This is a genomic window from Bacillus sp. JJ1566, from assembly GCF_036962685.1.
Classification (GTDB): domain Bacteria; phylum Bacillota; class Bacilli; order Bacillales; family Bacillaceae_L; genus Ferdinandcohnia.
Map to the genome: position 1 here is coordinate 5790 of NZ_JBALOP010000016.1, position 56839 is coordinate 62628.

Annotated in this window: 69 protein-coding genes and 2 other annotated features (1 of these 71 running past the window's edge); of the genes, 5 read left to right on the plus strand and 64 right to left on the minus strand. The window is 39.4% G+C overall.

Annotated features, from left to right (window positions below; all coding sequences use genetic code 11):
* Positions 1-116: 116 nt before the first annotated feature.
* Entirely contained in the window at positions 117-347 is a 231-nt protein-coding gene (locus tag V7112_RS07920; protein ID WP_335417474.1) for a hypothetical protein, read from the minus strand.
* Between the two features lie 232 nt (positions 348-579).
* On the opposite strand from V7112_RS07920, the gene V7112_RS07925 reads away from it, so the two are divergent.
* The 5 genes from V7112_RS07925 to V7112_RS07945 all read left to right on the plus strand — a co-directional run bounded on the left by V7112_RS07925 (position 580) and on the right by V7112_RS07945 (position 4530).
* Positions 580-1299 carry an SDR family NAD(P)-dependent oxidoreductase gene (locus V7112_RS07925; RefSeq protein WP_335417476.1) on the plus strand — a complete coding sequence of 240 codons (720 nt, stop codon included), beginning with the start codon at positions 580-582 and terminating at the stop codon, positions 1297-1299.
* Between the two features lie 3 nt (positions 1300-1302).
* A complete protein-coding gene (locus V7112_RS07930) occupies positions 1303-2331 on the plus strand; it encodes an S-adenosylmethionine:tRNA ribosyltransferase-isomerase (protein ID WP_335417478.1) in 1029 nt (342 codons plus the stop codon).
* 15 nt (positions 2332-2346) lie between these two features.
* Positions 2347-2679: a VOC family protein gene (locus tag V7112_RS07935; protein ID WP_335417480.1), complete on the plus strand. Its 333-nt coding sequence runs from the start codon at positions 2347-2349 to the stop codon at positions 2677-2679.
* Positions 2680-2757: 78 nt separating this feature from the next.
* Positions 2758-3876 (plus strand): GAF domain-containing sensor histidine kinase, encoded by a 1119-nt coding sequence (locus V7112_RS07940; RefSeq protein ID WP_335417482.1) that lies wholly within the window; start codon positions 2758-2760, stop codon positions 3874-3876.
* A 12-nt stretch (positions 3877-3888) separates the two neighbouring features.
* Complete coding sequence (locus V7112_RS07945; protein ID WP_335417484.1) at positions 3889-4530, plus strand: response regulator transcription factor; 642 nt, start codon at positions 3889-3891, stop codon at positions 4528-4530.
* Between the two features lie 215 nt (positions 4531-4745).
* On the opposite strand, the gene fni is transcribed toward V7112_RS07945, so the two are convergent.
* The 63 genes from fni to gltX form a co-directional block, all read right to left on the minus strand.
* The gene (gene fni, locus V7112_RS07950) at positions 4746-5774 is read right to left on the minus strand and encodes a type 2 isopentenyl-diphosphate Delta-isomerase (RefSeq protein WP_335417486.1); all 1029 of its coding nucleotides are present in this window, start codon (positions 5772-5774) and stop codon (positions 4746-4748) included.
* Positions 5775-5847: 73 nt separating this feature from the next.
* On the minus strand, positions 5848-6660 hold the full coding sequence (locus tag V7112_RS07955; protein WP_335417489.1) for a squalene/phytoene synthase family protein: 813 nt from the start codon (positions 6658-6660) through the stop codon (positions 5848-5850).
* A gap of 314 nt (positions 6661-6974) precedes the next feature.
* Positions 6975-8435: a restriction endonuclease subunit S gene (locus tag V7112_RS07960; RefSeq protein WP_335417490.1), complete on the minus strand. Its 1461-nt coding sequence runs from the start codon at positions 8433-8435 to the stop codon at positions 6975-6977.
* Complete coding sequence (locus V7112_RS07965; RefSeq protein WP_335417492.1) at positions 8428-9882, minus strand: N-6 DNA methylase; 1455 nt, start codon at positions 9880-9882, stop codon at positions 8428-8430. The genes V7112_RS07960 and V7112_RS07965 overlap by 8 nt, the downstream gene beginning before the upstream one ends.
* 3 nt (positions 9883-9885) lie before the next feature.
* The gene (hsdR, locus tag V7112_RS07970) at positions 9886-13128 is read right to left on the minus strand and encodes a type I restriction-modification system endonuclease (RefSeq protein WP_335417494.1); all 3243 of its coding nucleotides are present in this window, start codon (positions 13126-13128) and stop codon (positions 9886-9888) included.
* 463 nt (positions 13129-13591) lie between these two features.
* Positions 13592-13984, minus strand: a complete 393-nt coding sequence (rpsI, locus tag V7112_RS07975; protein ID WP_335417496.1) for a 30S ribosomal protein S9 — start codon at positions 13982-13984, stop codon at positions 13592-13594.
* Between the two features lie 20 nt (positions 13985-14004).
* Complete coding sequence (gene rplM, locus V7112_RS07980; RefSeq protein ID WP_335417498.1) at positions 14005-14442, minus strand: 50S ribosomal protein L13; 438 nt, start codon at positions 14440-14442, stop codon at positions 14005-14007.
* A gap of 151 nt (positions 14443-14593) precedes the next feature.
* On the minus strand, positions 14594-15367 hold the full coding sequence (gene truA, locus V7112_RS07985) for a tRNA pseudouridine(38-40) synthase TruA (protein WP_335417500.1): 774 nt from the start codon (positions 15365-15367) through the stop codon (positions 14594-14596).
* Between the two features lie 11 nt (positions 15368-15378).
* Entirely contained in the window at positions 15379-16170 is a 792-nt protein-coding gene (locus tag V7112_RS07990; RefSeq protein ID WP_335417502.1) for an energy-coupling factor transporter transmembrane component T family protein, read from the minus strand.
* Positions 16167-17042 carry an energy-coupling factor ABC transporter ATP-binding protein gene (locus V7112_RS07995; protein WP_335417504.1) on the minus strand — a complete coding sequence of 292 codons (876 nt, stop codon included), beginning with the start codon at positions 17040-17042 and terminating at the stop codon, positions 16167-16169. Before V7112_RS07995 ends, V7112_RS07990 begins: the two co-directional genes overlap by 4 nt.
* Positions 17018-17857 (minus strand): energy-coupling factor ABC transporter ATP-binding protein, encoded by an 840-nt coding sequence (locus V7112_RS08000; protein WP_335417506.1) that lies wholly within the window; start codon positions 17855-17857, stop codon positions 17018-17020. The genes V7112_RS07995 and V7112_RS08000 overlap by 25 nt, the downstream gene beginning before the upstream one ends.
* 314 nt (positions 17858-18171) lie before the next feature.
* Positions 18172-18534 carry a 50S ribosomal protein L17 gene (gene rplQ / locus V7112_RS08005; protein ID WP_335417508.1) on the minus strand — a complete coding sequence of 121 codons (363 nt, stop codon included), beginning with the start codon at positions 18532-18534 and terminating at the stop codon, positions 18172-18174.
* Positions 18535-18587: 53 nt separating this feature from the next.
* Positions 18588-19532 (minus strand): DNA-directed RNA polymerase subunit alpha, encoded by a 945-nt coding sequence (locus V7112_RS08010; protein WP_335417511.1) that lies wholly within the window; start codon positions 19530-19532, stop codon positions 18588-18590.
* A 292-nt stretch (positions 19533-19824) separates the two neighbouring features.
* Positions 19825-20214 carry a 30S ribosomal protein S11 gene (gene rpsK, locus V7112_RS08015; RefSeq protein WP_335417513.1) on the minus strand — a complete coding sequence of 130 codons (390 nt, stop codon included), beginning with the start codon at positions 20212-20214 and terminating at the stop codon, positions 19825-19827.
* Positions 20215-20233: 19 nt separating this feature from the next.
* Positions 20234-20599 carry a 30S ribosomal protein S13 gene (gene rpsM, locus V7112_RS08020; protein ID WP_335368588.1) on the minus strand — a complete coding sequence of 122 codons (366 nt, stop codon included), beginning with the start codon at positions 20597-20599 and terminating at the stop codon, positions 20234-20236.
* Positions 20600-20622: 23 nt separating this feature from the next.
* Positions 20623-20736: a 50S ribosomal protein L36 gene (gene rpmJ, locus V7112_RS08025; RefSeq protein WP_003156543.1), complete on the minus strand. Its 114-nt coding sequence runs from the start codon at positions 20734-20736 to the stop codon at positions 20623-20625.
* A gap of 32 nt (positions 20737-20768) precedes the next feature.
* The gene (gene infA, locus V7112_RS08030) at positions 20769-20987 is read right to left on the minus strand and encodes a translation initiation factor IF-1 (protein ID WP_010285101.1); all 219 of its coding nucleotides are present in this window, start codon (positions 20985-20987) and stop codon (positions 20769-20771) included.
* 171 nt (positions 20988-21158) lie between these two features.
* Complete coding sequence (gene map / locus V7112_RS08035) at positions 21159-21905, minus strand: type I methionyl aminopeptidase (RefSeq protein ID WP_335417515.1); 747 nt, start codon at positions 21903-21905, stop codon at positions 21159-21161.
* Positions 21906-22556: an adenylate kinase gene (locus V7112_RS08040; protein WP_335417518.1), complete on the minus strand. Its 651-nt coding sequence runs from the start codon at positions 22554-22556 to the stop codon at positions 21906-21908. It abuts the gene before it with no gap.
* Between the two features lie 58 nt (positions 22557-22614).
* Complete coding sequence (gene secY / locus V7112_RS08045) at positions 22615-23907, minus strand: preprotein translocase subunit SecY (protein WP_335417520.1); 1293 nt, start codon at positions 23905-23907, stop codon at positions 22615-22617.
* Positions 23907-24347, minus strand: a complete 441-nt coding sequence (gene rplO, locus V7112_RS08050) for a 50S ribosomal protein L15 (protein WP_335417522.1) — start codon at positions 24345-24347, stop codon at positions 23907-23909. The genes secY and rplO overlap by 1 nt, the downstream gene beginning before the upstream one ends.
* Before the next feature lie 33 nt (positions 24348-24380).
* Positions 24381-24563 carry a 50S ribosomal protein L30 gene (rpmD, locus tag V7112_RS08055; RefSeq protein WP_335417524.1) on the minus strand — a complete coding sequence of 61 codons (183 nt, stop codon included), beginning with the start codon at positions 24561-24563 and terminating at the stop codon, positions 24381-24383.
* Positions 24564-24576: 13 nt separating this feature from the next.
* Complete coding sequence (gene rpsE / locus V7112_RS08060; protein ID WP_335417525.1) at positions 24577-25077, minus strand: 30S ribosomal protein S5; 501 nt, start codon at positions 25075-25077, stop codon at positions 24577-24579.
* A gap of 23 nt (positions 25078-25100) precedes the next feature.
* Positions 25101-25463: a 50S ribosomal protein L18 gene (gene rplR, locus V7112_RS08065; RefSeq protein ID WP_335417527.1), complete on the minus strand. Its 363-nt coding sequence runs from the start codon at positions 25461-25463 to the stop codon at positions 25101-25103.
* A gap of 32 nt (positions 25464-25495) precedes the next feature.
* Positions 25496-26032 (minus strand): 50S ribosomal protein L6, encoded by a 537-nt coding sequence (rplF, locus tag V7112_RS08070; protein WP_335417529.1) that lies wholly within the window; start codon positions 26030-26032, stop codon positions 25496-25498.
* A gap of 28 nt (positions 26033-26060) precedes the next feature.
* On the minus strand, positions 26061-26459 hold the full coding sequence (rpsH, locus tag V7112_RS08075; RefSeq protein WP_010285079.1) for a 30S ribosomal protein S8: 399 nt from the start codon (positions 26457-26459) through the stop codon (positions 26061-26063).
* Between the two features lie 30 nt (positions 26460-26489).
* Positions 26490-26675, minus strand: coding sequence for a 30S ribosomal protein S14 (gene rpsN / locus V7112_RS08080; protein ID WP_010285078.1), 186 nt, complete (start codon positions 26673-26675; stop codon positions 26490-26492).
* Between the two features lie 13 nt (positions 26676-26688).
* Complete coding sequence (gene rplE, locus V7112_RS08085; RefSeq protein ID WP_335417532.1) at positions 26689-27228, minus strand: 50S ribosomal protein L5; 540 nt, start codon at positions 27226-27228, stop codon at positions 26689-26691.
* Between the two features lie 24 nt (positions 27229-27252).
* Positions 27253-27564 carry a 50S ribosomal protein L24 gene (gene rplX, locus V7112_RS08090; RefSeq protein ID WP_335417535.1) on the minus strand — a complete coding sequence of 104 codons (312 nt, stop codon included), beginning with the start codon at positions 27562-27564 and terminating at the stop codon, positions 27253-27255.
* A 37-nt stretch (positions 27565-27601) separates the two neighbouring features.
* Positions 27602-27970 carry a 50S ribosomal protein L14 gene (gene rplN / locus V7112_RS08095; protein WP_335417537.1) on the minus strand — a complete coding sequence of 123 codons (369 nt, stop codon included), beginning with the start codon at positions 27968-27970 and terminating at the stop codon, positions 27602-27604.
* A 47-nt stretch (positions 27971-28017) separates the two neighbouring features.
* Entirely contained in the window at positions 28018-28281 is a 264-nt protein-coding gene (rpsQ, locus tag V7112_RS08100; protein WP_335417539.1) for a 30S ribosomal protein S17, read from the minus strand.
* 28 nt (positions 28282-28309) lie between these two features.
* Complete coding sequence (gene rpmC, locus V7112_RS08105; RefSeq protein ID WP_010285065.1) at positions 28310-28507, minus strand: 50S ribosomal protein L29; 198 nt, start codon at positions 28505-28507, stop codon at positions 28310-28312.
* On the minus strand, positions 28497-28931 hold the full coding sequence (gene rplP / locus V7112_RS08110) for a 50S ribosomal protein L16 (RefSeq protein WP_335417541.1): 435 nt from the start codon (positions 28929-28931) through the stop codon (positions 28497-28499). Before rplP ends, rpmC begins: the two co-directional genes overlap by 11 nt.
* 1 nt (position 28932) lies before the next feature.
* Positions 28933-29589: a 30S ribosomal protein S3 gene (gene rpsC / locus V7112_RS08115; RefSeq protein WP_335417543.1), complete on the minus strand. Its 657-nt coding sequence runs from the start codon at positions 29587-29589 to the stop codon at positions 28933-28935.
* 3 nt (positions 29590-29592) lie between these two features.
* Positions 29593-29934 carry a 50S ribosomal protein L22 gene (gene rplV, locus V7112_RS08120; protein ID WP_010285059.1) on the minus strand — a complete coding sequence of 114 codons (342 nt, stop codon included), beginning with the start codon at positions 29932-29934 and terminating at the stop codon, positions 29593-29595.
* Positions 29935-29951: 17 nt separating this feature from the next.
* The gene (rpsS, locus tag V7112_RS08125; protein WP_136379910.1) at positions 29952-30230 is read right to left on the minus strand and encodes a 30S ribosomal protein S19; all 279 of its coding nucleotides are present in this window, start codon (positions 30228-30230) and stop codon (positions 29952-29954) included.
* Between the two features lie 57 nt (positions 30231-30287).
* Positions 30288-31118, minus strand: coding sequence for a 50S ribosomal protein L2 (rplB, locus tag V7112_RS08130; protein WP_335417546.1), 831 nt, complete (start codon positions 31116-31118; stop codon positions 30288-30290).
* A 26-nt stretch (positions 31119-31144) separates the two neighbouring features.
* Positions 31145-31432 (minus strand): 50S ribosomal protein L23, encoded by a 288-nt coding sequence (rplW, locus tag V7112_RS08135; RefSeq protein ID WP_136379912.1) that lies wholly within the window; start codon positions 31430-31432, stop codon positions 31145-31147.
* A complete protein-coding gene (gene rplD, locus V7112_RS08140; RefSeq protein ID WP_335417549.1) occupies positions 31432-32055 on the minus strand; it encodes a 50S ribosomal protein L4 in 624 nt (207 codons plus the stop codon). Before rplD ends, rplW begins: the two co-directional genes overlap by 1 nt.
* A 24-nt stretch (positions 32056-32079) precedes the next feature.
* A complete protein-coding gene (gene rplC / locus V7112_RS08145) occupies positions 32080-32709 on the minus strand; it encodes a 50S ribosomal protein L3 (protein ID WP_335417551.1) in 630 nt (209 codons plus the stop codon).
* Between the two features lie 43 nt (positions 32710-32752).
* Positions 32753-33061 carry a 30S ribosomal protein S10 gene (rpsJ, locus tag V7112_RS08150; RefSeq protein ID WP_003348621.1) on the minus strand — a complete coding sequence of 103 codons (309 nt, stop codon included), beginning with the start codon at positions 33059-33061 and terminating at the stop codon, positions 32753-32755.
* Between the two features lie 364 nt (positions 33062-33425).
* Positions 33426-34616: an elongation factor Tu gene (tuf, locus tag V7112_RS08155; protein ID WP_335417553.1), complete on the minus strand. Its 1191-nt coding sequence runs from the start codon at positions 34614-34616 to the stop codon at positions 33426-33428.
* Between the two features lie 120 nt (positions 34617-34736).
* Entirely contained in the window at positions 34737-36815 is a 2079-nt protein-coding gene (gene fusA, locus V7112_RS08160; RefSeq protein WP_335417555.1) for an elongation factor G, read from the minus strand.
* Between the two features lie 84 nt (positions 36816-36899).
* On the minus strand, positions 36900-37370 hold the full coding sequence (gene rpsG / locus V7112_RS08165; protein WP_335417558.1) for a 30S ribosomal protein S7: 471 nt from the start codon (positions 37368-37370) through the stop codon (positions 36900-36902).
* A 38-nt stretch (positions 37371-37408) separates the two neighbouring features.
* Entirely contained in the window at positions 37409-37831 is a 423-nt protein-coding gene (gene rpsL, locus V7112_RS08170; RefSeq protein ID WP_335417560.1) for a 30S ribosomal protein S12, read from the minus strand.
* A 105-nt stretch (positions 37832-37936) separates the two neighbouring features.
* A complete protein-coding gene (locus V7112_RS08175) occupies positions 37937-38185 on the minus strand; it encodes a 50S ribosomal protein L7ae-like protein (RefSeq protein ID WP_335417562.1) in 249 nt (82 codons plus the stop codon).
* A 140-nt stretch (positions 38186-38325) separates the two neighbouring features.
* Positions 38326-41922: a DNA-directed RNA polymerase subunit beta' gene (rpoC, locus tag V7112_RS08180; RefSeq protein ID WP_335417564.1), complete on the minus strand. Its 3597-nt coding sequence runs from the start codon at positions 41920-41922 to the stop codon at positions 38326-38328.
* A gap of 130 nt (positions 41923-42052) precedes the next feature.
* Positions 42053-45622: a DNA-directed RNA polymerase subunit beta gene (rpoB, locus tag V7112_RS08185; protein ID WP_335417566.1), complete on the minus strand. Its 3570-nt coding sequence runs from the start codon at positions 45620-45622 to the stop codon at positions 42053-42055.
* A gap of 493 nt (positions 45623-46115) precedes the next feature.
* Positions 46116-46739, minus strand: a complete 624-nt coding sequence (locus V7112_RS08190; protein ID WP_335417568.1) for a class I SAM-dependent methyltransferase — start codon at positions 46737-46739, stop codon at positions 46116-46118.
* 115 nt (positions 46740-46854) lie between these two features.
* Positions 46855-47217: a 50S ribosomal protein L7/L12 gene (gene rplL, locus V7112_RS08195; protein ID WP_335417570.1), complete on the minus strand. Its 363-nt coding sequence runs from the start codon at positions 47215-47217 to the stop codon at positions 46855-46857.
* Between the two features lie 61 nt (positions 47218-47278).
* The gene (gene rplJ / locus V7112_RS08200; RefSeq protein ID WP_335417573.1) at positions 47279-47779 is read right to left on the minus strand and encodes a 50S ribosomal protein L10; all 501 of its coding nucleotides are present in this window, start codon (positions 47777-47779) and stop codon (positions 47279-47281) included.
* Positions 47780-47854: 75 nt separating this feature from the next.
* Positions 47855-47985, minus strand: a sequence feature (ribosomal protein L10 leader region).
* Positions 47986-48047: 62 nt separating this feature from the next.
* Positions 48048-48737, minus strand: coding sequence for a 50S ribosomal protein L1 (rplA, locus tag V7112_RS08205; protein ID WP_335417575.1), 690 nt, complete (start codon positions 48735-48737; stop codon positions 48048-48050).
* Between the two features lie 158 nt (positions 48738-48895).
* Entirely contained in the window at positions 48896-49321 is a 426-nt protein-coding gene (gene rplK / locus V7112_RS08210) for a 50S ribosomal protein L11 (protein WP_229141879.1), read from the minus strand.
* 170 nt (positions 49322-49491) lie between these two features.
* Positions 49492-50025 (minus strand): transcription termination/antitermination protein NusG, encoded by a 534-nt coding sequence (nusG, locus tag V7112_RS08215; protein WP_335417578.1) that lies wholly within the window; start codon positions 50023-50025, stop codon positions 49492-49494.
* A 150-nt stretch (positions 50026-50175) separates the two neighbouring features.
* Positions 50176-50358 (minus strand): preprotein translocase subunit SecE, encoded by a 183-nt coding sequence (gene secE / locus V7112_RS08220; RefSeq protein ID WP_335401729.1) that lies wholly within the window; start codon positions 50356-50358, stop codon positions 50176-50178.
* Positions 50359-50394: 36 nt separating this feature from the next.
* Positions 50395-50541 (minus strand): 50S ribosomal protein L33, encoded by a 147-nt coding sequence (gene rpmG / locus V7112_RS08225; protein ID WP_010284985.1) that lies wholly within the window; start codon positions 50539-50541, stop codon positions 50395-50397.
* A gap of 139 nt (positions 50542-50680) precedes the next feature.
* Positions 50681-51334, minus strand: a complete 654-nt coding sequence (sigH, locus tag V7112_RS08230) for an RNA polymerase sporulation sigma factor SigH (protein ID WP_335417580.1) — start codon at positions 51332-51334, stop codon at positions 50681-50683.
* Between the two features lie 141 nt (positions 51335-51475).
* Complete coding sequence (locus tag V7112_RS08235) at positions 51476-51985, minus strand: NYN domain-containing protein (protein WP_335368555.1); 510 nt, start codon at positions 51983-51985, stop codon at positions 51476-51478.
* 5 nt (positions 51986-51990) lie between these two features.
* A complete protein-coding gene (gene rlmB / locus V7112_RS08240) occupies positions 51991-52734 on the minus strand; it encodes a 23S rRNA (guanosine(2251)-2'-O)-methyltransferase RlmB (RefSeq protein WP_335417582.1) in 744 nt (247 codons plus the stop codon).
* A 17-nt stretch (positions 52735-52751) separates the two neighbouring features.
* Positions 52752-53159: a Mini-ribonuclease 3 gene (locus tag V7112_RS08245; RefSeq protein ID WP_335417584.1), complete on the minus strand. Its 408-nt coding sequence runs from the start codon at positions 53157-53159 to the stop codon at positions 52752-52754.
* A 3-nt stretch (positions 53160-53162) separates the two neighbouring features.
* Entirely contained in the window at positions 53163-54560 is a 1398-nt protein-coding gene (gene cysS / locus V7112_RS08250; RefSeq protein WP_335417585.1) for a cysteine--tRNA ligase, read from the minus strand.
* Complete coding sequence (gene cysE, locus V7112_RS08255; protein WP_335417607.1) at positions 54541-55197, minus strand: serine O-acetyltransferase; 657 nt, start codon at positions 55195-55197, stop codon at positions 54541-54543. The genes cysS and cysE overlap by 20 nt, the downstream gene beginning before the upstream one ends.
* A gap of 193 nt (positions 55198-55390) precedes the next feature.
* Positions 55391-55650, minus strand: a binding site (T-box leader).
* 46 nt (positions 55651-55696) lie between these two features.
* A protein-coding gene (gltX, locus tag V7112_RS08260; protein WP_335417587.1) for a glutamate--tRNA ligase crosses the window boundary here: on the minus strand, positions 55697-56839 show its 3' portion. 315 nt of this gene lie beyond the right edge of the window; only the last 1143 of its 1458 coding nucleotides appear in the window; the start codon falls outside the window, past its right edge — the gene reads right to left on this strand; it ends in the stop codon at positions 55697-55699.

The window sequence follows — 56839 nt, forward strand, 5'->3', positions numbered from 1 at the left end:
CCGTTTTACTCTTCATCGGCCATATGAAGGGCATTTCCCCAAGCCTCCAACACAGTTATGCCCTTCATCCAATTTATAAAAAAAGCCCTCAATCTCATGATTGAGAGCCTACATCTCTATATATCCGATGTCTTCAGAGTTTCTGAATTTTTCAGTGAGCGACTTTCTTTTTGTTTCCCAACCAGCCTCGCCACTTGCCAGCCAATCACCATATGAACTACACCCATAATCATAAATAATAAATAGTCCCCGATTGGGTCTGGAAGCAAGAGATCCACGATCAACCACATTCCCGCCGACGAAGCACCAATAAAAGCACCGAGCATTGATTTTTGAATACGGCTCATTTTGAACTCACCCCTTCAAGATTGTTACCATTCTTACATACATCATATGTGGGTGAATCGCTCGAAATAACTTGAATTTTGACAGAAGGTTGTCCGAAATGTCGCAGCGTTTCCATGATTCTACATTATTTTTTCATCCTAAAGTCGTAGATAAAGTTCAAGCTTTTTTACGAAGATGATTTTCCTTGTTGCCAGTAAGCTTAAGTCATAAATAACTTAAGGAGAGATTACAATGATGAAAAATAAAGTTGTCATGATTACTGGAGCATCTAAAGGGCTAGGAAAAGCTTTGTCATTAGCTTTTGCCAAGGAAGGAGCGACGCTTGCAATTTGCGCAAGAACGAAAGAAAGCCTCTTAAAGGTAAAACAAGAAGCCGAAAGCTTTGGGGCAACAGTTCTAGCAGTGACCGCTGATGTTTCTAAGTCTAGAGATGTGGAACGGTTTGTTGCATTAGCTGAGGAGGCATTCGGCAAGATTGATATTCTGATTAATAATGCCTCAATGTTGGGCCCTAGCCCAATTCCACTATTACTCGATTACCCCGAAGAGGATTTTATGGAGGTATTAAGGGTAAATGCATTATCACCATTTTCAGTAACAAGAAGAGTTGTTGTTGGAATGCTTCAGCGCAACCAAGGCTCAATTATCAATGTTACTTCAGAAGCCGGTCACATTGGTTATGCAGGCTGGGGAGCTTACGGAATTTCGAAGTTTGCAGTTGAAGGCCTCACCGAAACATGGGCGGATGAATTAAGCGAGACCGGTGTTCGAATCAATATGGTTGATCCAGGAGAAATGGACACAGAGATGCACCAATTGGCTGTTCCAAATTGTGATTACCCTTTAGCAAAACCTGAAGATGTGGTCGATATCTTTTTATACCTTGCTTCTGATCAGTCCAAAGGCATTAATGGTAAGCGGTTTTCAGCGCAAGCTCAGGAGGAGGTGTAGAAAATGATCGCAAAAGCTTTAGATTTTTACCTTCCAGAACAACTGAATGCTTCCCACCCTCCTGAAAAGCGTGGTATCAGAAGAGATCACGTCCGAATGATGGTGCTTGAGCGGACTTCCGGTAAAGTCCAGCATGACTGCTTCTTTCATTTGCCACAGTATCTTGAAAAAGGAGATCTAGTTATTCTAAATAATAGCCGTACCATCCCCGCTGTTTTACATGCCGAATGGCGTCGAAACAAGGTTCAATTTGCAGCAAAGACCGAAGTTCGACTGGCCAGACGTCGCGAGGAGGATTTATGGGAGGCACTCATTGTTGAAAATCATGTAAAAATTGGTGATACCTTTACTTTTTCACCTGAACTAACGGCAAAGGTAATGGGTGTCAAAATGAATTCACCATTAAAAATTTTGAAGTTTACTAAAAAAGGGTCTGAACTTCTTAATATCATATATAAACTTGGCGAGCCGGTTCGATATGAATATATTGATCAACCATGGGAATTAGACTATTACCAAACGGTTTTTGCCAGCCATCCTGGTTCGGTAGAAATGCCCTCAGCAGGACGGGCCTTCAGCTGGGAGCTACTATTTACTTTAATGCGAAACGGAATACAGGTTGATTTTATTCAACTTCATACTGGTCTAAGCTATTTGCTTGATGACAAGTGGCATCAAACACCTGAAGAAAACGAAGAAGAGTTTCATATTTCTGAGAAAACGATGCAAAGGATAATTGAGACAAAAGCTGCCGGAAAAAGAGTAATTGCGGTTGGAACGACTGTGGTTCGAGCTCTTGAGAGTGCAGGAAAGTTCGGTAACCTTTCGGGAGTAACAAATTTATACATTAATCACCAGTTTCCTTTACAAATAGCCGATGGGATTATTACTGGATTTCATGAACCAAAGGCAAGCCATCTCGATATGCTGTCTGCATTTATTTCTGAACAGCATCTTCTTCAGGCTTACGACCAAGCAATTGATGCTAAATATTTATGGCATGAATTTGGAGACATGAATTTGATCATCTGATTTGGAGGTGCGGCTATGAAGCTTCATCATTATGGTCTTGAAGTAAGTAATCTTGAGGATTCAGCCGACTTTTATAAAAACCATTTAGGCTTTCAGGAAGAACTACGTTTTGTATTCATGGAAGAAGAAATCGTGTTTTTGAACCTCGGCGGTTTTAGACTAGAGTTAATAGCTAGTCGAACATTCAATACCCATATCTGCTTTGAAGTAAGTAATCTTGATAAGATTATGACTAAGCTTACGGGTCTTCGAAAAGTCGAGGGCCCTTATCAACTCGATAATGGGTGGAAAACAGTCTTCTACGAAGGGCCAACCAAAGAAATACTTGAATTTTTGCAGACGATCTGAGTTCTACCAAAAATTTTGAAGTCTGAATATTATAAATGGGCTATAATGAAAGCAGAAAATATGGCTGGAGGGAATGTCATGCCCGGTCGTGATCGATATGAGGAAATCAGCATTTTAAAGGAAATTGCTGAACTATTGAATGAAGGTACAGACACCAATAACGTATTAGCAAGTGTTTTAAAAAAACTTCTCCAGGTTACGGCACTGCAAACTGGTTGGATTTTTTTAATCGATGAGCATGGTAAGCAGCATCTTATTGCTGACGAAGCACTCCCCCCTGCTTTAGCTAGTAATGAAAAGCGAAGAATGTGCAATGGCAATTGCTGGTGTGTAAATAAGTACAACAACCAACAGCTAAATAAAGCAACAAATATTATTGAGTGTAAAAGAATAGAAGAGGCCCTGAATGAGGCAGCTGGTGATACGTGTGGCTTGACCCATCACGCAACCGTCCCGCTCCGTGCTGGGGAGGAACGATTTGGGATTTTAAATGTGGGAGCCCCATATAAAACTCATTTCGAAAAAAATGAACTCGCCTTACTTGAAGCTGTTGCCTATCAAATCGGAACCGCGTTGAAGCGTATCAAACTAACTCAACGCGAACAAGAGACTGCACTTGTTGCTGAACGAAATCGCTTGGCACGTGATCTTCATGATTCGGTTAATCAACTCCTATTTTCCCTTAGTCTTACAGCAAGGGCTGGCGTAGAAATGACAGAAAGCAACGACGTCAAACAAACGTTCACCTATATACAAGACATGGCTCAGGATGCTCTTGGGGAAATGAGAGCCTTAATCTGGCAGCTGCGACCTGCGGGATTAGAAAACGGTCTAGTTAGTGCCTTACGAAGCTTTGCAGAAATGCTTGGTCTAAGAATCAACACCACTGTAACAGGCGCAGCCACTATTCCCGGTAAGGTAGAAGAGGCCCTGTGGCGCATTGGACAGGAAGCACTGGCAAATTGTAAAAAGCATTCCCAGTCCACGGAGGTCGTTTTACAATTTCAAGCTTCTGAAGATGAAGTGAAAATGACCATAAAGGATATGGGCTGCGGCTTTCACTATGAAGAAAACCTTGAAATACCGTCATTAGGATTACGAAACATGAAAAAACGGACTGAAAGCTTGAACGGGACCTTTCTTTTGCAAAGTAAACCGGGAAGTGGAACAGAAATAGAGATTCACATTCCGTTTTAGGGGGATTATGAAGTGAGTATAAAAATATTGGTAGTCGATGACCATCATGTCGTCAGACGAGGTCTTGTCTTTTTTCTCCGAACACAAAAAGACCTTGAAATTGTCGGGGAAGCAGCTAATGGAGTAGAAGCGATCGAATTGGCAAAATCCTTAAATCCGGATCTCATCTTAATGGACTTGATGATGCCAGAAATGGACGGCATCGAAGCAACAAGATTCATCAAAAAAGAACTACCTAAAATTAGAATTTTGATGCTTACTAGCTTTTCTGATCAAGACCATGTCATCCCCGCTCTTGAAGCAGGTGCTTCCGGTTACCAACTAAAGGATATTGAACCCGATGAACTTGTCACATCGATCAAAAAAGTAATGGGCGGGGAAAACCAGCTGCATCCAAAGGCAACTTCACATCTATTGGCCAGTTTATCGAATAATCGATACAAGGAGAAAAATGCAATCGAGGAATTAACGAATCGAGAGTTAGATGTGTTAAGGGAAATTGCCAAGGGTAAAAGTAACAAAGAAATCGCTAGTTCACTATTTATCACTGAAAAAACAGTCAAGACACATGTATCCAATCTACTGGGTAAGCTTGAATTATCTGACCGAACACAAGCAGCTCTTTATGCAGTAAAAAATAAATTAGTAGACTAAAAGCAGATGTGGGTACGATACTACATCCGCTTTTTAAGCCCTGTCCCTTAAGTAATAATCCCTTCCTCCAGATTCCGCCAAAGGTGATGGGCTTCTCTTGCAATATGAATCAGGAGGTGAAGTTGTAATAATCGCACATTTTTTACGATTAATTAAATAATATATTTCCATAAAAAGACCCCAACCAAGTGGTTGAGAGTCTTCAGTCATTATTATCATAATTTCTTCAAACGTGAGGTTTCCTTCAGCTCCTGGATCGTCCGTGCACCGATTCCAAACATTGCCATTCGAAGCTCCATTTCCCGGATCTCCATTGCTTCTAGAACAGCTCCCGCACTCTGGGTCGCTTCTTTTAGGATGGACCGCCCGAATCCAACTAGGTCAGCACCTAGTGCAATCGTCTTGGCACCGTCTAGACCCGTCATAATCCCCCCACTAGCAATCAATGGAGAGTCGCCAACTCCTTCACGAACTAGCCTGATTGATTCTGCCGTTGGAATGCCCCATTCGCTGAAAGCTTCAGCAGCAACCCGCCGGATTGGATCTTCCGCACGGAACTTTTCCACTTGGCTCCAAGAAGTACCTCCCGCCCCAGCGACATCAATAAATGCAACACCCACATCAGTTAGTTTTCGGGCTGTCTGTCCATCGATTCCCCATCCAACTTCCTTGACCCCAACTGGAACCTCCAGTGCGCTGCACAATTGTTCAATCTTCTTTAATAAGCCTTTAAAATTCGTATCTCCATTTTCTTGAATTACTTCCTGAATGCTGTTCAAATGAAGAACGAGCATATCCGCCTCCGTCATCTCGATTATTTTCCTGCATTCCTCAACACCGTACCCGTAATTAAACTGAACAGCACCCAAGTTTGCAATAATCGGAATGCTCGGTGCATACTTCCTCATCAAGAAGGAAGAAGAATGTCCGTCACTGTCGAGCAATGCACGGGTGGAACCAAGCGCGAGCGCCCAGCCCCTTTCTTCGGCAGCAATAGCCAAATTTCGGTTAATTGTCTCAGCAAGGGCTGTCCCACCCGTCATGGAACTGATGAGAAACGGTGTTTTGCATTCAAAGCCTAGGAAGGTGGCTTTAGTAGAAATTTCATCAAAATCAATTTCCGGGAGCGCATTATGGATGAACGCAAACGACTCCAATCCTGTCGAGATTGACTCCCCCGTAACCTTTTCGTTCAACGTAATTTGAATATGTTGAGATTTTCTTTGCTCGATTGAGTTGGACATCCCCAACACCGCCTTTTTATCAAAATTCTTAAAGGACGGCAGATCCTGCATCTTCAAATCCTATATAAAAGAATTAGTTAGTTTGCACTTCTTCCACCGTTTGTTCTACTTCTGCTCGGGTTATCTTTTCCCGTCCCTCTTTCATAGCCTTTAATGTTTTATGGGCAAGGGCAAGCGGCAGACGACAGAATAAGATAATGTTTCTCTTTTTGAGAGACTTCATATACTCATCTGCTTTTGTAAGATTTTCTTCCGCATATTTGAAGAGATCTTCCCGATTCCAGCCATCAGGTACAAAGCTTACACCACGTTCATCCAAGTCTTCCTTCTCGTTGCGCAAAATGTTCACGGCTTGAAGCCCACGCCCATAACCGATCGCAAGTTCCCGCTCTGTTTTTTCATTGCCATAGAGTTCCCATAGGTCCGAAAGCATAACCCCAACAAGTCCAGCAACGTAATATGTATAGTCGTCCAAATCTTCACGCGTTTGGATTTCCCAATTGGCTTTTGACCATTTTGCCATTCCAATTGCCATTTCATTAGCGGCGTTCATGACGATTGGCAAGGCATCCTTTGGACAGGCCTGCAGCCACTCTTCTAAACGAAGTGTAACTTCGGGCAGTTGGTCTTTTATAGAACCCAGTATATATAAATATTTTTCGTTATCAAATGGCTGTTTAAATAAATCGCCTACTTGCATTAAGATTGTGTGTTTTACCTCATTGTCCAACTCTTCATGATCTTCAATTTCATCAATTGCCCGAAATACTAAATAAGCAGATGCAACTGAATATTTTAATTCCTTTTGCAAAAAAGTAATCGGTATATAAAAAGTACGACTCGTCTCTTTTAAAATTCGAATTGCATCTTTAGGAAAACCACTCATTTATACCTTGCCTCCAATTCAAAACTGTCTATACCCATCGTAACCCAATTAGATACATAATTCACACAAAAATAGCGGATTAACAATAATTACATTTTTTTAGTCATCTCTACTATTTTATAATTAGTTTGAATTCTATACAAATTTCATGTTTGAAAAAGTGACTGGTAAATAAAGAGAGTTTATAAGGACACGTATCCTAAAATAAATTGCCCATTTGGTATAATGACCAAATGGGCGTATGGATTTTAACGTTTTAAAAACCTTTTATATGCTTCTTATCAGAAATGGTCACGATACATTGATGACATTACTTAATCTTGCAGAGCATCTTTTAATAACTCAATTGCACTTTCTTCTGTAGGATCATTTGTGCCAAGTTCACCGCGGAAAGCTTTCGAGAGAATTGATTGCGTCATTGATTCAATATCTTCTTCTATATCAAGTAAGTCATTTGAGGCTCTTTCTTTTTCTAACAATGTTTCTATTTTCTTTTGTATTTCAATACCCTCTTCTAAGGGCGGGAGCGGAAAGTAAATAGATTCTACAGCCGTTGAACCTACGTTACCTTGATTAACTCCTCCAGTCTCAAAGCTAAAAAACATATCTCGGAATGTATTTGACTGAAGATAATAGTAAAAATAATCACTTAGTTCATATGGTTTTAATGCAAGTATTCTTTGGTTTAGTAATAATTTTCTATCCTGATTTTGTACTTTAATTGCATAACCGTAATCCCTCTTATACTTTGTCCCGGTTAAGGTTAGAAGGATCTCCCCAGGTTCAACTGAATACCTGCTAACTATTTCTTGATCATATGTCTTTGGTAAGAACACCGGGTTTCTGCCCAAATCAAGTTTATTTTTATATAGATTTCCCATTCTAATTAACTGATAACCTTCATCAACAAAGTCGTTGCTTTTAAATGCATAACCTGATTTGAAAGTTGCTATATCTCTTAACCGAATCCATTTCCATCCATCAGGTAATTTATACGGAATTGCATTTTTTTCATCATTCTTATTACTTCTTATTTGTATACTACCTTCTTTTTTATTAAGCTTTCTAATCAAAAAATTTACGTCAGTACTTTTGTTATCCTCCCGCCACTTCGCAGTCAACTCCCCGCAAAAAGCCTTATTCAAAATGGATGCTCGACGAAGTTCAAACATTTCCTTTGCATTATCAATCAACTGCTTTGCTTCATCTATTTTATTTAAAAGACGTTCGACTTTGTTGGCAATTCTAATTTGTTCCTTATACGGAGGTAATGGCATTTTAAAATAAGATAAATCTTTTTTATTAAATCCAGATTGTGCAGAACGAGATAATCCCATTAGTGGTATTTGAAAGTGTCCCGATTTTAATAACCAGAATAAATACTTTGGATAAATTTTTCCATTTGGAAATACTACCTTTGCTAATGCAACATTATAAGCACCACTTAAACCTGTAAGTATTTTACCTATTGAAGCCCCGTACCTTGCTATAAGGATATCTTCTTCTTCTATTTTTCTAAGTTTAGGCGTATCAGGAATAAACGTCATATACTTATCAGAAGCAAAATCCCTAATTTGAACTAATCTTACATATCCTTCCTGTTCTTCATCAATAAATTCACTTTTTGGTGGCTGAGTGCCCCCTTGTACATCAAGAATTGATGTAAAATTAAAGTAAACCCAATTCCTTGGTACTTCATAAGGATGCTCTTCCTCAGGAACTAATGCTTCTTCTAACAGTTCTTCTACTGGCATTTTCTTTACTTTCTTACTCATTACTACCCACCTCGACTGGATCAGCAGTAACCTTAAAACCTTCAACCTCACGTAACTCTGTAACAACCTCATTCAACAATCCAATTGCATGCTCTAACTTAGCTATCGCTTCTTCTGCTGAATCAATCGGGTCTGGTAGGTTTTCATAAACTGATAAAGACTCGTCAGCTATCAGTCCAACATCCAAGCTATTATCTTTTTTCCGGATCTCTTCACGTGTAAATACGTTAAACCGATCATCTTTTACACTCTCTCTGTCTTCTGCATCATATGCTAATACAAAAGCTTCAAAGTGTTTTTCTGTTAATGGCGTCCGCTTACCAAAACTCGGCATATTTGTACGTAAATCATAAACCCATACATCCTTTGTATTATCTTTGTCCGTAGTACCACGAGTAAAGAACAATACATTTGTTTTCACACCTTGAGCATAGAAGATCCCTGTTGGTAAGCGTAAGATTGTATGCAGATTACACTTGTCCATCAAGTCTTCACGAATTTTCTCACCAATTCCACTTTCAAAAAGAACATTATCTGGCAATACAACTGCTGCTCTTGCTTTTCCATCTGGTTTAAGCGCTCGATAAATATGCTGTAAGAAATTTAATTGTTTATTCGTTGTTGTATATGTTAAATCATCACGAGTTGGTCGTTCCCCGCCCTGCTTTGTTCCAAACGGTGGATTGGTAAGGATGACATCATAATTTTTCAGATCTTTCCCTAAGTCAGATAGCGTATCACCTAAAATTATTTCACCCTGAATATCGTGTAACATGGCATTCATTAATGCAAGGCGATGGGTATCCCTAACTAGTTCCACCCCAGAAAAAGCCTTGTACTTTTGAAACTCCGATTCTTTTTCTCCAAGATCAAAATAGTCATCAGTCTGTTCACGAACATGACGATCAGCAGCAATCATAAAGCCAAACGTTCCAGCGGCAGGGTCATTACATCTTTCACCTGGTTGTGGTTTCACAAGTTTCACGATCACATCAATCAACACACGAGGGGTAAAATATTGCCCAGCTCCCGACTTCGTTTCACTCGCGTTCTTTTCGAGTAAGCCTTCGTATAAATCACCCAAACCCTCTTCTTTGGCACTGTACCAATCTAGCTCGTCAATCGAGCGAACAATTTTCTCGAGGTTTTTAGGCTCATCAATATTGGTTCCAGCATTTGTATAGATTTGTTTTAAAATATCATTTCTTTCATTTCCAAGATCAATTAAGAGTTTTTGATAATGTGTTTTTAATTCAAGCCCGTGAAGCGCCGTTAATGAATCCCAGCGATATTCTTCTGGAATGGCTCCCTCATTTTCCGTTTCCTTCATCATTTTTAAAAATAATAGGTACGTTAACTCGGTAACATACTGATGATACGTAATTCCATCATCACGTAAAACATTACATAAATTCCATAACTTCTGTACAATATCTTGGTTGCCCATGTTTTAAGCTTGCTCCTTTTGATCATTATCATATAATGCATAGTTGATTCTACTCACAATTTCGTCGAGTTGTCCACCAAAGATCTTATTCAACTGTTTATATCCACCACGACTTTTGAAAGGTTCTACATTAAAGGCCTTCTCTGGATCCGGATCTAAAACAGATTCTTTTAATAATTGTTTTTCGATTCGCTCTAACCAGGACTTTTGAGGTTTTTCCCATACTTTCATAGCATAGATTTTTTTCATGGCTTTTTTAATCCTCTCTTCATGGTCGATTAGTGGATCACCAAGAGCCTGCTGGCGAATAAAACTGATAATATCCGCTGCTATATCTTCATTTTTTGCATCACGCCATGCGGTTTGCAGCCCTTTTTCTGTAAATCCCTTTTGGTCAAGAGCAATTCTTAACTCCCTTAATTGATTTCGTGTAAGCTCTCTTGGGCGTGTGCACACAACCTTAAGAGCAGGAATTAAGTTCATATTTTCCTTGATAAACTGATTAAAGCTTTGCAAATAATCTTCAGGTTTCTCTGCACTTCCATATCCACGAGTCACTTCTTTTATTTGGTCCTCATGTGTGGAAATATATTGCAGTACCGGTCTCCCTCTATTTTCATCCAAATATTGAAGGATATTTTGATTCGAGGTAAGCTTTTCAACTACCTCCTTTGAATCGGCATTTTTTATCCAATTAACAAACTCATTGATGTTTTTTCCACCAGATAAGACTTTAAAATCTTCGTGGTCCTTCTCCATCCAGCGCTGTTTCTTTCTTTGTACTTTTGCAATTAGCTCTTCCTTATGTTGTGCTTGTTGGCCTTTATCTTGTATCTGTTTCAATTCCTCAACCAATTGCTGAATGGTTACTTTCGGGCTTTTAACAACAGGCTTCATCGTAGTATAAGGCTTCAGTGATTCATAAATCCCAACTGCATCAAAAATCGAAAAGTGGTCCTTTCCAATTTCATCATATCTTCTTGTAGCCCGTCCCAACATTTGCTCATATAAAATTCGGGACCGTACTCTCCTTAAAAAAACTAAGTTTATGATGGCTGGCACATCTATACCAGTTGTTAGTAAGTCCACAGTCACAACAATATTAGGTAGCCGTTCATTTTTAAAAAGCTTGATGGACTGGGATGGATCTTTAATAGAGCCTGTTATTTTCATAACAGCATTATCATCAATAGGACCGTGTATTTCTTCTAACTCCTCTTTAAATATCCTCACGACCATATCAGCATGGTCATCAGTAGCAGCAAAAATAAGGGTTTTTCCTAAACTTGTTGGGTCAATGTATTTTGCAAGTTCTGCAAGTATTACTCGGTTAAATGGTTCAGTGATCACCGTTTTATTAAAGTTAGCTACATCAATGTCCACTTCATCTTCGAGTATCTCTTTTTCAATTTCACCTGTACGTGTATTGAACACATCAACCGTGTCTCCTGCTGACCAACGAATCCCAGTTTCCTTTAATACCGTTTCAAATTGATAAGGTGGTTCATGGTCAATGAGATAGCCATCCACAACCGCCTCGCGATAAGAATAAGTAAATACAGGATTCCCAAATATTTCAACTGTGTGTAACGCAGGTGTTGCTGTTAACCCAATCTTTGTAGCATCAAAATAATCTAGCACTTGTCGATATTTACTAACATAATCTTGATGATCCCTGAATAGTTCTTCTACCTCAGACATTTCTTTGTCCAGTGTATAGCCTCGGTGGGCTTCATCAACGATGATACAATCATATTGGTCAATCGTCGGCTTATTTTCGTCATTTTCCGAGTAGAATAACCTTTTTAGCATTCCTTGTACGGTAGCGATTTGCACCTTAGTTTCCGGGTTGGGTTTGACATCGTTTAAAGATTGAAGTTCAAAAATTTCCGTAAATGAATGATAGTTCTCTAGTTTCGAGTCTTTAAATGACGCTTCTGCCTGTTCACCAAGCGCAGTTCTATCTACCATAAATAAAACCCGCTTAAAGCGACTATGTTTTATTAAACGGTATATGAGTCCTATTGCCATTCTAGTTTTCCCTGTTCCAGTAGCCATAGCAAGTAAGATTTCACGTTGCTCATTTTCAACGGCATGTTCAACTGCATTAATTGCATCCTGCTGATAAGGCCTTAAGTTTAAATAGTCCAAAGCCTCATCATGTAGTTTTTTATTAGCTTGATCTATGTCTTGTTTTAATAACTCTTTTAAGCCTTGTGGAGAGTACCAACCCTTAAGTGAACGGGGATGATTGGTTGCTTTTCTAGCATCTAAGAACCAGATCCCAGATTTCTCTTCGAACTGTTTAAAGTAGGGACGGCCATTTGTAGCAAATAAAAAAGGAACAAAATAGTCACCATATGGCTCAAGGACAATTTCATCCCCCTTCTTCTCAACTAAACGAGCATAGTTTTTTGCCTGTTCAATATCAGAAGGGATATTCTTACTCTGCCTTTTCGCTTCAATAATCCCTACAAATTTTAAGCCTAAAAATAGGGCATAATCGGCAACCCCCGTCTTTAATGGCCATTCCGCAATCGCTAAGTTCTTCCCCTTTTCAGGTCTAACCCCTTTTCCATATCTTAGTTCTTCCGTATCTACTTCCCAACCTGCATCACGCAATTGTTTATCGATAAGAAGGCGTGTTTCTTGTTCTGTTAGGTTTAGTTGACTTCCAAACGTTCGGGCATCTTTCTTTCGTTTCAACTTCTCTTGATCAGGTACAGATAATTGCTCTTGGCGAAGCTTTAGTAGCTCCTGTTCAAGCTTAGCCATTTTCTCTTCGTATGTGGCCGATAATTTTTGTAACTCTTTTTCATCTATTATGTTAACTGGTGTTGGTTCCTGATACGTTGGTTCTTTAAATTCCCAATCTCCGTAAACTTGCATAAACCAAACTGCCAGTCGAAATCCCATATGTAATAATGCCTGAGCTTCCTTTTGAGTGCCATACCCCTCATGCATGGCTTTGTTACCGATTTTTCTAATTGTATCAAGAATATCTTCTAATTCTTGCGTAATCAAATCCTCTCGCCTCAAAGCATTGATCCGATCTGTTTGTTTTGTATCATACGTTTCCTTTATTTCTTCATAAGCGAGTACATATTTGGTTAACGTCTCAGCAAAAACGCGAAGCTTCATCAAGGTTGTGTTTGGATCTATAAAGACGTTTCTTTCTGCTGTCTCACCTAAATTGGCAAGTATATCCCATTTTTCAAAAAGAAAGCGGAAATTACTATTATACATGTGATAACACCCCCTGTTAAATCCTTTTACCATCATTATACCTAATTACAGAAATTAGAGAAAATATGATTGTTTTTGAGACCTGCTGTTAACCTATTTGAATAAATCTCTTAAACTTCACAGCATAATAATTAGAAAATGCAAATATATCTCAGTCTTTTTTCACGAAACCACAAGTAAGTTTTCATAGCTAAAACAGGTTTGATAAATAAGCAGAAAAATTCCCCTCAACAAGGAAAGATCACTGAAAACAGCTTAAATAGACCGAGAAATTAGTCGAAAAACCTCCCCTTATTTTTCCCCAAACTAGCTCCAATCTGTATTTAAAAGGAAAAACTCCGATAATTTTATTTTTACTGGTTACCCGATAAACATCTGTGGTCAAAATATGTTCAAAAGCAATATTTATGTATAAAAAAGACTCCCAACCAAAATTGGTTGAGAGCCTTTGTAACGCCAAAAATTAACGTTTTGAGAACTGAGGTGCACGACGAGCGCCTTTAAGACCGTATTTTTTACGTTCTTTCATACGAGCGTCACGAGTTAATAGTCCAGCTGATTTTAAAGCTGGGCGGAATTCAGGATCAGCTTGAAGTAACGCACGAGCGATACCGTGGCGGATAGCGCCAGCTTGCCCTGTATAACCACCACCATTTACATTTACAAGAATGTCATAACGTCCTACTGTTTCAGTAGCAACTAGTGGTTGTTTTACAACTTCTCTTAAAGCTTCGAATGGAATATAGTCTGCAATGTCACGACCGTTGATTACAATGCGTCCGTCGCCTGGAACTAAACGTACACGTGCAACAGAGCTTTTACGACGACCAGTGCCATAATATTGTACCTGTGCCAAATTAATACCCTCCTTAATAATTAACCGCGAAGTTCGTAAACTTCAGGTTGTTGTGCTTGATGTGGATGTTCGCTTCCAGCATAAACGTGCAATTTTTTAAACATTTGACGACCAAGTGAACCTTTTGGAAGCATACCTTTAATTGCAAGTTCAAGCATTCTTGTTGGGAAGTTTGTACGCATTTCTAAAGCAGTTCTTGATTTTAATCCGCCTGGGAATTGGCTGTGACGGTAGTAAATTTTATCATGTAATTTATTACCTGTTAATTCGATCTTTTCAGCATTGATAATGATTACATTATCACCAGTGTCAACATGGGGTGTAAAAGTTGGTTTGTGTTTTCCACGAAGTAATGTTGCAACTTCTGTTGATAAACGACCTAAAGTTTTGCCTTCAGCATCTACAACATACCATTTGCGCTCTATATTATTAGCATTAGCCATAAATGTTGTACGCATGAGTTTCCCTCCTAATTTCAATAACGATTCATATTGTATTTAATCACGATTAAAGTTCCGGGGCTTTAACGTGGGGTTTAAATATCATACCTAAAATATAATATAACTTTCAGGGTGTAATGTCAAGAAAATGTTACACCAGGATTAGTTGTTATAGCGATATTTTGGTTTCTAATTCCTTCCATTCCTCATAAAATACCTGCCATAGGTATAAACCCTGGCCAGGAGCAGTCTTTCCAGCGAGCGATCGGTCTTTCGCAGACAAAATAGACGGTATCCTTCTTGCTTCTTTTTGACCACTTCCAACCTCAAGTAAAGTCCCTACTATTATTCTTACCATATTATACAAAAAACCATTGCCAATAAACGAAAAAACGAGTTCATCCTCATATTTCTCTATTTTAATCTGGAAGATGGTACGAACCTTATCCTGCACTTCTGTCTTAGATGTACAAAAGCTCGTAAAGTCATGTGTACCCACCAAAAGACCTGCAGCTTCTTCCATCGCATGAAGATCAAGTGGATATGGATAATGATAAGTAAAATGACGCTTAAAAACGCAAGGATCTTCATTAACCAACAATCGATACCGGTATTCCTTCGCTTTTACATCAAATCGCGCATGAAAGCCTAGCTCAACCATTTCCACTGAACGAACTCGAATGTCGCCAGGAAGCATTGAATTCAAGGCTCTCTTCCATCCTTCGACAGGAATCGATAAAGGTGAATCAAAGTGAATAACCTGTCCAAGAGCATGAACAGTTGCATCAGTTCGACCCGATGCGAAAATTTTAATTTCATCACCTTTATGCATTTTCTGTAAAGCATGTTCGAATTCCGATTGAACTGTTCGTTTATTCGGTTGTACCTGGTACCCAGAAAACTGGGTCCCATCATACGAAATGATGCATTTGTACCGACTCATCTTTTCCCTCATTATCCACGTAATAAAAATAGTACTGCTGCTGTTGCAAATAGTAGCACAAGCATTAGTGTATCAAGGCCACGCCACTGTAATAAACGCAGCTTGGTTCGTCCTTCTCCACCGCGATAGCCCCTTGCCTCCATCGCAATTGCGAGTTCCTCTGCTCGCTTAAACGAACTAATAAACAAAGGAATTAATAAAGGAACAACCGCCTTCATGCGATCCTTGATCGGTCCGCTTGTAAATTCAACACCTCGTGCAGCCTGTGCCTTCATAATTTTTTCTGTTTCTTGCATTAGTGTCGGAATAAATCGAAGTGAAATCGACATCATGAGTGCAAGTTCATGTGTGGGTAGACCGACTTTTTTAAACGGTGCTAATAAACTTTCCATACCATCAGTAATCTCAATAGGTGTACTTGTTAATGTTAATATTGTAGTCATAATAATTAAATATAATAGCCGTAAGGAGATAAAAATCCCTTGTTTCACGCCACCCTCATAAATTTGTAGCCAGCCAAAATCGACTAAGAGATCTCCTTCTTTTGTTAAAAAGATATGAAGAATGAATGTAAAAAGGACGACCCATAAAATCGGTTTTAATCCAGAAAGAATGTAGCGCAAGGGAACCTTTGTTAACAAAATAATCGTTAATGTGTAAATTCCTAATAATGCATAGGTAAGAACTGAATTTGCGATAAAGACAATAAAGACATAAAAGAAAATTAATAATAGCTTTGCTCTTGGGTCCATTCTATGAAGTGGAGAGTTACCAGGTATATAGCGACCTATAATGATGTTCATTGACGGGCCTCCTCACCTTTAAAGGCTTTCCCAACATAACGGACAATTTCATCTACTGATAAGCTTGCCGTACGCGGAATCTCGATCCCTAATTTATCTTCAAGCAGACCTTTGAGTCTTACAGCTTCTGGAACGTCCAAGCCTAAATGTAGAACCTTTTCAGGGTTTGAGAAAATCTCAACTGGGCTACCTTGAAATTTTATGGTTCCTTTTTCCATCACAAGGATTTGGTCTGCATAACGGGAAGCATCCTCCATGCTATGAGTGACAAGGACTGTTGTAAGGCCACGTTCTTTATGAAGTTTATTAAACATCTCCATTATTTCAAAACGCCCCCGAGGATCTAGTCCAGCAGTCGGCTCATCCAGGACTAATACTTGTGGGTTCATCGCCAGAATCCCGGCAATCGCAACCCGTCTCATTTGACCACCGCTTAGATCAAAAGGAGATTTCATTAAATATTCCTGAGTCAAGCCCACCATTTTGATTGTCTGTTTTGCTCTTTCCTTTGCCTCCTCCAATGGCACACCAAAATTTAAGGGACCAAAACAAATATCCTTCTCAACGGTTTCTTCAAACAATTGATGTTCAGGGAATTGAAAGACTACCCCGACATGCTTTCGAAGCGGCTTAAGATTCTTTTCCTTTTGCTTTGAAGTGATTTTACGGTCACCAATCGTGATTGAGCCTGAAGTAGGCTGGAGAAGGCCATTTAAATGTTGCAAAATAGTCGACTTGCCGGAACCAGTATGGCCAATGATAGCGGTGTATGAACCAGATTTTATATCCGCATTTACATCATATAAAGCGAGTCTTTCAAAAGGTGAACGAATCTGGTAACGATGCTCTAGTTTTTCGATTGTAATGTCCATAACTCATTCACCAAGCTTTCTTCTGTTATATGATTCTTAGAGAGAGGAACGCCGATTTCTCGTAGTTTTTTAGATACCTTTACTGAAAAAGGTAAATCCAATCCAATATCTACAAGCTTATCATCTAAAGCAAAGATTTCCTCAGGCTTCCCTTCCGCAAATAATTGTCCCTGGTTCATGACAATGATTCGGTCTGCCCTTGCTGCTTCCTCTAAATCATGGGTAATTGACATAACTGTGATGTGACTTTCATTTTTGATTTCTCTAATTGTATCTAAAACCTCTGTACGCCCAATAGGATCTAGCATCGAGGTTGCTTCATCTAAGATGATTAAATCTGGCTGGACGGCAAGAACGCCAGCAATGGCCACCCTTTGCTTTTGGCCACCTGAGAGTTGATGTGGTTCATGTTCAAGAAACTCTCGCATATTGACCATATCAATTACTCTTTCAATACGAGACACCATTGTTTCGCGAGGAATTCCGTTGTTTTCCATTCCAAAGGCAATATCATCCTTTACAGTGGTTCCAACAAATTGGTTATCTGGGTTCTGAAACACCATGCCAATTTTCCTTCGAATATCCCAAATAGATTCTTCATTTAGCTGTACACCTTCAACGGTTACAGTTCCTGTTTGTGGTAACAATAAACCGTTAAGAATTCGAGCCAATGTAGATTTCCCAGAGCCATTATGACCGACAATCGCAAGCCATTCTCCCTTTTGAACAGAGAATGATAGATTCTCCAATGCGAATCTTGTGTTTTCTGGATATTTATAGCTTATCTGATCAACGACCAAAAGGTTTTCACTCATTCTTATCCCCCACTAAAATCAAATGCGCCTTGGCTCATTTGTGCCAGTGCTCAAAAAATTATTTCCATAGAAATAAAACTTTTCTCGTCTCAACTTACTACCTTCCAAATTATTCGTTTCTTCCTAATCTGTCAAGGGAATAAGAACGCGTTATTCCAATATTTCAGGAGAAGTATGATTATATTGTGTGCATTCTATAAGGAGAGTAAATTACTATTCGTAGATAATTGTATCTTTTTTGAAAAATAATGAATATAAAATAAAAAGGGCTTAGACCAGTTTATTAAACTGTCCCGCCCCTATAATGTAAAGAATTAAACTAGTTCAATGATAACCATTGGTGCACCGTCACCACGACGAGGTCCAAGTTTCATGATACGAGTGTATCCACCTTGACGCTCTTCATAACGAGTTGCGATGTCACTGAATAATTTTTGTAGTGCATCTTCACCAGTCTCTTCGTTTGCTACTTCGTTACGGATGTAAGCTGCAGCTTGACGACGAGCGTGAAGATCACCACGCTTACCTAATGTAATCATTTTTTCTACAACTGATTTTAATTCCTTCGCACGAGCTTCAGTTGTTTCGATGCGCTCGTTGATGATTAAGTCAGTAGTAAGGTCACGTAATAACGCCTTACGTTGCGCGCTTGTACGTCCTAATTTTTGGTATGACATGAGGTATTCCCTCCTTTGTTGAATTAGTATGAATTTGCATCACTCAAAATGAGTCAGTCATCTTTACGTAAGCCTAAACCAAGCTCTTCTAGTTTAGCCTTAACTTCTTCTAAAGATTTACGACCAAGGTTTCGTACCTTCATCATATCTTCTTCAGTTTTATGAGCAAGCTCTTGAACCGTATTGATTCCTGCTCTCTTTAAGCAGTTATATGAACGAACAGAGAGATCCAATTCTTCAATTGTCATCTCGAGGACTTTCTCTTTTTGATCCTCTTCTTTTTCCACCATAATTTCTGCGTTTTGAGCTTCATCCGTTAATCCTACGAAAATATTTAAATGTTCTGTTAGGATTTTCGCACCTAGTGCAATTGCTTCTTTCGGACCAGTACTGCCGTCAGTCCAAACATCAAAAGTCAGTTTGTCAAAGTTCGCGACCTGTCCAACACGTGTATTTTCCACTTGGTAATTAACACGTGAAACCGGAGTATAGATTGAATCAATCGGGATTACACCGATTGGTCGATCTTCACGCTTGTTTGCATCAGCTGGAGTATATCCTCGTCCACGCTTCGCAGTAAATCTCACACGAAAATGTGCATCCTTAGCAAGAGTTGCAATGTGCAGATCTGGGTTTAAGATTTCAACATCACTGTCATGTGTGATGTCAGAAGCTTTTACCGGACCTTCACCTTGAACATCAATCTCAAGAGTCTTCTCTTCATCAGAGTAGATTTTAAGAGCTAATTTCTTCACATTTAAGATAATAGATGTTACATCTTCGACGACGCCTTCGATTGTTGAGAACTCATGAAGCACCCCATCTATTTGGATAGACGTTACAGCGGCACCAGGAAGAGAAGAAAGTAGGATACGACGTAAGGAGTTACCCAAAGTTGTTCCATATCCACGCTCAAGTGGCTCGACGACGAATTTACCGTATTTGGCATCTTCGCTGATTTCAACCGTTTCGATTTTTGGTTTTTCAATTTCGATCATTTATAAACCCTCCTTCAAAACGTCGAAACCTCGGCTAGACTATGATCAGAAACGTCTAACCGAAATTCCCAATAGTTAAGTTCCCTATCTGTGCACAACAACAACTCGATTCATTCTGTAAAGAACTTATAAACAAAACATGGCGATTCGTGAATCTACCTCACTCACGCCTTTGTTACACTTATAAGAATAAAAAAGTTTATCAAAACCCATTAATCCATTATAGCCATGGATAAAAAATCTTATACAGAAAAAGATCAAATACGTCTTATCGTATTATTTGATGCTAATGTTACACACGACGACGTTTTGGCGGGCGACATCCGTTATGTGGTACTGGAGTAACATCTTTAATAGCTGTAACTTCAAGACCAGCAGCTTGAAGAGCACGAATTGCAGCTTCACGTCCTGCGCCAGGGCCTTTTACAGTTACTTCAAGAGTTCTCATACCATGCTCCATTGAAACTTTAGCAGCAGTTTCAGCAGCCATTTGTGCAGCGAATGGAGTAGATTTACGTGAACCTTTGAAACCAAGAGCACCGGCACTTGACCAAGAGATTGCATTTCCGTGTGCATCTGTAATTGTTACGATCGTATTGTTGAATGTTGAACGGATGTGTGCAACACCAGTTTCAATATTCTTTTTTACACGACGTTTACGAGTATTCGTTTTACGTGCCATTTATCCATTACCTCCCTTACTATTTCTTCTTGTTTGCTACAGTACGACGAGGTCCTTTACGTGTACGAGCGTTATTTTTAGTATTTTGACCTCTTACAGGTAATCCACGACGATGACGTAGACCACGGTAAGAACCGATTTCGATTAAACGTTTGATATTAAGTGAAACTTCACGACGAAGGTCACCTTCTACTTTGTAACGGTCAACGATATCACGAATCTTGTTTAATTCGTCTTCTGTAAGATCACGAACTCGTGTATCTTCAGAAACACCAGCTTCTGCTAGGATTTTCTGTGCAGTTGGACGTCCGATTCCAAAAATATATGTTAAAGATATAACCACACGCTTTTCGCGTGGAACATCAACACCAGCAATACGTGCCATTTAGACGTACACCTCCTTATAATTTAGCCTTGTTTTTGTTTATGTTTTGGGTTTTCACAAATTACCATTACTTTACCTTTTCTACGAATAACTTTGCACTTTTCGCAGATAGGTTTTACTGATGGTCTAACTTTCATTTTTCAAACCTCCTTGATAGTTCGGAGCGCATTTATTTAAAACGGTACGTAATCCTACCGCGAGTCAAGTCATAAGGTGATAATTCAACCGTAACCTTGTCTCCAGGTAAAATACGAATAAAGTGCATGCGAATTTTACCAGAAACATGGGCCAAAACAGTATGACCATTCTCTAATTCAACTTTAAACATTGCATTAGGTAATGTCTCTGCAACAGTACCTTCAACTTCAATTACATCGTCTTTCGCCATTGGAATGTTCTCCCTTCTTCAAATCAGTAACTTGCTCATTGACAAACTTTGACGCGCACAAACATTCCTCTACGTTTGCCATCGACCAGTTTTCTTAATACTGCTCTGAACTTCCGGAGATACGTAATCAAAAATTAGATGAATGTTATTCTCATGAATAGGGTTTGTGCCTTACAATTTTGTTAAGATCTCATACCCTGTTTCTGTAATAGCAATCGTATGTTCAAAATGCGCACACGTTTTGCCATCGACTGTTACAACAGTCCAGTTATCTGCTAACGTCTTAACGTATCGACTACCTGCATTTACCATCGGTTCAACGGCAAGTACCATTCCTGGTTTTAAACGTGGTCCTTTATTAGGAGGACCGTAATGTGGAATTTGTGGTTCCTCATGTAAATCTTTGCCTACACCGTGACCTACATATTCCCGAACAATCGAAAATTGATTCGCCTCGACATAAACTTGAATTGCATGAGAAATATTTGAAAGACGCACACCAGGCTTCGCTTCTTCTAATCCTCGATAAAGGGATTCTTGTGTAACTTCAAGAAGTCTTTGATTTTCCGGATGAATTGTACCAACAGGATAAGTCCAAGCTGAATCACCATGGTAGCCGTTGTACTCGGCGCCGATATCAATACTGATAATATCTCCATCCTGTAAGACACGATCACCAGGAATACCATGTACTAGCTCTTCATTAACAGAAGTACAGATACTACCGCGAAAACCATTATACCCTTTAAAAGAAGGAATTGCATCATATCCACGAATAAACTTTTCAGCAATTGTATCCAGTTCTTTCGTTGAAATCCCTGGAGTAATATATTTTTGTAATTCTTGGTGTGTCAATGCAACGATCTTGCCAGCTTCGCGCATAATTTCAATCTCTCTTGGTGACTTGCAAATAATCATCTATTTTAATCCCCCAAGGAGCTCCTCTACACCACCAAAAACTTTGTTAATTTCTTGTTGTCCATCGATATTGCGAAGATAGCCCTTTTCCTGATAAAAGTCAAGAAGTGGCTTAGATTGCTCGATATTCACTTGTAGACGAGTTCCAACTGTCTCCGCATTGTCATCGGCACGTTGATATAGTTCGCCACCACACTTATCGCATGTCCCTTCCTGACTAGGTGGGTTGAATACTAGGTGGTAAGTAGAACCACAGTCCTTACAAATTCGACGACCTGTTAATCTTTCGAGTAAAATGTCAGAATCGACTTCAATGTTTATAACATAGTCAATCTTTTTATCAAGATCAGTAAGGATTGCTTCAAGTGCTTCTGCTTGTGGAACGGTACGTGGAAATCCATCAAGTAAAAATCCTTCATTGCAATCGTCTTTGCTCAATCGTTCACGGACAATTCCGATCGTAACTTCATCAGGAACAAGCTCACCTTTATCCATAAAAGATTTTGCTTGGAGTCCTAGTTCTGTTCCATCTTTTATTGCAGCACGGAACATATCTCCTGTTGAGATATGAGGGATATTGTACTTTTCTACGATTTTTTCAGCTTGAGTGCCTTTTCCAGCACCCGGTAGCCCCATTAATACTAAGTTCAAGTGATTTGCCCCCTCAGCCTCTTATCTTAGAGGTGCTGGGAAAAACATTCCCAGAACCTTATTTGATAAATCCTTTATAATGACGTTTTACAAGCTGACTTTCAAGCTGCTTCATTGTCTCAAGTGCAACACCGATAACGATGAGCAAGCTAGTTCCACCAATTTGTGCAGACTGCGGTAAATTCGCAAATTTTATAAAGAAAACAGGAAGAACGGAAATAGCTGCTAAGAAAATAGAACCAACAAAAGTTAAACGATACAGAATTTTTGTTACATATTCTTGCGTATTTCTTCCTGGGCGAATCCCTGGAATGTAGCCGCCTTGCTTTTTCAAATTATCTGCCATTTGTTCAGGATTTACTTGAACAAATGTGTAGAAATATGTGAACGCAATGATAAGCGCGATATAAATAATCATCCCAACTGGTTGGGTATAATCAAAATACTTTGTAATCCAGTCAGTTACCGTATTAGGACCGAAGAACGATGCAATCGTTGGTGGCGTGATAATGAAGGAAACTGCAAAAATTACAGGAATAACACCAGCCGCATTTACTTTTAACGGTAAATGTGTGGAGTGTCCTCCAACCGGGCTATTAGCAGCTAACCGCTTTGCATATTGAATTGGAATTTTTCGTAATGCTTGTTGTACAAATATTACACCTACGACAACAGCTATAACAGCAATAAGCAGTAAAACAACAGTAATGATGCTTAGGAATAATTGATCTCCAGCATCTTCAAATTGTTGAATATAGACTTGGTTTACAGCAGTAGGAATACCGGCAACAATACCTGCGAAAATGATAATTGAAATCCCGTTTCCAACGCCTTTCGCTGTAATTTGTTCACCTAACCACATTAAAAATGCAGTACCAGCAGTTAACACAACAGCGATTAATAAATACGTTCCGATACTAGGATTCACAATTAACATCCCATTTGACATGTTGTTAAAGCCGTATGACATACCCATTGCTTGGATAAAACCAAGCACAATCGTTCCATAGCGAGTAAACTGCGCTAATTTACGACGTCCAACTTCCCCTTGCTTAGACCATTCCGTAAATTTAGGAACAACGTCCATTTGCAACAATTGAATGATAATTGAAGCAGTAATGTAAGGCATGATCCCCATCGCAAGGATTGAGAAGTTAAACAATGCTCCACCACCAAATGTATTTAAGAGGCCGAACGCTGTATTACTATCAGTCGATCTTAAAACGTCGGCATTCACATTTGGCACTGGAATAAAGGTGCCAATTCGAAATACTACTAACATAAGTAAGGTGAATATAATTTTGTTTCTTATATCACCAACGCGCATAAAATTGGAGATTGTTTGAAACATTAAATCACCTCAGTTGTTCCGCCAGCAGCTTCGATCGCTTGTTGAGCAGTAGAGGAGAATTTGTGAGCTCTAACTGTTAGCTTTTTGTCAAGAGTACCTTTACCAAGGATCTTAACTCCAGCATTAAGTTTACTTACAACACCTGTTTCAATTAGAAGTTCAGGTGTTACTTCTGTTCCGTCTTCAAAACGATTTAGTGTTTCTAGGTTAACAATTGCAAAGTCTTTGCGATTGATATTTGTGAAACCACGTTTTGGTAAGCGTTGGAATAGAGGAGTTTGACCACCTTCAAATCCAGGACGAACACCGCCACCAGAACGCGCTTTTTGACCTTTATGACCTTTACCAGCAGTTTTACCATTACCTGAACCAGTTCCACGTCCAACACGATTACGTGTTTTACGAGATCCTTCAGCCGGTTGTAATTCATGAAGTTTCATTTGGGCACCTCCTTATTTCAGAAAAAAATCTAATTATTGTTCTTTAACCGTAACTAGGTGAGCAACTTTATTAATCATACCGCGAATCGCAGCATTATCATCATGAACAACAGTTTGATGTAATTTTTTCAATCCAAGAGTACGAACAGTTACACGTTGGTCTTCAGGACGTCCAATGACACTGCGAGTGAGGGTGATTGCTAATTTCTTTGACATTGTGTTTTCCCTCCTATCCTAACAGTTCTTCTACTGATTTACCACGTAACTTAGCTACTTCTTCAGCACGCTTTAATTGACTTAAACCTTCAATTGTAGCACGAATCATATTTACCGGAGTGTTTGTTCCTAATGATTTAGAAAGGATATCACCGATACCAGCAAGTTCTAATACCGCACGAACTGGTCCACCAGCGATAACTCCAGTACCTTCAGATGCAGGCTTTAGTAAAACTTCACCTGCTCCAAATTGACCAATTACTTGGTGAGGAACTGTTGTTCCAACCATTGGTACAGAGATTAGGTTCTTTTTAGCATCTTCAATTGCTTTACGAATTGCATCTGGAACTTCTTGTGCTTTACCAGTTCCAAAACCAACATGTCCGTTCTTATCACCAACTACTACTAGTGCTGCAAAGCGGAATCGACGTCCACCTTTTACAACCTTAGCAACACGGTTAACGGTAACTACGCGTTCTTCAAGTTCTAATTTATTTGGGTCAATGCGACGCATCTTATAATGTCCCTCCTTTTTTATTAAAATTGTAATCCAGCTTCACGAGCAGCATCTGCTAGTGCTTTTACACGTCCGTGGTAAAGGTAACCTCCGCGGTCGAATACTACCTCTTTGATTCCTTTTTCAATACCACGCTTAGCAACTAGTTCGCCAACTTTTGTTGCAGCATCTACGTTACCGCCAGCCTCAACAGTTAGATCTTTATCTAATGTAGAAGCACTTGCGATTGTTACTGAGTTAACATCATCGATTAATTGAGCGTAAATGTGTTTGTTAGAACGGAACACATTTAGGCGAGGACGAGCAGCAGTTCCAGAAACACGAGAACGAACACGAGCATGTCTTTTTCTACGAACTGCATTTTTATCCTGTTTCGTAATCATTTACGTCTCTCCTTTCTTTTACCTAAAAAGGCTTACTTCGCAGTTTTACCTTCTTTACGACGAACAAATTCACCTTCGTAGCGAATACCTTTTCCTTTATAAGGCTCAGGCGGACGTACACCACGAATATTAGCAGCTAACGCTCCAACACGTTCTTTATCGATACCTTTAACAATGATCTTAGTGTTAGATGGTACTTCGATTTCAACGCCTGTCTCTGGAACGATTTCGACTGGATGAGAATATCCAACGTTTAATACAAGCTTGTTTCCAGCTTTTTGAGCACGGTATCCGACCCCGATTAGCTCTAAGCCTCTTTCAAAACCTTTGGATACACCTTCAACCATGTTTCCTAGTAGACTACGTGTTGTTCCGTGAAGAGCACGGTGTTCTTTATTTTCAGTTGGACGAGCAACGTTAATCACGTTGTCCTCAACATTAATTTGCATATCAGGATGGAAAGTACGAGTTAATTCGCCTTTTGGTCCTTTTACAGTAGCAGTATTACCGTTGAAAGTTACAGTAACACCAGATGGTATTTCGATTGGTTTTTTACCAATACGTGACATGTACTACACCTCCATTCTTATCAAACTATTACCAAACGTAAGCTAATACTTCTCCGCCGGCTTGCTTTTGACGAGCTTCTTTATCAGTTAATACACCTTGTGAGGTTGAAACGATCGCGATTCCTAAACCGTTTAACACACGCGGTACTTCATTAGATTTTGCATAAACACGTAGACCAGGCTTACTAATACGCTTAAGACCAGTAATAACGCGCTCATTGTTTGCACCGTATTTTAAGAAGATACGGATAATACCTTGTTTGTCATCCTCAATAAATTCAACGTCACGAACGAAACCTTCACGCTTTAAGATTTCAGCGATTTCCCTTTTGATATTTGATGCAGGGATTTCAAGTTTCTCATGACGAACCATGTTCGCATTACGGATGCGAGTAAGCATATCTGCAATTGGATCTGTCATCACCATAGTATTTTTACCTCCTTCCCAATTCGGGGTTTACCAACTTGCTTTTTTTACACCAGGAATTTGACCCTTATAAGCTAGTTCACGGAAACAAATACGGCATAATTTAAATTTACGTAATACAGAGTGTGGACGGCCACAACGTTCGCAACGAGTGTACTCTTGTACTTTAAATTTCTGTGTGCGTTTTTGTTTCGCAATCATTGATTTTTTAGCCACGTTTTCGCCTCCTTTATTTTTGGAACGGCATACCGAACGCTGTTAATAACTCACGAGCTTCTTCGTCAGTATTTGCAGTAGTTACGATAACGATATCCATACCACGAACTTTACTTACTTTATCGTAATCAATTTCAGGGAAAATTAATTGTTCTTTTACACCTAAAGTGTAGTTACCACGACCATCGAATGATTTCTTTGGTACTCCACGGAAATCACGTACACGTGGTAGTGAGATAGAAACAAGCTTATCTAAAAATTCGTACATACGCTCACCGCGTAGTGTAACTTTCGCACCGATTGGCATTCCTTCACGAAGACGGAAACCAGCGATTGAGTTTTTAGCTTTTGTAATTACTGGCTTTTGACCACTTAGAGCAGCTAATTCCTCTACTGCGTTGTCTAATACTTTAGAGTTTTGAACTGCGTCACCAACACCCATGTTGATCACGATTTTTTCTACTTTTGGAACCTGCATAACAGACTTATAGTTAAACTTGCTCACTAGAGCAGGTGTAATTTCTTTTTGAAACTTTTCTTTTAGGCGGTTCATGTAAGTACCTCCTTTCTTCATTTACTATTTATCTAAAACTTCACCGGATTTTTTTGCTACACGTACCTTTTTGCCATTAACTTCTTTGTAACCAACACGTGATGGTGTACCAGATTTAGGATCTAATGGCATTACATTTGATACATGAATAGGTGCCTCTTGGCTAATGATACCACCTTGTGGATTCGCTTGAGACGGTTTTGAGTGTTTCTTTACGATATTAACGCCTTCTACAAGAACACGGTCTTTCTTAGGGTAGCTTTCAAGGATCACACCTTGTTTACCTTTATCTTTCCCTGAAATAACCTGTACCTTGTCACCCTTTTTTACATGCATCTAGTTCGCACCTCCTTAAAGGCTAATCGATTTCGAATTATAATACTTCTGGAGCTAGTGAAACAATTTTCATAAAGTTACTATCACGTAATTCACGTGCTACTGGACCGAAGATACGAGTTCCACGTGGACTCTTGTCGTCACGGATAATAACACAAGCATTTTCATCAAAACGGATGTATGTTCCGTCATTACGACGTACACCACGCTTCGTACGTACAACTACGGCTTTAACAACGTCACCTTTTTTAACAACGCCACCTGGTGTTGCTTGTTTTACTGTAACTACAATAACATCACCAATATTAGCTGTTTTACGACCAGAGCCACCTAATACTTTAATAGTTAGTACCTCACGTGCTCCTGAGTTGTCAGCAACTTTCAAACGAGTTTCTTGTTGAATCATTCATGAAACCTCCCTTCGGATTATTGATTGATCCGAACAAAATATAATTAGATAATAACTGCTTTCTCAACCACTTCAACAAGACGGAAGCGTTTTGTAGCAGATAATGGACGAGTCTCCATAATTCTAACGATGTCGCCAATTTTAGCAGCATTGTTTTCATCATGAGCTTTAAATTTCTTTGAATACTTTACGCGTTTACCGTAAAGGGAATGCTTTTTATAAGTTTCTACAAGAACAGTTACTGTTTTATCCATTTTGTCAGATACAACACGTCCAGTGTAGACCTTACGTTGGTTACGTTCACTCACTATCGTAGACCTCCTTCCTGGTTATCGATTATTTACGACCGATTTCTCTTTCGCGGACTACTGTTTTCATACGAGCGATCGATTTACGAACTTCACGAATACGTGCAGTATTCTCAAGTTGACCAGTAGCTAGTTGAAAGCGAAGGTTAAATAACTCTTCTTTTAATGATTTTACTTTTTGTTCAATTTCGGCAGTGGTAAGGTCACGGATTTCATTAGCTTTCATTTGATTCACCACCAATTTCTTCACGTTTTACGAACTTAGTTTTAACTGGTAGCTTATGAGCTGCTAGGCGTAGAGCTTCACGAGCGATCTCTTCAGATACACCAGCAATTTCAAATAATACTTTTCCAGGCTTAACAACAGCCACCCATCCTTCAGGAGCACCTTTACCGGAACCCATACGTACCTCTAAAGGTTTAGCTGTATATGGCTTAGATGGGAAAATTTTAATCCAAACTTTACCGCCACGTTTCATATAACGTGTCATTGCGATACGAGCAGCTTCGATTTGACGATTTGTAATCCAAGAAGCATCTTGAGCTTGTAAACCGTACTCACCGAAATGTACTTCAGTACCACCTTTTGCTTGACCACGCATTTTTCCACGGTGTTCTCTGCGGTATTTCACACGTTTTGGTAATAACATATTATTTTCCTCCTTCCTGAGTTTTCTTCTTCGTAGGAAGGACCTCTCCACGATAGATCCATACTTTTACACCGATTTTTCCGTAAGTTGTATCAGCTTCAGCAGTACCGTAATCAATGTCTGCGCGAAGTGTGTGAAGTGGAACTGTTCCTTCACTATAGTGTTCTGCACGAGCGATATCAGCTCCGCCTAAACGACCAGAAGTTTGCGTTTTAATACCTTGTGCACCAGCACGCATTGAGCGTTGGATAGCTTGTTTCTGTGCACGACGGAAAGAAACACGGTTTTCTAATTGGCGAGCAATATTTTCAGCTACTAGAGTTGCATCAAGATCAGCTCTTTTGATTTCAAGGATGTTGATGTGTACTCTCTTACCTGTTAATTGGTTTAATGCTTTACGAAGTGCTTCAACTTCTGTACCACCTTTACCAATTACCATACCTGGTTTAGCAGTATGGACAGTAACGTTAATACGGTTAGCTGCACGTTCAATTTCAATTTTAGAGACAGAAGCATCACTTAAACGTTTTGCGATGTATTCGCGAACTTTAAGGTCTTCGTGTAATAAATCTGCATAGTCTTTGCCTGCGTACCATTTTGACTCCCAGTCACGGATGATGCCGACACGCATTCCAATTGGATTAACTTTTTGACCCACTACTTATCCCTCCTTCTTTTCTGATACCACGATTGTAATGTGGCTAGTGCGCTTATTAATCTGACTTGCACGTCCCATAGCTCTTGGACGGAATCTTTTTAATGTTGGACCTTCATTTACATACGCTTCAGTAATAACTAGGTTATTAGCGTCCATTTCGTAGTTATGCTCTGCATTCGCAATCGCAGAATTTAATACCTTTTCTACAACAGGAGAAGCAGCTTTTGGAGTATGACGTAGGATTGCGATTGCTTCACCTACTTGCTTGCCTCGAATTAAATCTGCTACTAAACGAACTTTACGAGGAGCAATACGAACTGTTCTCGCAACAGCTTTTGCTTGCATAGATAATCCTCCTCTCATTAACGTCTTGTTTTCTTATCGTCACTTGCGTGGCCTTTGTAAGTACGAGTTGGTGCAAATTCACCAAGTTTGTGACCTACCATATCTTCAGTAACATATACTGGTACATGCTTACGACCATCATATACAGCAATTGTATTACCGATGAATTGTGGGAAAATCGTTGAACGACGTGACCAAGTTTTAATTACTTGCTTTTTCTCAGATCCGTTTTGATTTTCAACCTTTTTCATTAAGTGATCATCAACAAAAGGTCCTTTTTTCAAACTGCGTCCCATAAGTGAACCTCCCTTCGTGATTGACCTACGGTTCCGATGAACCGTAGCACAATCCCGTTATTTTTTACGACTACGTACGATAAATTTATCGGATTTGTTTGTCTTCTTACGAGTTTTCGCACCAAGAGTAGGTTTGCCCCATGGAGTCATAGGAGATTTACGTCCGATAGGTGCTTTACCTTCACCACCACCGTGTGGGTGATCGTTAGGGTTCATTACAGATCCACGAACTGTTGGGCGCTTGCCTAACCAGCGTGAACGTCCTGCTTTACCAATGTTAACTAGTTCATGTTGTTCGTTACCCACTTGACCTACAGTTGCGCGGCAAGTAGCTAGGATCATGCGAACTTCACCTGAATTTAAACGAACTAATACATATTTACCTTCTTTACCAAGTACTTGTGCAGAAGTACCAGCTGAACGAACTAATTGTCCACCTTTACCAGGTTTTAATTCGATGTTGTGTACTACTGTACCTACTGGAATATTTGCTAATGGAAGAGCGTTACCTATTTTAATGTCAGCTTCAGAACCTGACACTACCTCCATACCTACTTTTAGGTTTTTTGGAGCAATAATGTAGCGTTTTTCTCCATCTGCATAGTTAATTAATGCAATGTTCGCTGAACGGTTTGGATCGTATTCGATTGTAGCAACGCGTCCTGGTATACCATCTTTTTCACGTTTAAAGTCAATTACACGATATTGACGTTTGTGTCCGCCAGCTTGATGACGTACTGTGATTTTACCTTGGTTATTACGACCAGCTTTTTTGTGTAAAGGTGCAAGTAATGATTTCTCGGGTCTGTCAGTAGTGATTTCAGCAAAATCAAGTGAAGTCATATTACGACGACCATTTGAGGTTGGTTTGTAATGTTTAATCGCCATCTCTATTTCCCTCCTTCTCTATAAAATTAAACTTCAAAGAATTCGATTTCTTTGCTGTCTTCAGTTAATTTAACGATAGCTTTTCTGCGTCGATTTGTATATCCACTGTAACGTCCTACACGCTTGAACTTACCTTTGTAGTTCATGATGTTTACTTTTTCAACCTTCACACCGAAAATTTGCTCAATCGCATCTTTAACTTCAGTTTTGTTAGATTTCACGTCTACATCAAATGTGTATTTCTTTTCAGCCATTAGGTCTGATGAACGTTCAGTAATAACAGGGCTCTTAATAATATCACGAGGATCTTTCATTATGCGAGCACCTCCTCTACTTTTTCCACCGCAGCTTTAGTAATCACAAGCTTATCATGGTTAAGAACATCAAGAACACTTACTCCATTTGCAGTAACTACTGTTACTCCTTGGATATTACGTGCTGAAAGTTCTACTGCTTCGTTTACATCAGCAGTAACGATTAACGCTTTGCGCTCAACGTTTAAACCTTTCAGTACCGCAACCATGTCTTTAGTTTTAGGAGTTTCTAATACTAGATTGTCTAATACTAGAATGTTTTCCTCTAATACCTTAGTAGATAATGCTGATTTGATTGCTAAACGGCGTACTTTTTTAGGTAATTTGTAGCTATAGCTTCTTGGAGTTGGACCAAATACTGTTCCACCGCCGCGCCATTGTGGTGAACGAATTGAACCTTGACGAGCACGACCAGTACCCTTTTGACGCCATGGTTTACGTCCTCCGCCTGCTACTTCAGAACGAATCTTTGTTTTGTGTGTTCCTTGACGTAAGGAAGCTCTTTGCATGATAACTGCATCGAATAAAACTTGTTGATTTGGTTCCACGCCGAATACAGAATCGTTTAACTCGATTTCTCCAACAGCTGAACCAGTTTGGTTATACAATGATACTTTAGGCATTCAAATGTCCTCCTTTCTGTTAAATTATTTCGCTTTAACAGCTTTCTTTACTGTAATAACAGATTTTCTCGCACCAGGTACATTACCTTTTACTAGAAGAAGATTACGCTCTGTATCTACTTTCACGATTTCTAAGTTTTGTACTGTGATACGTTCTCCACCCATACGACCAGGTAGAAGTTTGTTTTTGAATACACGGTTTGGAGCTACAGGTCCCATTGAACCAGGACGACGGTGATAACGAGAACCGTGAGACATAGGTCCACGAGATTGTCCGTGTCGCTTGATCGCACCTTGGAATCCTTTACCTTTTGATTTTCCTGTTACATCAACAATATCTCCTTCAGCGAAGATATCAACTTTGACTTCCTGACCAACTTCAAACTCATCTAAGTTAACTCCGCGTAATTCGCGAACGAAGCGCTTAGGTGCAGTGTTTGCTTTTGATGCATGACCCTTTTCAGGTTTGTTTGAAAGCTTTTCTCTTTTATCTTCGAAACCGATTTGAACAGCTTCGTATCCATCAGTTTCAACTGATTTCTTTTGAAGAACTACGTTTGGAGAAGCTTCAATTACAGTTACAGGGATTAGCTCACCGTTACCTACGAATACTTGAGTCATACCAATTTTTCTTCCTAAGATTCCTTTGGTCATTAGTCACACCTCCTATAATATTTACAATTTATCTCATTTTAAATTAAAGTTTGATTTCAATGTCAACACCAGATGGTAAATCTAAACGCATTAATGAATCAACTGTTTGTGGTGTTGGGTTAATGATGTCGATTAAGCGTTTGTGCGTACGCATTTCGAATTGTTCACGAGAGTCTTTGTACTTGTGAACAGCACGAAGAATCGTATAAACAGACTTCTCAGTTGGAAGTGGGATTGGACCAGAAACTGCCGCACCTGAACGTTTTGCTGTCTCTACGATTTTTTCTGCAGATTGATCAAGAATTCTGTGATCATATGCTTTTAAACGAATACGAATTTTTTGTTTTGCCATTATTTTCCCTCCTTTTTCGCCTACTTTTTAAAATAGACCTTCTCCGTGGAAATTTCCTTACACTCGCCATGGCAAAGCGGCCGGGTGTATCAGCAACCTTCCACATCATCGCAGTCAAAGACCAACATTGTCTATTATATAGAAACCAAATACGAAATGCAACATAAATCTTCGTTTTATGCATGTCTTTCGCACTTTTTCAATTATACACACCATGGATAGACATTTCAACAAAAGTCCCAATTTATTTTTGCGTTAGATTCTGGAAATTAATCTATTTCAATTTCTGCAAAGTTTCTTCTATTATATAGAGCACAAAAAAACAGGCGGGATTATCCGCCTGTTTTATAAACACTTATCGTTATTACTCTTGGATTGTAGCAACAACGCCAGCGCCTACTGTACGTCCACCTTCACGAATAGAGAACTTAGTTCCTTCTTCGATCGCAACTGAAGCGATTAGTTCAACAGTCATTTCGATGTTGTCACCAGGCATTACCATTTCTACGCCTTCTGGAAGATTACAAATTCCAGTTACATCAGTTGTACGGAAGTAGAACTGAGGACGGTAGTTTGAGAAGAATGGAGTATGACGTCCACCTTCTTCTTTTGATAAAACGTAAACTTCAGCTTTGAACTTTGTGTGTGGCTTGATTGTACCTGGTTTAGCAAGTACTTGACCACGTTGGATATCATCACGAGAAACACCACGAAGTAGTGCACCAATGTTGTCACCAGCTTCAGCAAAATCAAGAAGCTTACGGAACATTTCAACACCTGTTACAGTAGTTGTTTTTGGCTCTTCAGTTAAACCGATGATTTCAACAACTTCACCAACTTTAACTTGTCCACGCTCAACACGACCTGTAGCAACAGTACCACGACCAGTGATTGAGAATACGTCCTCAACTGGCATCATGAATGGCTTTTCAGTGTCACGTTGTGGAGTTGGAACATATTCGTCAACAGCAGCCATTAATTCAATAACTTTTTCTTCCCACTCAGGCTCACCTTCTAGAGCTTTAAGAGCAGAACCTTTGATTACTGGTACATCGTCACCAGGGAATTCGTATTCAGAAAGAAGGTCACGAACTTCCATTTCTACTAATTCTAATAATTCTTCATCGTCTACCATGTCACATTTGTTCATGAATACAACTAGGTAAGGAACACCTACTTGACGAGAAAGAAGGATGTGCTCACGAGTTTGTGGCATTGGGCCATCAGCAGCAGATACTACTAAGATACCACCGTCCATTTGAGCAGCACCAGTGATCATGTTTTTAACATAGTCAGCATGTCCTGGGCAGTCAACGTGTGCATAGTGACGGTTTTCAGTTTCGTACTCAACGTGTGAAGTTGAGATTGTGATTCCACGCTCACGCTCTTCAGGCGCTCCATCAATTTGGTCATAACCCATTGCTGCGCCTTTTCCGCTTCTTTTAGCAAGAACAGTAGTGATAGCAGCTGTTAAAGTAGTTTTACCATGGTCAACGTGTCCAATTGTACCAATATTAGCATGTGGTTTCGAACGGTCAAATTTCTCTTTTCCCATTTGAAAAGCCTCCTTAAGTATCATTTATTTTAATATTAAGTATGATATCCCGAAAGTGGGGTTGTCCCCACTTTCAAGGCCTACATAAGTAGTTATACTTGATGTAAAGGCGAAAATCAATTATTCACCTTTATTTTTTTTGATAATTTCTTCAGAAATTGATTTTGGTACTTCTTCGTAGTGATCGAAGTGCATAGTGAATACTCCACGACCTTGTGTGTTAGAACGTAAAGAAGTAGCATAACCAAACATTTCAGATAGTGGAACCATCGCACGTACTACTTGTGCATTACCGCGAGCTTCCATACCTTCAACGCGTCCACGACGAGAAGTGATACCACCCATAATGTCACCCATGTATTCTTCAGGAATAACAACTTCAACCTTCATTACAGGCTCAAGAATAACTGGTTGACATTTTGATGCAGCGTTTTTAAGAGCCATAGATGCAGCAATCTTAAACGCCATTTCACTGGAGTCAACATCATGGTATGATCCATCATAAAGTCTAGCTTTGATATCTACTAAAGGATAACCAGCTAGAACCCCTCTATCAAGAGCATCTTCTAGACCAGCTTGTACAGCAGGGATGTATTCACGTGGTACTACCCCACCAACAATTCCGTTTTCAAATTCGAAGCCTTTTCCTTCTTCGTTTGGTGAGAATTCAATCCAAACGTGTCCGTATTGTCCGCGTCCACCTGATTGACGAGCGAATTTACCTTCAACCTGTGCAGATTGACGGAATGTTTCACGGTACGCAACCTGTGGAGCACCAACGTTTGCTTCTACTTTGAACTCACGCTTCATACGGTCAACTAGTACGTCTAGGTGTAACTCACCCATACCAGCAATGATCGTTTGACCTGTCTCTTGGTCAGTGTGTGCTCTGAATGTTGGATCTTCTTCTTGAAGCTTTTGTAAAGCTGTAGACATTTTGTCTTGGTCAGCTTTTGATTTAGGCTCAACAGAAAGTTGAATAACTGGCTCTGGGAATGTCATGGATTCAAGAATTACGTTATCCTTTTCATCACATAGTGTATCACCAGTTGTTGTATCTTTTAATCCTACAGCTGCAGCGATGTCACCAGCATAAACAGTTGAGATTTCCTCACGGTGGTTCGCATGCATTTGAAGGATACGTCCGATACGCTCACGCTTTCCTTTAGTTGAGTTCTTAACGTATGATCCAGAGTTTAAAGTACCTGAATACACACGGAAGAATGTTAATTTACCTACATAAGGGTCAGTCATTACTTTAAACGCAAGAGCTGAGAATGGCTCACTGTCGTCTGAATGACGTTCAATATCTTCCCCAGTATCTGCATCATGACCTGAAATTGATGCTACATCTGTAGGAGCTGGAAGATAATCAATTACTGCATCAAGCATTTTTTGAACACCTTTGTTCTTAAATGCAGTACCACACATAACAGGGTAGAATTCAACCGAAAGTGTAGCAGTACGAATTGCTTTTTTCAATTCCTCGTTAGAGATTTCTTCTCCGCCAAGGTATCTTTCCATTAAATCTTCATCTAATTCCGCTACAGCTTCTACAAGCTTTTCACGGTATTCATTTGCTTGGTCTAGATATTCTTCAGGAATTTCTCCTTCTTCAACATCAGTACCTAAGTCATTACCATAGAATGTTGCAGTCATTTCAACAAGGTCAATAATACCTCTGAATTGATCTTCCGCACCAATCGGTAATTGAATTGGGTGTGCATTCGCTTGCAGACGGTCATGAAGTGTACCAACAGAATATAAGAAGTCAGCACCAATCTTGTCCATTTTGTTTACGAATACAGCACGTGGAACTCCGTAAGTTGTAGCTTGTCGCCAAACTGTTTCAGTTTGCGGCTCAACTCCAGACTGTGCATCAAGAACAGTTACAGCACCATCAAGTACACGAAGTGAACGTTCAACCTCAACTGTGAAGTCTACGTGTCCCGGTGTGTCGATGATGTTAACGCGGTGACCCTTCCATGATGCAGTTGTAGCTGCAGATGTAATTGTGATACCACGCTCTTGTTCTTGCTCCATCCAGTCCATTTGAGACGCACCTTCATGAGTTTCACCAAGTTTGTGAATTTTACCAGTGTAATAAAGAATACGCTCAGTAGTTGTTGTTTTACCAGCATCGATGTGTGCCATGATACCAATATTACGAGTGTTTTCTAAGGAGAACTCTCTTGCCATTTGGGTCTTTCTCCTTCCTATGAGTAAGTATGGATTTTTTATTGTAGTAATGGCTCTGTTAAATAGATTAACAGAGCTCTTATTTTACCAACGGTAGTGAGCAAATGCTTTGTTTGCTTCTGCCATTTTGTGAGTATCTTCACGCTTCTTAACAGATGCACCAGAGTTGTTAGCTGCATCTAGGATTTCGTTAGCTAAACGCTCTTCCATCGTTTTTTCACCACGAAGACGAGAATAGTTTACTAACCAACGTAAACCTAAAGTAGTACGACGGTCTGGGCGAACTTCAACAGGAACTTGATAGTTTGCACCACCTACACGACGTGCTTTTACTTCTAGGACAGGCATGATGTTTTTGATTGCTTGTTCAAACACTTCCATTGCATCTTTACCTGAACGTTGTTGAACTAATTCAAACGCATTATATAAAATCGCTTGTGATTTACCTCTTTTTCCATCAACCATCATTTTGTTGATTAAACGAGTTACAAGCTTTGAATTGTAAATCGGATCTGGTAATACATCTCTTTTAGCAACAGGTCCTTTACGAGGCATTGATATTTCCTCCTTTCAGTCTTAAATATGTTAGTCTATTATTTCTTAGCCGCTTTTGGTCTCTTAGTACCGTATTTAGAACGACTTTGCGCACGGTTATTAACACCAGCAGTATCTAGCGCACCACGAACGATGTGATAACGCACCCCTGGTAAGTCCTTAACACGTCCACCACGAATTAGTACAACACTGTGCTCTTGTAAGTTGTGACCAATTCCTGGGATGTAAGCAGTAACCTCAATTCCGTTTGTTAAACGTACACGAGCATACTTACGAAGCGCCGAGTTCGGCTTCTTAGGAGTCATAGTACCAACACGAGTACAAACACCACGCTTTTGAGGTGAAGTAGTATTAGTTTGTGACTTTTTGAAGCTGTTATAACCTTTATTTAAAGCTGGAGAGTCTGAAGTTGAAACTTTTGTTTCACGACCCTTACGAATTAATTGGTTAATTGTAGGCATTATTTGTTTCCTCCCTTCCACTTTCTTTAAGACCACATATCCAGGTGGTTCATTTTTTTACAAAAAACAAAGTCTTTGTAGAACCTTTTTCCACAAAAACAGTTTTTAATTAATAATCGCCACAGTAGAAGCCCCTACTTCGATTCCGCAAGCTTTTCCGAGCTTCTTCATCGAATCAACCTTTGATATCGGAATTTGTTGTTCTTCAGCCAATTGTAACACTTTATTAATTACACGGCGATCAGCATCTTCTGCTACAACAATTTCTAATACTTTATCGGTTTGTATTGCTTTTACTGCTTGCTTAGTACCAATAATAATCTTCTTTGCCTGTAATACTTTTTCATAAGACATATAAAATATCCTCCAAAGTAACAGGTTTAAGGAGCACCTTAGATATATTAACACCCTAAGAGAAGGATGTCAACCACAAGTAAATAAAATTATTTTGCTCGTAGTAGACATCCAATATCTTAGATATGCTCTTCTAACCTTTATTCAACACCCACTGGATCTTCTTGTTGCTGGGCAACTACCGGTTCTGCACGACGATAGCGAGTCATACCTGTACCTGCTGGAACAAGCTTACCAATAATTACATTTTCTTTTAATCCTAGTAACTCATCACGTTTTCCTTTAATTGCAGCATCAGTTAGGACACGTGTTGTCTCCTGGAATGACGCAGCAGATAGGAATGAATCAGTTTCTAGTGATGCCTTTGTAATACCCAGAAGTACTGGTCTACCAGTAGCAGGAGCTTTACCTTCTAGTAAAACTTTCGTGTTTGCATCAGTGAACTGATGTACATCAAGTAATGATCCTGGTAATACATCTGTGTCGCCTGCATCTGTGACTCTAACTTTACGAAGCATTTGTCTTACCATTACTTCAACGTGTTTATCACCGATTTCAACACCCTGCATACGATATACTTTTTGTACTTCTTTTAATAGGTATTCCTGGACAGCTGTCGTATTTGTAACCTTTAATAATTCCTTCGGATCTACGGAACCTTCTGTTAGTACCTGACCACTCTCAACCTGCTCTCCTTCAGCAACCTTCAAGCGAGCGCTGTAAGGTGCAGTGTACGAACGAGATTCTACATCACCTTGGATCACAATTTCTTGCTGTCTATCTTTTACTTCGTTAATGGACGTGATTACACCATTAATTTCCGTAATAACGGCTTGACCTTTCGGATTTCTCGCTTCAAATAGCTCTTGAATACGAGGTAAACCTTGAGTAATGTCGTCTCCTGCAACCCCACCAGTATGGAACGTACGCATTGTAAGCTGTGTTCCCGGTTCACCGATAGATTGAGCAGCGATGATACCAACTGCTTCACCAACTTCAACCTCTGATCCTGTTGCAAGATTTCGGCCATAACATTTTTTACATACGCCATGGCGTGTATTACATGTAAATGCAGAACGAATTGTTACTTCTTCAACACCCGCATCTACAATTGCTATTGCGAGATCTTCTGTTATTAATTCGTTTTCTGCAACTAACACTTCATTTGTTTCTGGGTGGACAACTTTCTTTCTTGCATAACGGCCATGTAGACGCTCATCGAGAGGTTCAATTATTTCTGTTCCCTCTTTTAACGCACTAACGAGTAAGCCACGGTCTGTTCCACAGTCATCTTCACGTACGATAACGTCTTGAGCAACGTCAACTAGACGTCTTGTTAAGTAACCAGAGTCCGCTGTCTTTAGGGCTGTATCTGCAAGACCTTTACGCGCACCGTGAGTCGAGATAAAGTACTCTAATACCGTTAAACCTTCACGGAAGCTTGATTTAATTGGAAGTTCAATGATACGTCCAGCCGGGTTCGCCATAAGTCCACGCATACCAGCTAACTGTGTGAAGTTAGACGCGTTACCACGGGCACCTGAATCACTCATCATGAAGATCGGGTTACGCTTATCAAGTGAAGCCATTAGCTTACTTTGAATTGTATCCTTCGCAGCACTCCAGATTGAGATAACACGATCATAACGCTCATCCTCTGTAATTAAACCACGTCTAAATTGTTTTAATACATTATCAACCTTCGCTTGTGCTTGTGCTAAAATCTCTTCTTTTTCAGCTAGTACAACAATGTCAGCCACACCAACGGTAATACCTGCTTTTGTTGAATGCTTAAATCCAAGATCCTTCATGCGGTCAAGCATTTTTGAGGTTTCTGTAATTTTAAAACGTTTGAAGACTTCGGCGATAATATTACCGAGAATTTTCTTCTTGAACGGATCAACCTGTTCCTGACTTTGAATTAATTCTTTAACATTTGCACCTTTAGGAATGAAATACTTTTCAGGTGTTTTCACTTCCAGGTTCGTTTTTGTAGGTTCGTTAATATACGGGAACGATTTAGGAAGAATCTCGTTAAAAATTAACTTACCAACTGTTGTCATAAGCAACATGTTATTTTGTTCTTCGGTAAATGTCTCGTTATTTAGTGAACCAGCATGTACAGCAACCCTTGTGTGGTAGTGTACATAGCCATTTTGATACGCAAGAATAGCTTCGTTTGTATCCTTAAAGACCATTCCTTCACCGATTGCACCAGGACGTTCCATCGTTAGGTAATAGTTACCTAATACCATATCCTGTGATGGCGTAACAACTGGTTTTCCATCCTTCGGGTTAAGAATGTTTTGTGCTGCTAACATTAGTATCCTTGCTTCTGCCTGTGCTTCTGCAGAAAGTGGTACGTGAACCGCCATTTGGTCACCGTCGAAGTCTGCGTTATAGGCAGTACAAACGAGTGGGTGAAGACGAATTGCGCGTCCTTCAACTAATGTTGGTTCGAAAGCTTGGATTCCTAATCGGTGCAATGTAGGGGCACGGTTTAAGAGAACCGGATGCTCCTTAATGACTGATTCGAGCACATCCCAAACCTCTGGTTGAACGCGTTCGATTTTACGCTTTGCACTCTTTATGTTATGAGCAAGCCCTTTTTCAACAAGCTCTTTCATTACAAATGGTTTAAATAATTCCAATGCCATTTCCTTAGGTAAACCACATTGGTACATCTTAAGGTTTGGACCTACTACGATAACGGAACGTCCAGAGTAGTCTACACGTTTACCTAATAGGTTTTGACGGAAACGACCTTGTTTCCCTTTCAACATATGAGAAAGTGATTTTAATGGACGATTACCAGGACCTGTAACAGGTCTTCCACGACGTCCATTATCAATCAATGCATCAACCGCTTCTTGAAGCATACGTTTTTCGTTCTGAACGATAATGCTTGGTGCACCTAAATCTAAGAGACGTTTTAAACGATTGTTACGGTTAATAACACGACGATATAAGTCATTTAAATCTGAAGTTGCAAAACGTCCACCGTCAAGCTGAACCATTGGTCGTAGTTCAGGAGGAATAACTGGTAGTACATCAAGAATCATCCATGAAGGCTCATTGCCTGAGTTACGGAATGCCTCTAGTACCTCTAGTCGTTTAATTGCACGAGTTCTTCTTTGTCCTTGAGAAGTTTTTAATTCTTCTTTAAGGGCATCAACTTCTTTTTCTAGATCAATATCAAGAAGAAGCTTTTTAATCGCTTCGGCACCCATTGCTGCATGGAATGTGTTTCCGTATTTTTCACGGTATGCACGGTATTCCTTTTCGGAAAGCAATTGCTTTTTATCTAAAGGAGTATCTCCAGTTTCGGTTACTACATAGGATGCGAAATAAATAACTTCTTCAAGTGCCCTAGGAGACATATCTAAAACAAGTCCCATTCGGCTTGGAATTCCTTTGAAATACCAAATATGTGATACAGGTGCAGCAAGTTCAATATGTCCCATGCGTTCACGACGAACTTTTGCACGAGTTACTTCAACGCCGCATCGGTCACAGACGACACCTTTGTAGCGAACACGCTTGTATTTACCACAGTGACATTCCCAGTCCTTTTGCGGACCAAAGATTCGTTCACAGAATAACCCATCTTTTTCTGGTTTTAATGTACGATAGTTGATTGTTTCTGGCTTCTTCACTTCACCGAAAGACCATGAACGGATTTTATCGGGTGAAGCGAGACCAATGCTCATGTATTCAAAATTATTAACATCTAGCAAGGGGCCTACCTCCCTTTTGATCTACAGGATTACCCTAATTGACCTTTGCTTTGAATGACTTACAATCAAATGCGCCTTTGGGGCTTTAACAATATTCAGCAGGAGTATGTACTTCTGCTGAATATGTTATCTATTCTTTTACAACTGCGTTCTTTTCTAATTCCACGTCGATTTGTTGGTCAGAATCAAGGGATATTCCCTCCGATTGACTTGCTTCTTCATCTTCATCTAAATCGCGCATTTCAATCTCTTCTTCATCACCGGAAAGCATCTTCACATCTAATCCTAGTGACTGAAGTTCTTTAATCAATACTTTGAACGATTCAGGGACACCAGGTTCTGGTACATTTTCACCCTTAACAATCGCTTCATATGTCTTCACACGACCAACTACATCGTCTGATTTAACTGTTAGGATTTCTTGTAGCGTATATGCAGCACCATAAGCTTCAAGCGCCCAAACTTCCATCTCACCGAAACGTTGTCCTCCAAACTGAGCTTTACCACCAAGTGGCTGCTGCGTAACAAGAGAATAAGGTCCAGTTGAACGAGCATGGAGTTTGTCATCAACCATGTGTGCTAATTTAATCATATACATAACACCAACAGAGACACGATTATCAAACGGTTCACCCGTTCTTCCGTCGTATAATACTGTCTTCGCATCACGAGACATTCCAGCTTCCTCTAACGTATCCCACACATCTTCTTCAGTTGCTCCATCAAAAACTGGTGACGCAACATGGATGCCCAGTGATCTAGCAGCCATACCTAAGTGAAGCTCTAGAACCTGACCAATGTTCATACGTGACGGAACCCCTAATGGATTTAACATGATATCGATTGGTGTTCCATCTGGAAGGAATGGCATATCCTCTTCTGGAAGAATTCTTGAAATTACCCCTTTATTTCCGTGACGACCAGCCATCTTATCGCCTTCGTGAATTTTACGTTTTTGAACGATATAGACACGAACAAGCTGGTTTACACCTGGTGGTAATTCATCTCCGTCTTCACGGTTAAATACTTTCACATCAAGGATAATCCCTTCACCACCATGTGGTACACGAAGAGAAGTATCACGGACCTCACGCGCTTTTTCACCGAAGATGGCATGTAAAAGTCGTTCTTCTGCTGTAAGCTCAGTTACCCCTTTAGGAGTAACCTTACCTACAAGTAGATCTCCATCTTTTACTTCTGCACCAATACGAATGATTCCACGTTCGTCAAGATTACGTAACGCATCTTCCCCAACGTTCGGAATATCACGTGTGATTTCTTCAGGTCCTAATTTTGTATCACGTGATTCTGATTCATATTCTTCAATATGAATTGATGTATACACATCGTCTTTTACAAGTCTTTCACTCATAATGATGGCATCTTCATAGTTATATCCATCCCAAGTCATAAAACCAACAAGAACGTTGCGTCCTAAAGCCAGTTCACCTTGTTCCATTGAAGGACCATCTGCAAGGATTTCTCCTTTTACAACTTCGTCCCCTTCTGTAACAATTGGGCGTTGGTTATAACATGTACCTTGGTTAGAGCGGATAAATTTAAGAAGACGATATTTATCAAGGTCACCTTTTACCTTTTGACCATCTACTTCTGCATAGCGACGTACCCAAATTTGTTTTGCTTCTACACGTTCAACAACACCCGGGTGTTTACAGATAACAGCAGCACCTGAGTCTTTACCAGATACATATTCCATACCTGTACCAACAAGTGGAGCCTCTGGGTTCATTAATGGAACAGCTTGACGTTGCATGTTCGCACCCATAAGCGCACGGTTCGAGTCGTCATTTTCTAAGAATGGAATACAAGCTGTTGCAGCAGATACAACTTGTTTTGGCGATACGTCCATGTAGTCAATTCGATCGCGGTGAACAACTGTGTTTTCACCCTTGAAACGAGCAACTACATCTTCATCTAAGAATTCACCTTCGTCACTTAAACGTGAATTCGCCTGAGCGGTAACATAGTTATCTTCTTCATCTGCTGTTAAGTAATCAATTCGGTCTGTAACTTTACCTGTCTCAGGATCAACTCTTCGATATGGAGTTTCAATAAATCCAAATCGATTCACTTTTGCATAGGATGATAATGAGTTGATTAGTCCGATATTTGGACCTTCCGGCGTTTCAATCGGACACATACGGCCATAGTGAGAGTAGTGAACGTCACGCACTTCAAATCCTGCACGTTCACGTGTTAGTCCACCTGGTCCTAATGCTGATAGTCTTCGTTTATGTGTTAATTCTGCTAATGGATTTGTTTGGTCCATGAATTGTGAAAGCTGTGAACTACCAAAGAATTCTTTAATAGACGCAATCACCGGTCGAATATTGATTAGTTGTTGTGGAGTAATAGTATTCGTATCTTGAATTGACATTCTCTCACGAACAACACGTTCCATTCTTGATAATCCGATACGGAATTGGTTTTGCAGAAGCTCACCAACAGAACGTAAACGACGATTACCTAGATGGTCGATATCATCTGTATCTCCAACCTGATGTAACAGGTTAAAGAAATAGCTAATAGAAGAAAGAATATCCGCTTGTGTAATATTCTTAACGCCTTCTTCAACATAGGCATTTCCAATGACATTAATGACTTGTTCGCCATCCGGATCATTTGGAGCGTAAATTTTAATAGATTGAAGAATCGTTTCTTCATCAATTACGCCGCCTGATGGTTGAAGTGTTTTAAAACCAATGCCATTCTCTAAATACGGAATGACACGATCTAGCGTTCTACGATCAAGAAGAGTATCTTTTTCTACGATGATTTCACCTGTTTCAGGATCAACAAGTGTTTCCGCTAAACGTTGATTAAACAAACGGTTTTTAATATGAAGTTTTTTATTAATCTTGTAACGACCTACACTTGCAAGATCGTAACGCTTAGGATCAAAAAAGCGTGATTCTAATAAACTTTTTGCGTTATCTACTGTCGGAGGTTCTCCTGGACGTAGACGCTCATATATTTCTAGTAATGCTTTTTCTGTACTTTCTGTGTTGTCTTTCTCAAGCGTGTTACGTAAATATTCGTTCTCACCGAATAAATCGATGATTTCTTGATCAGAGCCGAACCCAAGCGCGCGTAAAAGAACCGTTACCGGTAATTTTCGGGTACGGTCGATACGAACATACACGACATCCTTCGCATCTGTTTCATACTCTAACCATGCACCACGGTTTGGAATTACCGTTGCAGTAAAGCCACGTTTTCCATTTTTATCAACTTTACCACTAAAATAGACACTCGGTGAACGAACCAATTGAGAAACAATTACACGTTCTGCACCATTGATAACGAATGTTCCTGTTTCTGTCATGAGTGGGAAGTCACCCATAAATACGTCTTGATCTTTTACTTCACCAGTTTCTTTATTGATCAAACGCACCTTAACTCGAAGTGGTGCTGAATAAGTAACATCTCTTTCTTTTGATTCTTCGACAGAATACTTTGGCTCACCTAAACTGTAATCAATGAACTCTAGAGATAGGTTACCTGTAAAATCTTCAATCGGGGAAATATCCTGGAACATCTCCCTAAGACCCTCATCAAGAAACCACTGATAAGAAGAGGTTTGAATCTCAATAAGATTTGGTAATTCTAAAACTTCACTAATACGAGCATAACTTCTTCGTTGGCGGTGTCGTCCATACTGAACTAGTTGACCTATCAACCCATTCACCCCTCATATCAAGCGTTATTAATCTTGCTAATTTATAAATACTTACTAATTATTAAAGTCTACTTTGGGAAACTTATATAATCAGTAAGAATGTTAACCACAAATCAAAATGATAGGACACATAACGCAGCCTATCAATTCCTAAATTACTCGACTTTTCATGCCAAATATGCACTGGTTTTTGTCTTTATAATTGCATTTAGGCAATAAAAAACAACCTTTTTTATAGACAAAAAGAAAAAGGGTTTCTACTAAGAAAACCACACTTTCAAAAACAAACTATTGATTTTATTAGTTTTTCCATACATACTATATTTATACATATATTTAATTTTTTAGTTATACATGGAAAAATTACATATCGGCATTATATAATGCTACCACACGAAAAATAGCCAGTCAACAGGTTTTTGTTTTTGTCAAGCACATTTTTTAGGCCCACACGATGTGGGTCACAAAGACGTTGCCACAGGACGTGGCGTTCTTAGTCTTTGACCCTAAGCCCGATTGTTCGTACAGCTTTAATAATATGGTAGCCTTTTTTTCTCGCAACGACTTCTACCTCTTCAAAAACTGTTTCAAGCTTCTGTATTGCAGATGGAGCTCCCTGCTTCTTTTGGATCACAACCCAAAGCTCTCCTCCAGGTACTAAATACTGATAACTTTCTTCCAAAATATGATGAACGACCTTTTTCCCTGCACGAATTGGCGGGTTAGAAATAATCGCAGCAAAACCACGAGTTTCTACTTTTGTAAATAAATCACTTTGGTGAATTTCAACATTGTGAACTTTATTCATTTCCGCATTCTTTTTCGCAAGCTCAATCGCTCGCTCATTCACATCAATCATTTCAACTGAACGTTCATTATGTACTTTTGCTAGCGCAAGACCAATCGGCCCATACCCACAACCAATATCTAAAAACGGACCAGCAACTTTAGGAGCACGAAATTCCTCTACTAGTAATCTCGACCCAAAGTCAACCTCGTCTTTCGAAAAAACACCGCTATCGCTTGTAAAAGAAAAAGAATGTCCCTTTAAAGCAAATGTCCATGTTTTTTGATTACTTGCTACCGTAGGTTTGCTAGTATAATAATGTTCGGCCATTTATGTATCTCCCAACATAAGAGTATATGAACAGTATACCCGTATCATTCCAAAACAATGAAAGTTTAAAAAAAGCTCGCTTTCTTAGCGAGCTTTTTCTTACGTTCATTAGTTATTACTTAACTTCTACGCCAGCTCCAACTTCTTCAAGTTTAGCTTTAACTTCTTCAGCATCTTCTTTAGAAACGCCTTCTTTGATTGGCTTTGGAGTGTTGTCAACAAGTTCTTTAGCTTCTTTTAAGCCAAGACCAGTGATTTCACGAACAACTTTGATAACCTTGATTTTTTGTGCACCAGCGTCTGTTAATACAACATCAAATTCAGATTGCTCAGCAGCAGCTTCAGCAGCGCCACCAGCAGCTACAGCTACAGGAGCAGCAGCAGTTACACCAAATTCTTCTTCGATTGCTTTTACTAGGTCATTTAGTTCTAAAACAGTCATATTTTTAACTGCTTCAATGATTTGTTCTTTAGTCATTAGAAAATCCTCCTTAAATAATTATCCTATTTGTATTTCGATTTGTATGTTTGTATTACGATTAAGCGCCTTGCTCTTCCTTTTGCTCTGCAACTGCTTTAGTAGCAAGTGCAAGGTTGCGGATTGGAGCTTGAAGTACGCTAAGCAACATAGAAAGTAAACCTTCGCGTGATGGTAGATCAGCAAGAGCTTTAACTTCCTCAAGAGTTGCGATGTTTCCTTCGATAACACCTGCTTTAATTTCTAATGCTTCATGCTTTTTCGCGAAGTCATTAAGAATTTTAGCAGGAGCAACTACGTCTTCATTACTGAATGCAATTGCGTTTGGTCCTGTTAATGCATCATTTAAACCAGCAAGCTCAGCTTGTTCTGCAGCGCGGCGAGTTAATGTGTTTTTATACACTTTGAAATCAATGCCTGCCTCACGAAGCTGCTTACGTAGTTCTGTTACTTCTGCAACAGATAGACCGCGGTAGTCTACAACGACAGTTGATTTACTTGCACGGAATTTGTCTGCAATTTCGGTTACGATTTGTTGCTTTTGTTCTACTGCACGACTCATTCTTCTACACCTCCTGTGAGTAATTTCAGACACTTGAAACCGTTCGGTGTTAGAGGGTGTTCAAAACGAACACATATCTAGATTAAAAAACCTCTATGCCAAGTAGACACAGAGGTAGTATTGATCAAGTTTATATACTACACCTCGGTAGGAGATTAAGCTTCGTAAAAAGCCCCTACTGTCTACGGTACAAATGCTATTCATTTGTTAACAACAAAATTTATTATATGAAATGCTTTCGCAAAAGTCAATATCCACTATTTTCTAATTAAAAAGTAGAAGCGTCAACTTTTACGCCAGGTCCCATCGTAGATGATACAGCAATGTTCTTCATATAAGTACCTTTTGCTGCAGATGGTTTAACCTTAAGCATAGTTTCATAAATTGTAGTGAAGTTCTCAATTAATTTTTGATCGTCAAATGAGACCTTACCAATTGGAACATGGATGTTTGAAGATTTATCAATGCGGTATTCAACTTTACCAGCTTTGATTTCGTTAACAGCTTTTGTTACGTCAAAAGTAACAGTACCTGTTTTAGGGTTTGGCATTAAACCTTTAGGTCCTAATACACGACCAAGCTTACCAACTTCACCCATCATGTCAGGAGTAGCTACGATTACATCAAACTCAAACCAACCTTGGTTGATCTTGGTGATGAACTCGCTATCGCCAACATAGTCAGCTCCAGCAGCTTCTGCTTCTTTTGCTTTTTCACCTTTAGCGAAAACTAATACACGTTGAGTTTTACCAGTACCGTTTGGTAGAACAACCGCACCACGAATTTGTTGGTCAGCTTTCTTAGGGTCAACTCCTAAACGGAATGCTACTTCAACAGTCGCATCAAATTTAGTTGTGTTTGTTTTCTTTACTAGTTCAATTGCTTCTGCAACTGAGTAAGTTTTTGTACGGTCTACTAATTTAGCAGCTTCAACGTACTTTTTACCTCTTTTTGCCATTATCATTTCCTCCTCAATTGTGGTTTTAACGGAATAACCTCCCACGTCAAGCAAACAGCATCATTTTTCATGCTGACGCTAGACAAAACAAAGGTTGCGAACGAAAGAAAAGAGATGTTCCATCCGCAACCCCCTAAAAACATTGTAACAACTAGGAATTAGTCTTCAATAACAATTCCCATGCTACGAGCAGTACCTTCAACCATACGCATTGCAGATTCAACACTTGCCGCATTTAAATCAGGCATTTTTGTTTCTGCAATCTCGCGTACTTTATCACGCTTAACTGTTGCAACTTTATTACGGTTAGGTTCACCTGAACCAGACTCAATACCAGCCGCTTTCTTTAAAAGAACTGCAGCAGGAGGAGTTTTTGTAATAAATGTAAATGAACGATCTTCATAAACTGTGATTACAACAGGAATAATTAAACCAGCTTGTTCTGCTGTACGAGCATTGAACTCCTTACAGAATCCCATGATATTAACACCTGCTTGACCTAACGCTGGTCCAACTGGTGGTGCTGGGTTTGCTTTACCCGCTGGAATTTGTAATTTAACCTCTTTAATTACTTTTTTAGCCACGAGACACACCTCCTTAAAGTCCGTGATGTGGTAATAGGGGTTTACCCTCCCACTCATCTATTCTTTACATTCAATAAAGAACGGTTATCATAACTAGTCTTGAGTATTTCAAGACATACTGACCTATGCAATATTACCACTTTTCAATTTCAATATCAAGTTTTTCTTGATTAGATTTTTTCAATTTGTGTAAAATCCAATTCAACTGGTGTTTCACGACCAAACATGTTTACAAGGACCTTTACTTTTTGCTTATCTACATCAAGATCTTCAATTGCACCAGTGAAATTTGTAAATGGACCCTCTTTTACACGAACTGTTTCTTTCAATTCGAAATCCACTTCCATTGGTCTTTCATCCATTCCCATTCTCTTAAGTAGGAACGTAACCTCTTCCGGTAATAGTGGTGTTGGTTTTGAACCAGAACCGGCCGATCCAACGAAACCTGTTACTCCAGGTGTGTTACGTACAACATACCAAGAATCATCGGTCATGATTAGTTCAACTAATACATATCCTGGGAATACTTTCTTTTTAACAATTTTCTTCTTCCCATTCTTAATTTCTGTCTCTTCTTCTTCTGGTACCACAACGCGGAAGATTTTATCTTGCATGCCCATTGACTCGACACGTTTTTCTAAATTTGCTTTTACTTTATTTTCGTACCCTGAATACGTATGAACAACATACCAATTCTTTTCCATAAGCTAGGACTAACTTGTCCTTCACTCCCTTTACCTAAGTTTAAAATCGTTTGACGTTCTATTTTTTGCAATTAAAAAAACCCGTACCCGGGCTTTTTCCTAAAACATTCTTTATTCTCTATCCATCATTATACCATGAGTGTACAGTGTTTATTCAAGTACTAAACGAATTAATTCGGAAATTCCAAGATCAATCACGGCAAAAAACACAGATACAAAGATTACCGTAGTTAACGTAACAATTGTATAGCGTGTGAGTTCCTTTCTCTTTGGCCAGCTTGTTTTCTTCATTTCTCGAACTACTTCACGAAAAAACTTGGTTAAGCGTTTCATCCATGTAACCTCCAACTTTATCAAAACAGTCCTAATCTATTTCGTTTCACGATGATTCGTGTGAGAATTGCAAGTCTTACAAAACTTCTTCATTTCAAGTCGTTCAGCTGAAGTGCTATTCTTCATGGTGGAATAATTTCTACTGCCACATTCCACGCAGGCTAAAATTACCTTTTTTCGCATTTTATCACCTTCTATATAAAATGCTACTTGCATCTTTATTTTTTAAAAAAAGTCTCAATTTCCTTAAAAATGTAACACAGGCTTGATTTGTATGTCAATACCAGCCATCATCTGTAATTAACGGTAAAAAACGGAATTTTTATAATTTAATTTCTTGAATTTCTAAATACCGTTCTAATTTACGTTTAACACGCTGGAGTGCATTATCAATCGATTTAACATGTCGGTTTAGCTCCTCTGAAATCTCCTGATAGGATCTACCGTCCAAGTATAAGGATAATACTTTGCGCTCTAAATCACTTAAGAGCTCTGCCATTTTTAATTCAATGTCATCAAACTTTTCCCTATTAATGATTAATTCCTCAGGGTCCAAAATCTTCGCACCTGAAATAACATCCATTAATGTACGGTCAGATTCTTCATCATATATCGGCTTGTCCAACGAAACATAAGAGTTTAGAGGAATATGCTTTTGTCTTGTCGCCGTTTTAATCGCAGTAATAATTTGACGTGTAATACAAAGCTCCGCAAACGCTTTAAATGAAGATAGCTTGTCCTCTTTAAAATCGCGAATCGCTTTGTATAAGCCTATCATACCTTCCTGAACAATATCTTCACGATCTGCTCCAATCAAAAAATATGATCTGGCTTTTGCACGTACAAAATTTTTATACTTATTGATTAGATAGTCCAATGCCTCACTTTCTCCAGCATGAACCAATTCCACGACTTCCTCATCCTCTAGTCGGTCATAATATAACCTGTTGCCATAATCATCGAAGCTTGAACTCACACCGATCCCTCCGACCTACCTTAGATGTTGTTTCCTGCCAAAAATAGGAATTACTGTCTTGCATTATCTGGTAATCCCTACTATCATAAAATTCTTTATCTAGAAATATTATACAGGAGTGCTTTTCCAAGCGTCAACCGCTCATCGCTGTCCTCGACGCCATTTTTCAAATATTTCTGCAATTTCGTCGGAAAGTGGAATTTTTGACACGCTTTTTTCTTGATAGGTTGTCTTGACATCCTTTTGAATTCCAGACTCCACGACTTCCATCTCGGTTAATAATTCTCTTGCCGATTTTCGTAAAGCCCCTTGTCCGAAAATCTGCCATTGCTCCGTAAAATCCGAAGTCGCTACATGGATTTGTGTTTTGATATTGCTTAATTGTTTGGCAAGCTTTTCGATTCGTTCATCAGCCGTCTCATTTTCACGGGTGAAAATGACTTCAATCTTTCGACTTTTCGTTTTTGTTTCAATTCCTGGTACGAGGTGTGCATCAAATACAACAATCACCTTATATCCTGTATACGCCTGATATTCAGCCATCTTTTCGATTAATAAATCACGCGCTGCTGAAAAGTCCTTTGTTTTAAGAAGACGTAGTTCTGGCCAAGCACCAATTATGTTGTAGCCATCGACTAGCAGGATATCCATTTGGTTTATTCCCCTAACGGATTCCGCTTACGATATACCTCATACATAAGTAGACTTGCAGCAACAGAAGCATTTAAAGAGGTTACTTTTCCTTCCATCGGTAATCTAAGGAGAAAATCGCATTTTTCCTTCACGAGACGCCCCATGCCTTTGCCCTCACTGCCAATTATTAAGCCAATCGGCATTTTACCATCGACATTTCGATAATCCTCTTTACCCTTTGCATCTGTTCCAACAATCCATACACCACGGTCCTTTAATTCATCAATCGTTCTTGCTAGATTCGTTACACGCGCAACTGGTATATATTCAATCGCTCCCGTTGAGGCTTTCGCGACTGTCGCTGTTAAACCAACTGCTCTTCTTTTCGGTATGATAACCCCATGTGCCCCAACTGCATCAGCCGTACGAAGAATCGAACCAAGGTTATGAGGGTCCTCTAACTCATCTAACAGAATAATAAATGGAGCTTCATTTCGTTTTTCCGCAACTGCCAATATATCATCAACCTCAGCATACTCATATGCCGCTACTTGCGCGACAACTCCTTGATGATTCCCTTCAACCATTTGGTCAATCTTCTTTTTCGGAACAAATTGAACCATTACATTTCTTTCTTTTGCAAGAGAAGTAATCTGATTCATTTGCCCTTTATTCGAGCCTTCTGCAATCCAAATTTTATTAATATCCCGCTCTGATTTTAGTGCCTCAATTACAGGATTTTTTCCAATCGTATAATCACTTGCCATTTCTTTTTCCTCCTTTCTTAAGATTCAATGATTCGAAATGCTTCTTCAACAACGGAATAAATTCTATCTGTATCATTTTGTAAAAAAAGATAACCTAGTAAAGCTTCAAATGCAGTGCTGTATCGGTACGTCTGGACATCTGTATTTTTAGGGATGGTCCCACTCTTCGCGTTGCGGCCCCTTCTAATTACCCCTTGTTCCACTTCAGAAAAAAACTCTTCATCCAGCATCTTGTGAATCACAGCGGACTGAGCTTTGGCTGAAACATAATGCTTCGCCTGGTTATGAAGTTGGTTGGGTCTCACGCTTCCCTTTTGCAAAAGGTAATGCCGTACATACGTTTCATATACGGCATCACCCATATAAGCAAGAGCAAGACTATTTAATTGATGGCTATCAATTTGATTGTCTGATAAAAACTTCATTGATTATCCTCTTTTCCATCTTGTCCCTTGAGGAGTGTCTTCAAGAATTATGTTCATGGCTTTTAACTGGTCACGAATTTGATCAGATAAAGCAAAGTCGCGATCCTTACGTGCTTGGATTCGCTTGGCGATTAATTCCTCGATTTCCTCATCAAGTAATTGTTCACCCTCTAATTTTAGCCCAAGCGTATCAAACAATACCTCGAACTCTTGTAAAAAGGCTTCGATGACTTTTCCTGACGTGTTCTTCTCCTGTAAATAATAATTCGCTTGTTTCGAAAGGTCGAACAAAACAGAAATTGCGTTAGCTGTATTAAAGTCATCATCCATCGCGACAATAAATTCATTACGGAAAGCAGCTATTTTTTCTAACCATTCTTCATCATTATTTGTTAGATTTGTACTGCTTTCTAAACGATGCTTTAAATTTGTATAAGAGGTACGTAATCGTTCTAACGCATTTTTTGTACTTTCTAGTAATTCAAGGTTGTAGTTAATTGGATGGCGATAATGAACAGACAGCATGAAAAAGCGTAATACCTGTGGGTCCACATCTTTAATAATATCGTGAACCAATATAAAGTTCCCAAGAGATTTTGACATTTTTTCATTGTCAATATTAATATAGCCGTTGTGCATCCAATAGTTTGCAAATGTCTTACCATTCACTGCTTCTGATTGCGCAATTTCGTTTTCATGATGGGGGAATGCTAAATCCTGACCACCTGCGTGAATATCAATCGTTTCACCCAAGTATTTCTTAGCCATCGCTGAGCATTCAATATGCCATCCTGGACGGCCATTACCCCATGAGCTTTCCCAGTAAATTTCCCCAGGCTTCGCACTCTTCCATAGCACGAAATCAAGGGCATCCTGCTTTTTATCTCCTACTTGAATTCTCGCACCAACACGAAGTTCATCAATGGATTGGTGTGAAAGCTTTCCATATTCCTTGAATTCTCTTGTACGATAGTAGACGTCACCTTCCGATTCATAGGCGTACCCTTTTTCAATCAGAGCTTGGATGAAATCAATGATAATATCCATGCTTTCTGTTACCCTTGGATGAACATCTGCCTTTTTGCATCCTAGGGCTGACACGTCCTCAAAATAAGCATTGATAAAACGCTCCGCAATCGTTGGCACATCTTCTCCTAATTCATTTGCTGCTTTGATTAATTTATCGTCAACATCTGTGAAGTTGGATACATAATGAACGTCATAGCCTCTAAATTCAAAATAGCGACGGACTGTATCAAATACAATAGCAGGGCGTGCATTCCCTATATGGATATAGTTATAAACGGTCGGACCGCACACATACATTTTTACCTTATTTTCTTCAAGTGGTTTAAACTCTTCCTTCTTTCGTGTTAGCGTATTATATATGTGAATGGGCATTATCCTTTGCTCCTTCCTTTTGGTGTATTTCCTCTTTTAGGCTTTTTATTTCATTTTCTAGTTCTCTGATTTTATCTAAAACTGGGTCTGGTAAATCCCGATGATTTAAATCCTTGCTATTTCTAATTTTGACCCCATCTTGAATCACAACTCTACCAGGTATCCCGACAACCGTCGAATTCGGAGGAACATCTTGCAGAACAACCGAACCCGCTCCTACCTTTGAATTTTCTCCAATTGTAATCGATCCTAATACTTTTGCTCCTGTTGCAATAAGGGCGTTGTCCTTAATTGTGGGATGTCGCTTTCCTTTTTCTTTCCCTGTACCGCCAAGTGTTACACCTTGAAACACGGTCACATTATTCCCGATTTCACACGTTTCACCAATTACTACACCCATGCCATGGTCAATAAAAAAGCGGCGGCCAATCTTGGCTCCAGGGTGAATTTCGATTCCAGTGAAAAAACGGCTAATTTGCGACACCATTCTTGCTAAGAAAAACATCTTCCGTTTGAAGAGAAAATGCGCTACACGATGTGCCCAAATGGCATGCAATCCAGAATAAGTCAAGATTACCTCAAAATGAGTTCTCGCCGCTGGATCCTGTTCAAATACAACCTCGATATCCTCTTTCATTCGTCTAAACACGGTCAACCCTCCTTATTAGAAAAGCGCAGGCGCCTTGCTCAGCCCCGACAAGCACAAGACCGGCGCTGACAGAAGGTGCTTTTTACCTTCAGAAGCGATTGACTTGTGACCTCGAGGGGCTAGGCGCTGAAGCTAGACATTACCTTTTTCGATAAAATAAAAAGCGCCCCTGTGTATAAAACACAGAGACGCTACGTTCACGCGGTTCCACTCTGTTTAGGTAATGATAACGAACATTACCTCAACTTAATCTCTTAACGGTGAGACGCCGCTTTTATCTACTTCGTTGACGGTTCGATAAAAGACTCAAAGGTGCATTTCAATAAGTATTTTCCTTAAACCACTTTCAGCCGGTGATGGTTCTCTCTGTTCGTATCTGCTTCGTTTTCGCAAATACTTTAAAGTAAATGACTTATTTACTCTCCTTATCAACACTTTTACAATATAAATTTATTTAACTATACTATATTACATTTTCAGCCAGATGTTAACTAATTAAACTCTTTAGGCGAGAAATAATTTTTTCTTTTCCTAAAAGATGAATCGCTTGTGGCAGATCGGGACCATGAAGCTGACCAGTTGCAGCTGCACGAATTGGCATGAAAAGGTTCTTCCCTTTTTGCCCTGTTCCTTTTTGAACGGCTTTAATGGCTGCCTTAATCTCATCGGCACCAAATGTTTCAAGACTTTCAACCTCTTGTAAAAAGGCCTTTAATACTTCAGGAACAGTCTCACCTGAAAGAACTTCCTTCGCATCTTCCTCAAGTGTTACTTCATCCTTAAAGAAAAGACCGGTGAGTTCAACGATTTCCGCACCATAGTTCATCTTTTCTTGGTGCAGGGCAATTAAGTCGCGTGCCCATTGCTTGTCAGCATCACTTAATGGCTCACTCAATCTTCCTGCTTTGATTAAATGTGGCAATGAAAGCTCAACTAAGCGATCAAGATCAATATTTTTCATATATTGATTGTTCATCCATTTAAGCTTATTTGTGTCAAATACAGCCGGTGATTTAGATAGACGTGCCGGATCAAAAATATCAACAAACTCTTCTTTTGTATGAAGCTCTTCTTCTCCACCTGGTGACCAACCTAATAACGTAATAAAGTTAAATAAGGCCTCAGGCAGGTATCCAAGTTCCTCATATTGCTCAATAAATTGAATAATCGATTCATCACGCTTACTAAGCTTTTTATGGTTTTCGTTTACGATTAATGTCATATGTGCATACGTTGGAATATTCCAATCAAGTGCTTCATATACCACCATTTGCTTTGGAGTATTTGAAATATGGTCTTCCCCGCGTAATACGTGTGAAATTTCCATTAGATGGTCATCAATAACTACTGCAAAATTATAAGTTGGAGTCCCATCCTTCTTCACGATTACATAATCGCCCATGCCTTCAGATTCAAAAGAAATTTCACCTTTTACCATATCATTAAACGTGTAGACCTTCCCTTCAGGAATAATGATACGAATACTTGGCTGTCTTCCTTCACTTACTAAAGCTTCCTGTTGGTCCTTAGTTAAGTGACGGCATTTTCCTGAGTAATGAGGTGTCTCACCACGTGCCATCTGCTCTTCACGTTCTTGTTCAATTTCTTCTTCTGTACAATAGCATTTATA

What these genes read in the sequence shown, in the direction of transcription:
- V7112_RS07935 (WP_335417480.1), top strand. Translation starts at nt 2,347, where the DNA reads ATGAAGCTTCATCATTATGGTCTTGAAGTAAGTAATCTTGAGGATTCA.
- rpsJ (WP_003348621.1), bottom strand. Translation starts at nt 33,061, where the DNA reads ATGGCAAAACAAAAAATTCGTATTCGTTTAAAAGCATATGATCACAGA.
- V7112_RS08175 (WP_335417562.1), bottom strand. Translation starts at nt 38,185, where the DNA reads ATGTCTTATGAAAAAGTATTACAGGCAAAGAAGATTATTATTGGTACT.
- truA (WP_335417500.1), bottom strand. Translation starts at nt 15,367, where the DNA reads ATGAGTCGGTACAAATGCATCATTTCGTATGATGGGACCCAGTTTTCT.
- map (WP_335417515.1), bottom strand. Translation starts at nt 21,905, where the DNA reads ATGATTATTTGCAAGTCACCAAGAGAGATTGAAATTATGCGCGAAGCT.
- V7112_RS07930 (WP_335417478.1), top strand. Translation starts at nt 1,303, where the DNA reads ATGATCGCAAAAGCTTTAGATTTTTACCTTCCAGAACAACTGAATGCT.
- rplC (WP_335417551.1), bottom strand. Translation starts at nt 32,709, where the DNA reads ATGACCAAAGGAATCTTAGGAAGAAAAATTGGTATGACTCAAGTATTC.
- V7112_RS07955 (WP_335417489.1), bottom strand. Translation starts at nt 6,660, where the DNA reads ATGAGTGGTTTTCCTAAAGATGCAATTCGAATTTTAAAAGAGACGAGT.
- rpmG (WP_010284985.1), bottom strand. Translation starts at nt 50,541, where the DNA reads ATGCGAAAAAAGGTAATTTTAGCCTGCGTGGAATGTGGCAGTAGAAAT.
- rplJ (WP_335417573.1), bottom strand. Translation starts at nt 47,779, where the DNA reads ATGAGTCGTGCAGTAGAACAAAAGCAACAAATCGTAACCGAAATTGCA.
- secE (WP_335401729.1), bottom strand. Translation starts at nt 50,358, where the DNA reads ATGAAACGCTTAACCAAGTTTTTTCGTGAAGTAGTTCGAGAAATGAAG.
- V7112_RS07940 (WP_335417482.1), top strand. Translation starts at nt 2,758, where the DNA reads ATGCCCGGTCGTGATCGATATGAGGAAATCAGCATTTTAAAGGAAATT.
- rpsM (WP_335368588.1), bottom strand. Translation starts at nt 20,599, where the DNA reads ATGGCACGTATTGCTGGTGTTGATGTTCCACGCGAAAAGCGTGTGGTT.
- rplD (WP_335417549.1), bottom strand. Translation starts at nt 32,055, where the DNA reads ATGCCTAAAGTATCATTGTATAACCAAACTGGTTCAGCTGTTGGAGAA.
- rplW (WP_136379912.1), bottom strand. Translation starts at nt 31,432, where the DNA reads ATGAAAGATCCTCGTGATATTATTAAGAGCCCTGTTATTACTGAACGT.
- V7112_RS07960 (WP_335417490.1), bottom strand. Translation starts at nt 8,435, where the DNA reads ATGAGTAAGAAAGTAAAGAAAATGCCAGTAGAAGAACTGTTAGAAGAA.
- V7112_RS07990 (WP_335417502.1), bottom strand. Translation starts at nt 16,170, where the DNA reads ATGAACATCATTATAGGTCGCTATATACCTGGTAACTCTCCACTTCAT.
- rplF (WP_335417529.1), bottom strand. Translation starts at nt 26,032, where the DNA reads ATGTCACGTATTGGTAAAAAACCAATCGAAATACCATCTGGTGTTACT.
- cysE (WP_335417607.1), bottom strand. Translation starts at nt 55,197, where the DNA reads ATGAAAGAGGATATCGAGGTTGTATTTGAACAGGATCCAGCGGCGAGA.
- rplO (WP_335417522.1), bottom strand. Translation starts at nt 24,347, where the DNA reads ATGAAACTTCATGAATTACAACCGGCTGAAGGATCTCGTAAAACACGT.
- rpsG (WP_335417558.1), bottom strand. Translation starts at nt 37,370, where the DNA reads ATGCCTCGTAAAGGACCTGTTGCTAAAAGAGATGTATTACCAGATCCG.
- rplE (WP_335417532.1), bottom strand. Translation starts at nt 27,228, where the DNA reads ATGAACCGCCTAAAAGAAAAGTTTCAAAAAGAAATTACACCTGCTCTA.
- rlmB (WP_335417582.1), bottom strand. Translation starts at nt 52,734, where the DNA reads ATGGCAAGTGATTATACGATTGGAAAAAATCCTGTAATTGAGGCACTA.
- rplM (WP_335417498.1), bottom strand. Translation starts at nt 14,442, where the DNA reads ATGCGTACAACATTTATGGCTAATGCTAATAATATAGAGCGCAAATGG.
- rplB (WP_335417546.1), bottom strand. Translation starts at nt 31,118, where the DNA reads ATGGCGATTAAACATTACAAACCAACCTCAAATGGTCGTCGTAATATG.
- rpsE (WP_335417525.1), bottom strand. Translation starts at nt 25,077, where the DNA reads ATGCGTCGCATTGACCCAAATAAATTAGAACTTGAAGAACGCGTAGTT.
- V7112_RS07920 (WP_335417474.1), bottom strand. Translation starts at nt 347, where the DNA reads ATGAGCCGTATTCAAAAATCAATGCTCGGTGCTTTTATTGGTGCTTCG.
- V7112_RS08235 (WP_335368555.1), bottom strand. Translation starts at nt 51,985, where the DNA reads ATGGATATCCTGCTAGTCGATGGCTACAACATAATTGGTGCTTGGCCA.
- rpsL (WP_335417560.1), bottom strand. Translation starts at nt 37,831, where the DNA reads ATGCCTACAATTAACCAATTAATTCGTAAGGGTCGTGAAACAAAAGTT.
- fni (WP_335417486.1), bottom strand. Translation starts at nt 5,774, where the DNA reads ATGTCCAACTCAATCGAGCAAAGAAAATCTCAACATATTCAAATTACG.
- cysS (WP_335417585.1), bottom strand. Translation starts at nt 54,560, where the DNA reads ATGCCCATTCACATATATAATACGCTAACACGAAAGAAGGAAGAGTTT.
- V7112_RS08000 (WP_335417506.1), bottom strand. Translation starts at nt 17,857, where the DNA reads ATGAGTGAAAACCTTTTGGTCGTTGATCAGATAAGCTATAAATATCCA.
- V7112_RS08010 (WP_335417511.1), bottom strand. Translation starts at nt 19,532, where the DNA reads ATGATCGAAATTGAAAAACCAAAAATCGAAACGGTTGAAATCAGCGAA.
- rplR (WP_335417527.1), bottom strand. Translation starts at nt 25,463, where the DNA reads ATGATTACGAAACAGGATAAAAATGCAGTTCGTAGAAAAAGACATGCT.
- rpmD (WP_335417524.1), bottom strand. Translation starts at nt 24,563, where the DNA reads ATGTCAAAGAAATTAGCAATCACCCTCACTCGCAGTGTCATTGGACGT.
- rplN (WP_335417537.1), bottom strand. Translation starts at nt 27,970, where the DNA reads ATGATTCAACAAGAAACTCGTTTGAAAGTTGCTGACAACTCAGGAGCA.
- V7112_RS08190 (WP_335417568.1), bottom strand. Translation starts at nt 46,739, where the DNA reads ATGGCCGAACATTATTATACTAGCAAACCTACGGTAGCAAGTAATCAA.
- rplP (WP_335417541.1), bottom strand. Translation starts at nt 28,931, where the DNA reads ATGTTATTACCAAAACGTGTGAAATACCGCAGAGAACACCGTGGAAAA.
- V7112_RS07995 (WP_335417504.1), bottom strand. Translation starts at nt 17,042, where the DNA reads ATGGACATTACAATCGAAAAACTAGAGCATCGTTACCAGATTCGTTCA.
- rpsH (WP_010285079.1), bottom strand. Translation starts at nt 26,459, where the DNA reads ATGGTGATGACAGATCCAATTGCAGATATGCTTACTCGCATCCGTAAT.
- hsdR (WP_335417494.1), bottom strand. Translation starts at nt 13,128, where the DNA reads ATGTATAATAGTAATTTCCGCTTTCTTTTTGAAAAATGGGATATACTT.
- tuf (WP_335417553.1), bottom strand. Translation starts at nt 34,616, where the DNA reads ATGGGAAAAGAGAAATTTGACCGTTCGAAACCACATGCTAATATTGGT.
- rplX (WP_335417535.1), bottom strand. Translation starts at nt 27,564, where the DNA reads ATGCATGTAAAAAAGGGTGACAAGGTACAGGTTATTTCAGGGAAAGAT.
- infA (WP_010285101.1), bottom strand. Translation starts at nt 20,987, where the DNA reads ATGGCGAAAGACGATGTAATTGAAGTTGAAGGTACTGTTGCAGAGACA.
- rpsS (WP_136379910.1), bottom strand. Translation starts at nt 30,230, where the DNA reads ATGGGACGCAGTTTGAAAAAAGGACCTTTTGTTGATGATCACTTAATG.
- rplL (WP_335417570.1), bottom strand. Translation starts at nt 47,217, where the DNA reads ATGACTAAAGAACAAATCATTGAAGCAGTTAAAAATATGACTGTTTTA.
- nusG (WP_335417578.1), bottom strand. Translation starts at nt 50,025, where the DNA reads ATGGAAAAGAATTGGTATGTTGTTCATACGTATTCAGGGTACGAAAAT.
- V7112_RS07965 (WP_335417492.1), bottom strand. Translation starts at nt 9,882, where the DNA reads ATGGGCAACCAAGATATTGTACAGAAGTTATGGAATTTATGTAATGTT.
- rpmC (WP_010285065.1), bottom strand. Translation starts at nt 28,507, where the DNA reads ATGAAAGCTAATGAAATCCGTGACCTTACCACTGCCGAAATTGAACAA.
- rpsK (WP_335417513.1), bottom strand. Translation starts at nt 20,214, where the DNA reads ATGGCACGTAAAACGAATACTCGTAAACGTCGTGTAAAAAAGAATATT.
- rplQ (WP_335417508.1), bottom strand. Translation starts at nt 18,534, where the DNA reads ATGTCATACCAAAAATTAGGACGTACAAGCGCGCAACGTAAGGCGTTA.
- rpmJ (WP_003156543.1), bottom strand. Translation starts at nt 20,736, where the DNA reads ATGAAAGTTAGACCATCAGTAAAACCTATCTGCGAAAAGTGCAAAGTT.
- secY (WP_335417520.1), bottom strand. Translation starts at nt 23,907, where the DNA reads ATGTTTCAAACAATCTCCAATTTTATGCGCGTTGGTGATATAAGAAAC.
- V7112_RS08245 (WP_335417584.1), bottom strand. Translation starts at nt 53,159, where the DNA reads ATGAAGTTTTTATCAGACAATCAAATTGATAGCCATCAATTAAATAGT.
- rplV (WP_010285059.1), bottom strand. Translation starts at nt 29,934, where the DNA reads ATGCAAGCAAAAGCTGTTGCGAGAACAGTTCGTATTGCTCCTCGTAAA.
- rplA (WP_335417575.1), bottom strand. Translation starts at nt 48,737, where the DNA reads ATGGCAAAAAGAGGTAAAAAGTACGTTGAAGCTGCTAAATTAGTAGAC.
- fusA (WP_335417555.1), bottom strand. Translation starts at nt 36,815, where the DNA reads ATGGCAAGAGAGTTCTCCTTAGAAAACACTCGTAATATTGGTATCATG.
- V7112_RS07925 (WP_335417476.1), top strand. Translation starts at nt 580, where the DNA reads ATGATGAAAAATAAAGTTGTCATGATTACTGGAGCATCTAAAGGGCTA.